The organism is Micromonospora lacuserhaii (assembly GCF_036902735.1).
Lineage (GTDB): Bacteria > Actinomycetota > Actinomycetes > Mycobacteriales > Micromonosporaceae > Micromonospora.
The window spans coordinates 1-55,908 of the sequence record NZ_JBAKHO010000037.1 but is presented as its reverse complement, the minus strand read 5'-3'; the positions used below and the strand labels follow the sequence as shown (position 1 = coordinate 55,908).

Here is a 55,908-nt window from a genome sequence, read left to right as displayed (position 1 = left end):
TGCATGAGGGGCCTCCTTCGTCGTGAGACGTGAGCACCCCGAGCATCCCGCCCGGGACCCACGCGGAGCGAGGCCCCGCTCCTTCATGCCATCAAGACACCATCGGGAGCGGCGTTCTAAGCTGGGTTTCGGCGGGTCCGGGAAGTGACTTCTCCGAAGAGCCGGCTTGGGGATGCGAGCTGGTCACGCTGGAGTCAGTAGTCGTTCCCCGTTGTCCTCCCGGGCCCGCTGCCGTGCTCACCGCGTCGTTGACCATGCGGCGGTAGATGATGTCGGACAGGCGTCGTTTCAGCGCGCGCATCGCTTCCATCGATGTCTTGCCGGCGGCCTTCTTGCGGTCGAAGTAGGCGCGGCCTTCGGTGGGGTTGCGGAGCTGGACGGTGGCCATGATGTGCAGGACCCGGTTGATCTGTCGGTTTCCGGCGCGGGAGAGCCGGTGGCGTACCTGTTCTCCGGAGGAGGCGTCGATGGGGGCGGTGCCGTTCCAGGAGGCGAAGTGGGCCCGGTTGGGGAACCGGGTGATGTCGCTGACCTCGACCAGGAGCCGGGCGGTGCCGGAGGGTCCGATGCCGTGCAGGTCCATCAGCGTGGTGCCGGTGGAAGCGACCAGTTCCTTCAGTTCCTTGTCGGCTTCCTTGGAGCGTCGGTAGACCCGTTCGAGGTCACTGATCAGCTCCGCGGCCACCCGGCGCCGGGCCTTGCCGACCGCGTCGCGAGGACGGACCGTGGCCAGCAGCGCTTTGGCTTGGGCGGTGGACAGGCTCTTCTTCGCTCCGCCCGGAATGAGTTCGAGTAGAAGCTGGTGCAGCTGGGAGACCATCCGGGTGTGGTCCTCGCCCAAAGAGCGGCGCCGGTCGACCAGGATCCTCAACAAGGCGAGCTGTTCGTCGTTCACGACCGGGCGCAGACCGGCCATGCGGGTGCCGACCAGCGCGATGGAATGGGCGTCGGTGGCGTCGGTCTTGCGGCCCTGCCCGGTGACGAATACCCGCGCCCGGGCGGACAGCTTCGGCGGGACGTCGACGACCTGCTCGCCGTCGGCGAGCAGCCGGTTAGCGATGTGCCGGCCGATGCCCTGGCAGCCCTCGATCGCCCAGACCCGGTTCGGCCACTGCCCGGCGTACCTCTTCATTTCCGCGTAGCCGTCCCGGCCGGTGTCGAACCGGCCGCCGCCAATGACGGCCTCGTCGCCGGCCATGACTTCGATCGTGGCGGAGCGCTTGTGCGGGTCCATCCCGATGACCACACGGTCTGATGTGACAGTCAACGCGTCCTCCGATGCTCGATCCACCTGGGTTGTCGAGCCGGGAGGGCAACGCTACTTCGAGCCGAGCAAACCCCTGACTTGTCTACTGGAGTCAGATGCGCGGGTCTGCAGCCCGTAGCGTCAGGGCGTCGGTCGGCACTGGCTCGCAAACCCCTTGCCGCCCTCGGGTTGGCTCTTCAAGAGCGTGCCGCCGCTGGCCGGCGCCCGGCCGTGGCGTGGCTCAACAGAGGCGTGCTCAACGATTCCCCAAGTCAGGCTGCCCGCCACGGCGATCCTCGTTCGCTGGCGGAAGGAACCCGGCTCTCCGTGATCACAATCGGAATCGACCCCCACAAGTCCTCCCTGACCGCTGTCGCCCTCGACGAGACCGGTCACCTGCTGGCGACAAGGCGGATCACCGTCAACGCCGCCGCATACAAGACGCTGACCGACTGGGCCGCCCGCTGGCCGCAACGCCGCTTCGCTGTCGAAGGCGCCGCTGGGCTGGGACGTGGCATCGCGCAACTGCTGGCCGCCGCCGGCGAGCACGTCGTCGACGTCCCAGCCACCCTGGCCGCTCGAGCTCGACTGCTGGACACCGGCGGCACCCGCAAGACCGACGCGGCGGACGCCGCCAGCGTCGCCCACGCCGCCATGCGGCACCAGCGGTTGCGCCAAGTCGTCGCCGAGGACCATCACACCCGGCTGCGGTTGCTCTCCGAACGCCGCGACGACCTGGCCCGCGAACGCGTCCGGCTGCTCAACCGGCTTCACGTGCTGCTGCGTGATCTGATCGCCGGTGGCGCGGCGCTGGACCTCACCGCGGACAAGGCCGCCGCGCTGCTGCGCAATACCCGGCCGCTTACCGCCACCGACAGCTGCCGCCGCGACCTGGCTCGTGACCTGATCGCGGACCTACGCCACCGGACCGGCGCCTGCACACCAACCAGGCCCAGATCCGGCAGGTCCTGAGCGAGACGCACTCCACCATCACCGAAATCCGCGGCGTCGGGCACATTGTCGCCGGGAAGATCCTCGGCCACGTCGGTGACATCACCCGCTTCCCGACGGCCGATCACTTCGCCAGCTACGCCGGCACCTCGCCACTCGAGGCCTCCAGCGGCGAACGCCGCCGCCACCGGCTCAACCCCACCGGCAACCGGCAACTCAACACCGCCCTGCACACCATCGCGCTCGTCCAAGCCCGCGACGCAGGCCCTGGCCGCGTCTACTACCAGCGCAAACTCAGCGAAGGAAAAACGCCCGCCGACGCCCGACGTGCGCTCAAACGACGCCTCACCAACGTCCTTTACCGGCACCTCACCAAAGATCAACTCAAACTCGCCACCGGCACGGGTTGACACACAGAGGCGCTCTTGAGCCTCTCCCCGCCCTGGGGCGACGCCCGGGCTGCGCAGGCCAGATGAGAGCCACACGACCAGCGTGGGCAGCCGAAATGAGAGCGACAACCCGGGCGCCTCGACCGAAGCCTGGCCGGGCCACGGTCGCAGGTCAATGAAACAAGTAGCCGATGTGCGTGCGTTCGATCATGCTGATGAGATTCTGCGGAGTCGATGCCTAAGCAGCTGTGTATCCACGGATGGATGCCTACCTTGCTGTACAAATACAAGGGCAAGCGTCGTCGCCGGTGTTGGCCAGCAGTGCGCGACCGTTCGGACGGGCCCAGGTGCACAACGCGGTCGCCGGGACCCGGCATCGTCTCTAGCGCCGCGCCGTCGTGACCGCTCACCGCTGAAGCGTCGAGGCCAGCAGAACACGGTGGGCACGACATGCTCGGGGTCTCGACGGGCTCGTGCTCAGACCATGCGACGTAGCGCGGTCTCCACGGCGTCGATCAGCGGATCACCCTCGGTCCGTGGGTGCCGTGCGAGACCGAGCTCGACGTCCGGCAGGGTGGGCAGGGCGTCCGCGTCGTGGCAGGCCATGACCGGTTCGAGGTTCGCGGGCATGAGTGCCGCGACGCCGAGCCCGGCCCGTACCGCGGCGAGCACACCGAACAGGCTGTTGCTTTCGAACGCCACCCGCCAGCGCCGATCGGTACGTTCCAGCGTTTCCAGCACTGACGTACGCCAGGAGCATGGGTTCGAGAACAGCACCACCGGCAGCGGATCGGCAGCCACGTCCACACCCTGGCCGATCGCCCAGACCAGCGGGCGGCGTACCGTCCAGCGCGGCGGCCCGGGAACGTCCGGCACCGCGTCGAGCACGAGTTGGACGCGGCCCGCGTCGTAGGCCTCCCGCATCGCGGCGCTGGAAATGCTGAGCACCTCCAGCGTCGCGCCGGGGTGCAGCCGGGCGAGGTCGGCGAGGGCCTGCGGAAGCTGGGACGCGGCGAGGTCTTCGAGCAACCCGACGACGCAGTGGCCGGTAAGCGCGCGTCCGGTTTCGGTGAGTGCCTGTGCGGAGAGCGAGAGAATGCGTTCGGCGTACGGCAGGAGCTCCTCACCCGCCCGGGTCGGCGAGACGCCAGACGGCGACCGGTAAAGCAGCGGACGGCCGACAACGCTCTCGAGCTTGCGCAACTGCTGGCTGAGCGCGGGCTGGGTTTGTCCGAGCGCGGTCGCGGCACGGCTGATGCTGCCCGCCCGCACGGCGGTGACGAACGACCGCAGCAACGCGGTCTCAAGATCTCTGGCCATAAGCATTCATTATGCCAGCGCCAACAAACTAACCACTTCCTATGACGTGACGGACGATCTAGCGTCACGCAGGTGACCAGATACCGACAGGTGCTCGCCGTGCCAGGGATGGCATCGCTGCTGGGCGTTTCGCTACTCGCCCGTGTCGCGATCACGGCTGACGTGATGGCGCTGACGATGTATGTCGTGCTGGGTCTGGACATGAGCTACGCGGCAGCGGGCGGTGTCGCCGCGGCCCTGACCGCCGGAGTGGCGCTGGGCGGGCCGCTGCTCGGCCGCATGATCGACTCGCGGGGCCTGCGCACCGTGCTGCTGGTAACCGTCGTAGTGCAGGTCGGGTTCTGGCTGAGCGTGCCGATCCTGCCGTATGGGTTCCTGCTGGTCGCCAGCTTCGTGGCGGGTCTGCTGATGGTGCCGGCCCAGGCGGTGAGCAGGCAGGCGATCGCCGCGATGACGACAGCGGAGCAGCGCCGGGCCGCGTTTGCGCTGGAATCGGTGCAGGGCGAGCTGTCGTACATAGTGGGCCCGGCGGTGGTGATCCTGTGTGCGGCGAGAATGTCCCCCGGTGTGGTGGCGTGGGGGGTCGGTGCCGCGATCGTGGCCGGCGGAGCCGGAATCGCCTTGCTCAACCCACCGGTGCGTGCCGATGCCGAGGCGGATGCCGGCGCGGCCGGACGGCCCCCGCGCAGGCAGTGGCTGGGCGCCGGAATGATCGCCGCGCTGACGATGGCGTTCGGCACGACGACGCTGCTCAGCGGCGTCGACCTCGCCATCGTCGCCACGCTGCAAGAAGCAGGTCAGGTGTCCTGGGCTGCCGTGGTCGTAGTGGTGTTCGGCGTGTCGTCCGTCGTCGGCGGGCTGATTTATGGCGCGCTGACCCGGCCGCTGCCCACGTGGCTGCTGCTCGGCTTGCTCGGGCTTGTGACGATTCCCGCCGGGCTCGCCCACGACTGGCCCTGGTTGTGCGTGGCCGTCGTCGGCAGCGGGCTTCTCACCGCGCCGACCCTTGCCACGGTGGCCGACGCGGTGAGCCGGCTGGCGCCGGCCGGCGTGCGGGGTGAGGCGACAGGTCTGCAATCGTCAGCGCAGAGCGCTGGTTTCGCGCTCGGATCCCCGCTCGTCGGCGTGGCGATCGACCTCTCCGTGCCGGCGGGCGGCTTCGCGGCGGCCGGGCTGGCCGGCCTCGCCGCCGCACTGACCGGACACCTGCTGTCCCGCCGCTCGCCCGCTCGAACGGCGGTGCCCTACCACCCTGCTCCAGTTGATCTCGGGTATTGAGCGTGGCGAGGCGGCGGCGGGGGTGCCGCGATCCTGCCGGGAGACGAAGTACGACTCGCGGGTGAGCTGCCAGCCAGCTTGACGGACGACGATGCGGCTTGGCTGCGAGAAACCGTGTTCGTCGTCCGCTACGTCGGTGACGACGCGACAATCGACGTGCAACCGGACTTGACCGAGGACTACGTGATCAAGGCGGTCCCGATTGCCATCATGAAGCCCGCAAAGACGCAGAGCGCGGCGTAGAACCGAGCATCCGCTCATTCCGCGATCCGCGCGTCACGCAAGGTGATGTCGGGGACTGCCGATCGGTGTCCGGGACTGCCGATGAGCGGCTAGGCACAACGGACGGCCGGGAGGAACGCGCCCGTTAGCATGCTCAGATGCGCGTACGTCTGGACGGTAACCGGGTGAGGAGTGAGAGGAACTTTCACCGCGAGATCGCGGCGCTCCTTGACTTCGGCCCGTACTACGGAGCCAATCTGGATGCGTTGTGGGACCGGTTGAGCACCGACGTCCTACGCCCGGTGCATCTCGTCTGGGCAGCCGCCGAAATGAGCCGAGCAGCGATGGGACGGCCGGCGTTCGATCGGATCGAGCACGTCCTTCGGCGCACCGTTGAACAGGATGCCGCCTTCGGCTGGACAGATCGATTTACCTACGAGCTCTCGTAGCGTCGCTGGCACCCTACGCGGCGACAACGCACGCTTTTGCCGCTGATCGGGCGTTGGCAAGCCAAGTGGAAGACGTCCGACTTTGCCGATGAGCGGATACCCGGTGCTAGTCAATTAGGGGCATCACAAGCGTCTCTGCGATGGCAGGATCGGCCGGATGCGAGTTCTCTTCGAGGGCGTCGTCCCCCTCGCCTACGGACAGTTCTACGTGGCCAGTCAGGAATTGCCGGACATGACAAAAGGGTTCGCCGGGCAGGTGAACGGCCTCTGCGGAGCCGGCGAGCCGGGCGCGCTGTTCCTGATGACCGGTACGCATACCGGGCGGGTCCGGCTGCGGGTCGAACTGCACGAGCACGAGCCGCCGGCCGCCGCGGACGAGTGGGAGGAGGTGGTCGAGGCCCCGTTCCTGCCGCGCGCCGCGACGGTCGACCTGGTGCCCTGGGGCGACGGATCGCTGGCCGCGTTGCCGCTGACGCCGGACGGGCAGGAGGCCTACCTGCTGCCCACCTTTCGCGTACGGTATTGCGCCGCCGGCATGGACGAGGGGCGTGATCCGTACGGCGGGTTCGACCCGGACACGCTGGAGGATGACGACTACACGTATATGGAGCAACGGCCGGACCGCTACCTGCTGTGCTTCTGGCCCGACGGCGCGGGAGGCAGCCCCGTCGACGGCGGGCTGCGTGCCGACGCGATCGTCCGGCAGACCAGCGGCGCCGCCGGGTACTGGCACAACTGGGCCTCGACCCTGCCGGCGCCACCGTCGCTGTGGGACCAGGTGGAGACCACGAAGCTTGAGCGGCGAGAGCAGAAGCGGCGCGCGGAGGAGTACCGGCGGCGGGAAGAGGAGCGGCGCTGGGGTGGGCGCCCGCCGGGGGAACGGTTGCGTCAGGTCCGGGGCAACGTTCAAGGGATCGCCCTGCTGGACCGGGACCTCGTCGACGGCGTTGCCGAGGCTGACGATGTCATCCAGCGCCGGATCGCGGTCTGGGCCGCGCGGCAGGCGTTCGCTCTCGCCGGCATCGCGGACCTCGGCTGGATGGCCCCGGCATGGGCGGCGCTGGAGCGCGGAGACCTCCTGCCCGCCGAGTTCACCGACCCGAAGGCGCTGCTAGCGCGGATCTCGGGCGCGCAGGAGCCCGGCGGGTACCGCGTCGTCGGGGTGGTCCGGCAAAGCCATGGCGCGGCCCTTTCGCTCGGCGCGATACTCGACGGCCCGGTGGATCCGGCAGCGATGGCGTTGCCGGCGCTGGCGGCTGCCGCCGGGCCGGATCCGCTGCAGGCCGCGCTGGAAGCGCTGTGGGCGGCGATCACCACCTACGCGGCTCGGCGCGCGGAATTCCTGGCAGAAGTGCGCCGGGCGTTTCCCGTCGTCGATTCAAAGGGCCCATGCTGACGAAGTGCCATCCGCGATCGCGAACTGCTGCTTCATGCGGCGGCCCTACCGCCGTCAGGGCAATGCCTGCGGGCACTACGAAACACGGCCCAATTGGCCCTGAAGGCCCGCCGTCGCCGTGCGCTCACATGCCGCTGACAACGCGCGTTCAGCTACGGGCGACTCGTCACCGTGAGTGAACGGAAGTCCCGTTGACCGACACGGCAAGCCCTCGGAACCGACGGCGATCCAGTTCGTCAACCAGTCCGTGGCCTCGTCGAGCATGCGGGTCTGCGGGCACAGCGCCACCTGCGGCCCGGCGTGGGCGAGCAGGTCGACCACGACCTGGCGGCGCTCACGCAGCGGCAGGGCAAGCAGCAGGAAACCCCGTGGGAGACCGTGGGAATCCCCTCCCGTCAGCGAGGGGAGGAAGTCAAGGCTGACACTGTGCCGCATTTTCCCCCCGCGTTCGCGCGCAGGATCGGCGTCGGCGCTAGCCGGCGGGGCGGGGCGGCGCAAGCCGGATCACCGCGTCGCTCGCGTCGTCACTGACCAGCAGCGTGCCGTCCGCGTCGATCGCGACGTCGACCGGCCGGCCCCACGCATCGCCCGTCGACTCGTCGAGCCACCCGGTGGCGAGGTCACGCTGCTCGCCCGGGCCCTGCCGCCACGGGAAGTGGATCACTTTGTATCCGGTGGGCCGGCTGCGATTCCACGAGCCGTGCAGGGCGATCACCGCGCCGAGGTCCGGTGCCGCCGTACCGGCCGTGAAGGTCAGGCCCAGCGGGGCCGAGTGCGCCGGGATGCCCACGTCGATCGGCGTGGCCGTCGCACAATCGGCCGCCCGCCCGTCCCGGTTGAAGTCGTAGTCCCGGTCGTACGGCATGTTACGCACGCCCCGGTCGGGGTTCGGGTTGCAGAACGGCCAGCCGTAGAAGCCGCCCTCGCGGACCCGGGTGAAGGGCTCCGGCGGATGGTCATCCACGTACGCCGTGACCCGGCGGCCGAGGTCGCCGCGGCCGTCGCCGTCGACGTCCCGGTCGTCGGGCACCGGCAGGTTGTCGCGGTTGTTGACCACCGCCCACAGGTCACCCGAGTCGGGGGCGAACGCGAGCCCTTCGGCGTTGCGCAGGCCACGGGCGAACAACCGGCGATCGGCGTTGCGTCCGGCCGCGTCGTACGTGTAGATCGCTCCGCGCTGCGGATCGCTCCGGGTGTCGCTGATGCAGACGTTGCAGGTGGAGGCGATCGAGACGTACAGCCGCCCGTCGCGGACGGCGATGTTCTTCAGCACGTGCGCGTACTGGCCGCGCAGTTCGCGGGTGCTGGTGTCGGGCAGGCCGTCGGCGACCACCTCGCCGGGTCCCGGCCGGTCCCCCGTGCCGTATGGATAGCGCACCACCCGGTCCGCCTCGGCGACGAAAACCCATCTGCGACCGGCGACATCGGCGAACACGATGTCGTGCGGCCGGTTGAGGCCGGTGAGGAACTTACTGGCCTGACCGGTGCCGTCGGCGCCCTTGCGAATCAGCAGGACGGTTCCCCGGCTGGGCTGGGACAGCAGCAGGTCGCCGGCGGGGGTCGGGGCCATGAACCGCGGCTTGGCCGCCCGGACGTACACCGAGGCGGACCAGCCCGCCGGCAGGTTCAGGCGGCGCGGTACGTCGTACGGGGCGGCTGTCAGGCCGGCGGGCACCTGCACCGGGACGCGGACCAGGTGGTCGGCACCGCCCGCAGCAGCCCGGCCTGGAGTCGACGGCCCCGGCGTCGCGCTGGGCCGGCGATCGGGTTGCCCGCACGCACCGGTCATCAGCACGAGGACGGCGAGCAGGCCGGCAGCGCGTCGACGGCGCGGGATCATGCCGACGACGGTACCGCCCGCTGCCCGGATCAGGTGAACCCAGATCCGCCGGATGCGGTCCGAACTACCCCATGGTGGCCATCTTCGGCACTTTCGGCTGATTCGCCTCGGCGCTGCCGGGTGGAAGCCTGAGCACTGACTCAGTGGCTCCTGACCGCCGCTGGCCAGGAGTTCTCGGCGTGACGGGGGTGTCGCCGATGGCAGACCGACCGACGAAGCGTCTCTTCGGGCGCCTGTTCGAGCGTCGCCTGATCCCGATCGTGGTTCTCCTGATCGGTCTGCTCGCTGTGCCGATGCCCAGCTACGCCCGCGATCCCGGCAACCCGGCCCAACCCGCATCGGGCGGCGGGTCCCCGGTCGTCGACCCGCACGCCGGCCACCGCGCCGCCGTGGCGCCGACCGGCGGGCCGTCGATGACCGGCACCATGGCGATGAGCGAACCGCCCGGGGAGTCGTACGTCAAGCGGGAGCTGGTCCTGCCCACGACGGGCTGGATCGCCACGGCCAGCGATCAGGCATCGGCCTACCCGGCCGGCAACGTGCTCGACGGCTTGCCGACGACGATCTGGCACTCGCGCTACGCGACTCCCGCAGCGCCGTTGCCGCACACCGTCACGATCGATATGCGCAGCGCGCTCAGCATCAAGGGATTGACGTATCTGCCACGGCAGGACACGTCGTCGAACGGCAACGTGGGCCGCTACTCCGTCTCGGTCAGCAGCAACGGGACCGCGTGGGGCTCGCCGGTCTCGACCGGCACGTGGGGCGACACGAAGGTGCTGAAGACTGCCGTCTTCGCCGCCGTCAACGCGCGCTACGTACGGCTGACCACCCTGTCCGAGGCGGGCAACCGCGGCCCGTGGTCCGCGGCGGCCGAGATCAAGGTGATCGGTGGCCCGGCCGTGGCCGGGGCGTTGCCCCGGGCAGGCTGGACCGCGAGCGCCAGCGACCAGGCCGCGGCGTACCCCGCAAGCAACGTGCTGGACGGCAACGCCACGACGCTGTGGCACTCCCAGTACTCGCCGGCCATGCCGCTGCCGCACACCCTCACCATCGACATGAAGGCCACGAAGAGAATCGGCGGCCTCACCTACCTGCCACGCGCCGACGCGTCCAACAACGGGAACATCGGCCGCTATTCCATCTCGGTCAGCGTCGACGGCAGCGCCTGGGCCACGCCGGTGGCGAACGCCACGTGGGTCGACGACAAGACCGCGAAGACCGTCGCCTTCGCCCAGGTCGACGCGCGCTACGTGCGGCTGACCGCCACCACGGAAGCCGGCAACCGCGGCCCGTGGTCGGCGGCGGCCGAGATCGAGGTGCACGGCTCGGCGCCGGCCGCGGGCGTCGGCGGCAGGTGGAACGCGCCGATCGGCTTCCCCGCCGTACCCGTCTCCGCCGTATTGCTGCCCAACAACAAGGTGCTCACCTTCGCCGCAGTCGGCGACATGAGATTCGACAAGACCGGTGCCACGACGATCGTGTCCATTCTGGATCTCGCTACTGGTGTGGTCAGCCCGCCGGCGAACATCAACACCCAGCACCAGATGTTCTGCAGCGGGCTCGCCGTCCTGGCCGACGGCCGGGTGCTCATCAACGGCGGCAGCACCGACGGCGCGACCACCATCTACAACCCGGCGCTCAACTCGTGGACGACAGGGCCGCGGATGCAGATCCCGCGCGCCTACCAAAGCACCACGCTGCTCTCCGACGGGCGCGTGTTCACGCTCGGCGGTTCCTGGTACGACGCTGCCGGCAACAAGGACGGCGAGGTCTTCACACCGAGCGGCAGCAGCGGCACGTGGGCGAAGCTGACCGGCGTCACGGCCACCCGGATCCTCACCGCCGACCCGGCCGGTGTCTACCGCTCCGACAACCACGCCTGGCTGTTCGCCATCTCCGGCGGCGCGGTCTTCCACGCCGGCCCGAGCAAGCAGATGAACTGGATCACGACGAGCGGGGCGGGCACCATCGTCGGCGCCGGCAACCGCGCCGACAGCGCCGACGCGATGAACGGCAACGCGGTCATGTACGACATCGGCAAGATCCTGACCTTCGGCGGGGCCACGGCGTACCAGGACGCCGGTACCGTCACCAACGTCCAGGCCACCCGGCGGGCGTACACCCTGGACATCACGGCCGGGCGCGGACAGCCGGTCGTCACCACGCGCGTCGCGGACATGGCGTACGCCCGGTCGTTCGGCAACGGCGTCGTCCTGCCGGACGGCACTGTGCTGGCGCTCGGCGGCCAGCAGCATCCGCAGGCCTTCACCGACACCGGAGCCGTGACCAGCCCGGAACTGTGGGACCCGGCGACCGGCCGGTTCACCACGATGGCGCCGGAGGTGGAGCCGCGCACGTACCACAGCGTCGCGCTCCTGCTGCCCGACGGCCGGGTGTTCTCGGGCGGCGGTGGGCTCTGCGGCTCGTGCGCCACCAACCATCCGAACGGCCAGATCTTCACACCGCCGTATCTGCTGAACCCCGACGGGTCCGCGCGGGTCCGGCCGACGATCACCGCCGCGCCCGCGACGGCGTGGCCCGGCACGACGATCACGGTGACCACCGGCGCGCCGGTCCCGCGCTTCGCGCTCGTGCGCACGTCGGCCGTCACCCACACCGTCAACACCGACCAGCGGCGGATCCCGCTCGCGCCGATGAGCGTCAGCGGCACGACGTACACGCTGCCGATCCCGGCCGACAGGGGCGTTGCGCTGCCCGGCGACTATCTGCTCTTCGCGCTCGACACGCAGGGCACGCCGAGCGTCGCCAGGTTCATCCGGATCAACTGAAGAGGGTGGGGCGAAGCCCCACACGTTGATGATTTCGTGGTCGCGGGTGACTTCGTAGCCGCTCTGGCGCAGCTTCGCCAACAGCTCGCCCGCCCGTGCCGATTCATCGGAATGTCGAGGAGTCGGCGTAGCGCGCCTTGGTGATTCGCCCGATGGGGATGAGGCAGGGTCACCCCCCGTCCCAGGAGGCTGTCGAGGTACCAGTTCGCTCGGCACCCGAGAGGTGACGTTTGCATGACTGTCTCTCCTGCGCGGCGATCCGGCCACGTCCCGCCCCGTGGTGGTCGCACCAATCGACGTGGAAGAGACCGATGACGCCTCAAACTGGCGGTTCGACGGCGATCGGGCCGGAGAGGAGAATCAGGTGGAATACGAGGATTTCATCAACGCAGTCGCCACGCGGGCAAAGGTGTCGACCGATCAGGCGGCGACGCTCACCCGCGCGACGTTGGAGACATTGGCAGATCGGATCAGCGCCGGCCAGGCTGAGGACCTTGCCTATCAGCTTCCGGAAGGGCTTGACGATCCCCTGCGCAAACCGCCACCGCTTACAGGTAGAGGGGAACATGCCAAGTCGTTCGGGCTCGAAGAGTTCGTGCGGCGGGTGGCGGACCGCCCGGCCGTCGACCGTGCGCTCGCCGGTGCCGGGGTCGGCGCGGTGCTCACCACGCTACGTGAGGCTGTTTCCCGTGACGAGTTCGAGGACGCGATGGGCCAGCTTCCGAAGGAGTTCCGGCAGGTGATCGAACCGGTGGGTGCCGGCGGCGGGCAGCACCTCCGCTCGTAGCACGCAGTCGACGCAGCAGCAGGTGTGCCCGCGCCGCACGCGGGTACGCCGCTGCCGACCGCGCCTGGGGGAGGCGTGGATGGCGAGCGAGGCGCCGCGACGCACCCCGACTGGTTCGAAAGGAGAACTGGTGAACTACGCCGAGTTTCTCGAAGCGGTGGGGAAGCGGGCGGGCATGCCGGCGGCGGAGGCGGCGAAGCTCGTCGGAGCCACGCTGACGACCTTGGCGGAAGGGGTCAGTGGCGCCGAGGCGCGGGACCTGGCCACCCAGCTCCCCGAGGAGTTGCGAGGCTACCTGCACAAGGAAGTGGACTTCGCCGAACGGCTCGACTTCGTGCAGTTCCTCCATGAGGTGGGGGTCCGCGCGGGAACGGATGACGAACGGCCCGCTGAGTGCGCCCGTGCCGTATTGACGACCCTGGGCGAGGCGGTCAGCGCCGAAGACCTCGAGAACCTGGAATCCGAGCTGCCGAAGGACATCCGGCAGCTGCTTCATCCGGTGGGCCGCAGCGCCGGGGCCTGAACCGAGCCACTTCCTGGCCGGATCTGGGTACGGTGCCCGGGTGGAGGTTGGATTTGCCCCGCCCGTCTCCGGCTCGTGGGCCACACCGGAGCACATGATCCACGTCGCCCGCCGCGCCGAGCAGCTCGGATACCACTCGCTCTGGACGTTTCAGCGGCTTCTGGTGCCCGCCGATCTCGGCTGGAGCGAGACGTACCACAGCGTCCAGGACCCGGTGACCACGCTGGCATTCCTGGCGGCCCACACCACGCGGGTCCGGCTCGGCGTCGCGGTGCTCAACATGCCGTTCATCTCTCCGGTGCTGCTGGCCAAGCAGACCGCGACTCTCGACATCCTCGCCGGCGGACGGCTCGACGTGGGACTCGGCCTCGGCTGGGCGGACGAGGAGTATCAGGCGACGGGTGTGAGCAAGCATCGGCGGGGCCGTCGGGCCGAGGAGTTCCTCACCGTTCTTCGCGCCCTCTGGCAGTCCGACGTCGCCGAGCATCGCGGCGAGTTCTATCAGGTCCCGCCGACGCGCCTGGAGCCGAAGCCCGTGCAGCGGCCACACCCGCCGATTCTGCTCGGTGGCCACGCGCCTGCCGCGCTGCGCCGGGCCGGCCGGCTCGCCGACGGCTGGGTCAGTGGCAGCCAGGCGGACCTGACGCGCATCGGCGAGGCGGTCGCGACCGTCAAGGCCGCCGCTGCGGAGGCCGGCCGCGATCCCCGCTCACTGCGATTCGTCTGCCGCGGCGCGGTCCGCGTACGCCCGACGGGCCCGCCCGAGCGCGAGCCGCTCACCGGCAGCTTCCAGCAGGTCCGGTCGGATCTCGCCAGACTCGCCGAAGCCGGCATCACGGAGGTGTTCGTCGACCTCAACTTCGATCCGGAGATCGGCTCACCCCGCGCCGACGCGCAGGCGTCGCTGCGACGGGCCGACGAGGTGCTCGACGCCCTCGCCCCGACCCACTGACACCCTCGAATCGGCGCTCACCCGGCCGGGTCGGCTGGCGCGTCCGCCGCAGACCATTCCGACCAGCCGGTCACCCGTATCGCCACCACCGGCCCGGCTGGTGGCCGCTGGATGTACTGCGGGTACTTGTCGGCCAGCGCCGCGCGGGCCGCCGCCTCCTCCGCGCGGTCCTCCACCAACCAGCCGTGCCCGTCCAGCCGAACCCACCACAGCCGCGACCAGTCCTCGTCGTACTCGTCGACCAGCAGGCAGGCATGCCCCGTCGCCTGGATGTTCTCCAGCCGGCGTAGCCGCCGGTGGCGCTTGGGCTTCTCGTCCACGGCGTGGTAGACGACATCGTCGAGCAGGACGAAGCACACGGGCACCAGGTGTGGACGCCCATCCGCTCGGACGGTGGCCAGCCGGGCCACCCTGGCCGACCGGACCCGATGCCGGAGCTCGTCGGCGGGCACAGGCCCGACGGTAACAGCGGACACCCGTGATGGTGACTCGTTGTGGCCGCGGCCTCCGCCTGAGCCTGACGACAGGCGCCGCCGGCAGCCCTGGTCACGGCCGGACCAACCATCGTGATCGGGCCCCTGGTGATCGGGCGGCGGGTAGCGTGAACGTCGTGGAGGATCTCGGCGCGAAGGTCTCGTACCTCGCGCTCGCCGTCGGCACCCGGGTCTACGACGTCGACTCGGCACCCGTCGGCGTGGTCGAGCACGTGCTCGCCGACGAACGGCTGGACATCTTCCACGGCGTGATCGTGGCGCCGCCGGGGCCGGACCGGTCCCACCGCTTCGCCCACCGGGAGCAGATCGCCGACCTGTACGAGCGGGGCGTCGTGCTGTCGGTACCCGGTGCCGAGATGCGCGATCCGAGTGAGGATCGGCCGGCCGGAGTGGTCGAGGACGCCGATCACAACCCGGTCCAGCCAAACCGGCGCCGTGCCTGGGAGCGGCTGAGTCGACCCCGCTGAACCGTGCAGCCGGAGTTCAACCGCCACCTGACGGGCGGGTGCACAGCCGGGTTTCAGGCCGATCGGGCAGTGTCGGTGATGTGCGCGAGTAGGGCCGAGTAGTCCCGGTCGCCGAGGCCGGCTTCCTGGGCTGCCACGACCCACTGCCGGGCGGCCGCCGCGACCGGCAGTTCGACACGTGCCGACTCGGCGGCCGACACGACCAGATCGGCGTCCTTACGGGCGAGTGACAGCGCGAACCGGACCGGGAACTGACCGGACTCGATCGCCGGCCGCCGCCGATCCGCTTGCGAGCCGACGGGAGTCGCGGACAGGACCTCGAACGCGATGTCCCGCGGCAGCCCGAGCCCGTCCGCGAGAGCGAGCGCCTCACCGAGCACAGCGAGCACCCCGAAGAGGGTCGAATTGGCGACCAGTTTGGCGGCCGCGCCGGCACCGAGCGGCCCGACATGCAGCGGCGAGCCAAGCGCGCCCAACACCGGCATCCAGCGTTGGACAAGCGGCTCCGGCCCTCCGACGAATATCCGCAGCGAACCCGACTCGGCCTCCGAGACGCTGCCCAGCACCGGTGCATCGAGCAGGCCAACGCCATCCGGCAGCATCCCCGCCAACCGTCGCACGGCAGCGGGCCCGACCGTGGACATCTCCACGAGCGTCGTCGACGCGGTGGCACCGGCGAGGATCCCCTGCGGGCCCTCGGCCACATCTTCGAGCGCCGCCGGGTCGGACAGCATCGTGATGACCAGGTCCGCCTGGCGGGCAGCCTCTGCCGGACTGTCGGCAGCGACCGCGCCACGCGCCACAAGATCGCTGGCCCGCTGCGGCGTGCGGTTCCAGACCACGAGGTCATGGCCGGCATCGAGCAGCCTGCCCGCCATCCGGCTACCCATCCCACCCAGACCGATCACCGCGACCGTGGCCATGGCCCCATCCTGTCAACGTCCCCTGGGCAGTGCCGCAGGTTCAACAACTCGCCGCCAATGAAGGCCCGGATCCGGCTGTGAGCTGAGGCACCTTCGATCCGGTCGGGAATGGGATCACCCGCCAGGGATTTGGTCGAGGTGTGATCGCCGTACACTTCTCCGCCCGGATCCGGACGGACTCTGCCGCATGACCGCCGCTGCCCTGGTGACCGAGTCGCCCACCCCGCCCCAACTGTCCGGTGATCTGATGAGCCCCCGGCAACGACTGCGGCTCGTCCTCGTCCTCGGCTCGCTGATCGCGATCGGGCCGCTGACCATCGACATGTACCTGCCCGCGCTTCCGGCCATCGCCGCCGATCTCCACACCACGTCGGCGGCCGTCCAGCTGACCCTGACCGGCACCCTCGCGGGCCTCGCCCTCGGCCAGTTGCTGATCGGCCCGCTCTCCGACGCGGTGGGGCGGCGCGTGCCACTGCTCGCCGGCACCGCGCTGCACATCGTGGCCTCGGTGCTGTGCGCGGTCGCGCCGAACATCGGAATGGTCGGCACGCTGCGCGTGCTGCAGGGGCTGGGGGCCGCGGCCACCTCGGTGGTGGCGGTGGCGGTCGTACGCGACCTGTTCAGCGGCGCCGCCTTCGCCAAGCTCTTCTCGCGCCTGATGCTGGTGATGGGGGTGGCCCCGATCCTGGCCCCCACTCTCGGCAGCGGGCTGCTGCGCTGGTCGGACTGGCGGGGTGTGTTCGTGGCTCTCGCGGTGTTCGGCGTGCTGCTGATCGCGGTCGCGGCGTTCGGACTGGGGGAGACCCTGCCGCCCGAGCGGCGACGCCACGGTGGCCTGGCCGCCGTCGTGCGGGACTACCGCTCGCTGCTGCGCGACCGGACGTTCGTCGGTCTCGTGCTGGTCGCCGGGCTGGCCATGGCGGCGCTCTTCGCGTACGTGGCCGGGTCGTCGTTCGTCTTCCAACAGCAGTACGGGCTCGACGAGCAGCAGTTCGGACTGGCCTTCGGCGCGGGTGCGATCGGCCTGATCGCCGCCACCCAGCTGAACGTGCGGCTGCTGCGTCGGTACTCGCCGCAACGGATCCTCGTCACCGCCCTCGGCGTGGGCACCGCCGCCGGGCTCGTGCTGCTCGCCTTCGCCGCGACCGGCTTCGGTGGCCTCCCGAGCATCCTGGCTTCGCTCTGGGTGGTGCTCGCCGCGGCCGGGCTCGCCATGCCGAACGCCCCGGCCCTGGCGCTGTCCCGGCACGGGGAGGCGGCGGGCACCGCCGCGGCGCTGCTCGGCGCGGTGCAGTTCGGGGTCGGGGCGCTGGCCGCGCCGCTGGTGGGCGTGCTGGGAACCGGAAGCGTGGCGATGGCCGCGGTGGTGGCCGGCGGCATGGTGGCGGCGATGGCCGTCCTGCTCACGGTCGTCCGGCCCGGGCGGCTGGTCGAGGTCGAGCCGGCCGTGGTGGCCGTGGCCCCGCACTGACGGTAGCCGACGGCCCGCAACGAACGACGGCCCCGAAGTGGCGACGGGAGTGCTCCTGCTGTTGGGGAGCTTCCTGTCAGCCCACCTTTGGCGTGGCGCGGGAGATGATCGCGGCGAAGTCGACGCCGCTCGGCAGGGTGCCGTACGCCTGGCCGTGGTCGCCGCCCAGCCGGGACGCGCAGAAGGCGTCGGCGACGGCGGGGTGGCCGTGCCGCACCAGCAGCGAACCCTGCAGCACCAGGGCGAGCCGCTCGACGATGCGGCGCGCCCGCAGCTCAAGGTCGGCGGGGTCGGACAGGTCGGCCTGCACCTGGCGAACCGCGGCGTCGAGTCGTGCGTCGGTGCCGGCCGCGGCGCTCACCTCGGCCTGGAACGCCTCCACGACCTGGGGTTCCTTGACGAGAGCGCGCAGCACGTCCAGTGCGGCGACGTTGCCGGAGCCCTCCCAGATCGAGTTCAGTGGCGACTCGCGGAACAGCCTCGGCATGCCCGACTCCTCGACGTAGCCGTTGCCGCCCAGGCACTCGAGGGCCTCCGCGGCGTGTGCCGGCCAGCGCTTGCAGACCCAGTACTTGCCGACGGCGAGGGCGAGCCGTTTGAACGCGGTCTCGCTGGCGTCGCCGCGCGCGGATCGGTCGGTCGCTCCGGCGAGGCGCATCATGAGAACGGTGGCGGCCTCGGACTCGATCGCGAGATCGGCGAGCACGTTGCGCATCAGTGGCTGGTCGATGAGGTACCGGCCGAAGGTCTGCCGGTGGGTGGCGTGGTGGGCGGCGGTGATCACGCCCTGGCGCATTCCGGCCGCCGCCCCGATCACGCAGTCGAGGCGGGTCAGGTTGACCATGTCGATGATCGTGCGCACGCCACTGCCCTCGTCTCCGACGCGCCAGGCGACCGCCTGCTCGTATTCGACCTCCGCCGAGGCGTTGGACCGGTTGCCGAGCTTGTCCTTCAGGCGCATCAACCGCATCGGGTTGCGGGTGCCGTCGGGAAGGACACGCGGGACGAGGAAGCAGGTGATTCCGCCCGGTGCCTGGGCGAGGGTGAGGAAGATGTCGCACATCGGCGCCGACGTGAACCACTTGTGCCCGACGAGCCGGTAGGTGCCGTCCGGCTCAGGGCGGGCGGTGGTGGTGTTGGCGCGCACGTCCGAGCCGCCCTGCTTCTCCGTCATCGACATGCCCGCCAGCAGCCCCGGCTTGGCCAGCGGCGGACGCAGCCCGAAGTCGTACGTCGTGGCGGTGAGCAGCGGCTCGTACCGCGCGGCCAGCTCCGGGCTGTGCCGCAGCGCCGGCACTGCCGCATAGGTCATCGAGATCGGGCAGCCGTGGCCGGCGTCGGGCCGCCACGTGTAGAACTTGGCGGCCCGGGCCACGTGTGCGCCCGGTCGGTCGTCCGCCCACGGTGCGGCGTGCAGGCCGTGCGTGACCGCGGTGCGCATCAGCTCGTGCCAGGCGGGGTGGAACTCCACCTCGTCGATCCGATGGCCGTAGCGGTCGTGGGTGCGCAGGACCGGCGGATGCTCGTTGGCCAGCCGCCCGTACTCGATGGCCTGCTCGGCGCCGCCCAGCCGGCCGAGCTCGTGCAGCTCGGCGGCGGCCCAGCCGGCGCCCTCCCGCTCGAGCCCGTCGAGCAGTGCCGGGTCGTCCGCCGCGTCGTAGCCGGCGAGCGGGGGAACCTGGTTGAAGACCTCGTGTGTCGTCACGGCGATACTCCCAGCGCGCGGTGGATGAAGGCGATCAGGGCGGGGATGGTCTCCGGGCCGGCGACCCCGGCGGCAAGCGGACCGACCATGGCCTCGGCCAGGGCGCCGACCAGCGCGGTCGCGGTCAGCTCCGGATCTTGCGGGGGTAGTTCACCGCTCGCCACACCCGCCGCGACGTGCCCGGCGATCAGTTCGGCGTACGCGCGGCGGAAGACGAGCCGCTCGGCGTCGACCGCCGGGTCGACCGGCTCGGCGAGCAGGGCATACGCCAACCGTGGGGACTGCAGCGCGCGGCCGGAGAACGTCTCGACGACGGCTGCCATCTGCTCGGCGGCGGAGGCCTCCAGCGCTGCGGCGCGCGCGACCGCGTCCACCTCGCGCTGGGAGGCCGTGCGGAACACCTCGGCGAACAGGTCGGCCTTGGTCGGGAAGTGGCGGTAGACGCTGCCGGTCGCCACGCCGGCCCGCTCGGCGACGGCGGCGACCGAGCAGCCGGCGTACCCGTGCTCGGCCATGATTCCCAGCGCCGCGGCGATGATCCGTTCCCGGGAGGCGCTCAGCCGAGCCTTCACCCGTTCGGTGCTCCGGTACGCCACGCAAGGATTGAACCATCATTCAATCCTTGCGACAAGGCTGATCGAGCTCGGTCAGGGCATGCTGGGAACCCAGCGCGGGGCAGCCACGTCGTAGGGGGCATGACGGGTAGCAGCGCCCACGTACTCCATCCCACGGCCGCCATCGGCGTCCCCCGGATCATGACTCCAGCTCGCGTCATGGGACTGGCCCTGGTCGCCGGCCTGGCGCTGGTCACCGGCTGTACGGCGGAGCCGGTCCCCGTGCCGCCACGTGACCGGGGCGTGCCGGCCGGCGGGTTCCAGCTCGTCGCGTTCGACTCCTGCCCGCAGGCGCTGCGGCAGCTGAAGACGGCTGCCAAGGCCTACGTCGGGCCCTGGGGGTTCGGGCCGAACGGGGACATGCGTACCTTCGGCCGCGCCGAACGGGCTGAGGCGCCCGCCGCGGCGGGGCGGGAGGATGCGGCGCCCAAGGGCTACTCGGGCACCAACACACACGAGGCCGGGGCCGATGAACCGGACCTGGTCAAGACCGATGGCAAGCGGATTGTCACCGTGAGCCACGGCAAGCTGTACGTGGTCGACCCGGCCACCCGCCGGCTGACCGGAGAGCTGGAACTGGCACCGGGTGCCGATGGGTTCGGCGGGGCCGAAGACGGCCTGCTGCTGTACGGTGACCGGGCGCTGGTGCTGCGCCCCGACGGGTGGGCCGGGACGGCGAAACCGGCCGTCCCCGAGGGAGGCGCGCGCGACGCCCCGATGCCGGACGGCATCGTCGGCCCGCAGCTGATCATGGTCGACCTGTCCGGCGAGCCGAAGATCATCGGCGAATACCGGATCGACGGCAATCTGGTGGACGCCCGTCAGGTGGGCACGACGGTCCGGGTCGTGGTCCGCTCCGCGCCCCGGCTGAACTTCCCGTACCGGGAACGGGCCACCGATGAGCAGCGCACCACCGCCAACCGCGAGATCATCGACAACGCCACCGCCGACGACTGGCTGCCCCGGTACGAGGTCACCTCCGGCGGGCGAACGAGCGCGGGACGGGTCGGCTGCGAACGAGTGAGCCGGCCGGCCGCCTACTCCGGCACGTCGCTGGTGACCGTGCTCAGCTTCGACCTCGGTGCGGCTACGCTCGGCGCCGGCGACCCGGTCACCGTGATCGCCGACGGCGACACGGTCTACAGCAACGGACCTCGGCTGTACGTGGCCAACGACCAGCGCTGGCGGGTGCTGCCGATGCTGACCGCCCGGAACATCGCACCCGATCCCAGGGACGAGACCACCGAGATCTATCAGTTCGACATCTCGGGCGCGGGTGCCCCGCGGTACGTCGCCGCCGCGTCCGTACCGGGCTGGCTCATCAACCAGTACGCCATGTCCGAGTGGGACGGGCACCTGAGAGTGGCCACCACCAGTGGCCGTACCTGGGGCGACAAGCCGAACTCGACGTCCAGCGTGTACGTCCTGCGTGCCGACGGCACGGCGCTGACCCGGGTCGGCAAGGTCACCGGACTGGGCAAGGGGGAACGGATATACGCGGTACGGTTCGTCGGCGGCACCGGGTACGTCGTCACCTTCCGGCAGACCGACCCGCTCTACACCGTCGATCTGCGTGATCCGGGGGCGCCGAAGGTGAGCGGCGAACTGAAGATCAACGGGTATTCGGCGTACCTGCACCCGGCCGGCGAAGGACGGCTGCTCGGTGTCGGGCAGGAGGCGTCCGATCGGGGGCGTGTCCAGGGCACCCAGCTCTCGCTCTTCGACGTCTCCGATCCGGCCAAGCCGACCCGGATCGCCCAGTATCACGTCAAGCAGGGGCACTCCGAGGCGGAGTTCGACCCGCACGCGTTCCTCTACTGGCCGGCCGAACGCCTGGTCGTGGTCCCACTGACCGTCCACGGCACGGGCCTGCCGAGCAACGTGGCGCTGGCTCTGCGAGTCGGCGACGGCGGGTTCACCGAGGTCGGCACGGTCGATCACACGCTGGGCACGGGGCGTCCCGAGGATCTGGCGCCGATCCGGCGCTCACTGGTGGTCGACGGGGTTCTCTGGACCGTTTCCGACGCTGGCCTCAAGGCGACCAGTCTCTCCACCATGAAGACCCTCGGCTGGCTGCGTACGGCGTGACCCCCCTGGTGGTGTCCGGGGTGGCCCGCCGCCCCGGACACCACGCTCAGCAGCCGGGATCAGACGTGCGTGATCACGTTCTTGCCGTACGAGGAGAGGGTCTTCTCCTTGTCGTCATGCATGAGGTAGAGGGCGAAGTTGTGCACCCCGATCTCCTTGAGCTCCTGTAGCCGGTCGACATGCGCCGACTCGGGGCCGACGAGGCAGAACCGGTCGACGATCTCATCGGGTACGAAGTCGGTGGACGGATTGCCGGCGCGGCCGTGGTGTGCGTAGTCGTAGCCCTCGCGGCCCCTGATGTAGTCGGTGAGCGCCTTCGGCACGACCCCGGAGTCGCCGTAGCGGGCGACCAGGTCGGCCACGTGGTTGCCGACCATGCCGCCGAACCAGCGCAGCTGATCCCGTTGGTGCGCGAGGTTGGTGCCCACGTAGGCGGGCGCGGCCACGCACATCGTGATTGAGTCGGGATCTCGACCTGCTGCAGTAGCTGCGTCGCGTACCGAGCCGATCGTCCAGCGGGCGATGTCGGGATCGGCCGTCTGCAGGATGAAGCCGTCGGCCTGCTCGCCGACCAGCCGCAGCGCTTTCGGGCCGTAGGCGGCCATCCAGATCTCCAGCCTGCCGTCACGCACCCATGGGATGCGCACCGGCGTGCCGTGGTGTTCGACCTCGTTGCCTTCGGCCAGCTCCTTGATCACGTGCATCGCTTCCTTCAGCGTGGCCAGGCTCGCCGGCGGCTGGCCGATGACCCGCCGGGCCGAGTCGCCGCGGCCGATCCCGCACACCGTGCGGTTGCCGAACATGTCGTTGAGCGTGGCGAAGAGCGACGCGGTGACCGACCAGTCGCGGGTGCTCGGGTTGGTCACCATCGGCCCGACGATCAGGTGCTTGGTGGCGGCGAGGACCTGCGAGTAGATGACGAACGGCTCCTGCCACAGCACGCAGGAGTCGAACGTCCACCCGTAGCGGAACCCGTTGTCCTCGGCGGCGGTGAGGCCGGCCACGACGTCGCGAGCTGGCGGGTCGGTCTGAAGTACGACACCGAAGTCCACCGCTTCTCCTTTTCAACAGTTGCTAGGCGGGAGCCCCGGTCCTTCAGGGCCGGAGGAACGCTGTTGCGGACCGGGATGTTTCTGGTTTTCGATGTATGCCTTGACCACGGCGAGTGGTGCGCCGCGGCAGGACCCGGCGAAGTACGACGGGGACCACAGGTGCGCGCCCCACGGGTACCGGCGCAGGTGCGGTTCGTGCTCCTGGCGCAGTCGGCGGGCCGATACGCCTTTGAGGCTGTTGACCAGTTTCGACAGTGCGACGGCCGGCGGGTAGTGCACGAGCAGGTGGACGTGGTCGTCCTCGTCGTTGAACTCGCGCAGCTCCGCGGAAGTCGGTGCAGACGTCGGCCATGATCTGCTGGCAGCGAGTGAGGATGGGGTCGGTGAGCGCGCCCCGCCGGTACTTCGTGGTGAGGACCAAGTGGGCATGATGCAGGTTGTGTACGACTGAGCGACCTCGGCGAGCATCCGGGTCTGGGGTCCGTCTGGGTGACAGAGGCCGAAGCTACGGTGGTCGTGTGAAGCTGGTCGTGCAGGTGAAGCTGCTGCCGACGCCCGAGCAGGCGTCGGCGTTGGAGGCGACCCTGCGCGCGTGCAACACGGCGGCGTCGGACGTGGCGGCCGTGGCCCGGGAGACCGGGGTGTACCGGAACTACGACCTGCGTAAGCACGTCTACGCCGGGATCAAGGCCGACTACGCCCTGGGTGCCCAGGCGGCCCAGCACGTGATCAAGAAGGTCTCCGACGCCTACGCCACCGTGAAGGCGAACCTGCGGGCTGGCAACTACGGCAAGCCCGGCTCGAAGCGGCGCCGCAACGTCGAGACCAACCCGATCGGGTTCCGCTGGAACGCGGCCCAGCCCTATGACGCCCGGATGCTGTCCTGGCAGGCCGATGCTCGGACCGTGTCCATCTGGACCACGCACGGCCGGCTCAAGGGCGTCGCCTATACCGGGTCCGCCGACCAGCTCAAGGCGATCGCCACCAGCAAGACCGGCGAGTCGGACCTGATCTTCCGGGACGGCATGTGGTTCCTGTACGCCACCGTCGAGGTGCCCGAACCTGAACTGATCGACCCGTCCGGCTTTCTCGGCGTGGACGTGGGCATCGCCAACATCGCCTACGACTCCGACGGCACTCGCTACGCCGGCGACCGGCTCAACGGCTACCGCCGGCGGCAGCTGCGGCTGCGCAAGCGGTTGCAGGAGAAGGACACCAAGTCGGCCCGGCGGCTGCTGGCCCGGCGCAAGAAGAAGGAAGCGCGGCACGCCGCGAACGTCAACCACTGCATCGCCAAGACCATCGTGACCGAGGCTGTACGCACCGGTCGCGGCATCGCCGTCGAGGAACTGACGGGGATCCGCGAACGGGTCCGGCTCCGCAAGCCCCAATGGGTCACACTCCACTCGTGGTCGTTCCACCAACTCGGCAGCTTCCTGGACTACAAGGCCCGCCGAGCAGGTGTACCGCTGGTCCAGGTCGACCCGCGGTACACCTCCCAGACCTGCCACGGCTGCGGGCACCGCGACAAGCGGAACCGGCCGGACCAGGAAACCTTCCACTGTCGGTCGTGCGGGGTCGTTGCCCACGCCGATCACAATGCGGCCCTCAACATCGCCCAGCGTGGCGTCGAGGGTTGGGGCGCAGTCAACCGTCCGCACGCGGCATCACCCTGCATCCAGTAGGGGGACTGACCTGCAAGCCTGCCCATTCATAGGCGGGTAGTTGACACCAGGTACTGACTGAGATCGCGCTTGAGGAACCTGCCGTGCCCGGCCGCGCCGTGGAAGGCGTTGCCGTCGACCACGACCCGACCACGGGACAGCACGGTGGAGACCTTTCCGGTCAGCTCCATGCCCTCGTACGCGGAATAGTCCACGTTCATGTGGTGGGTGCTGGCCGATATGGTCTGCTGGGCCGTCGGGTCGTACACGGTGATGTCCGCGTCCGCGCCCGGCGCGATGACGCCCTTACGCGGGTAGAGGCCGAACATCCTGGCGGGCGTGGTCGAGCTGATCTCCACCCAGCGCGGCAGGGTGATCTCGCCCTTCACGACGCCCTGATAGAGCAGGTCCATCCGGTGCTCCACGCCGGGCATCCCGTTCGGGATCTTGGAGAAGTCTCCCCGGCCCAGCTCCTTCTGGTCCTTGAAGCAGAAGGGGCAGTGGTCGGTGGACACCAGCGACAGGTCGTTGGTGCGCAGGCCCCGCCACAGTTCCGCCTGGTGCTCCTTGGGGCGCAGCGGGGGAGAGGCGACGTACTTCGCGCCCTCGAAGTCGGGCTTGGCCAGATCCTCCAGCGACAGGAACAGGTACTGCGGACAGGTCTCGGCGAACACGTTCTGGCCGGTGTCGCGGGCCTGGGTGACCGCGTCCAGGGCGTGCGCGGCGGACAGGTGCACGATGTACAGCGGCGAGCCGGTGACCTTCGCCAGCGCGATCGCCCGCGAGGTGGCCTCGCCCTCCAGCTCGGGCGGCCGGGTCAGGCCGTGCTGCACCGGGTCCGTCTGACCGTTGGCCAGCGCCTGGAGGATGAGCTGGTCGATGGCGATGCCGTTCTCCGCGTGCATCATGATCATCGATCCGGTGTCCCGGGCCTTCTGCATCGCCCGCAGGATCTCCCCGTCCGTGGCGTAGAAGACCCCCGGATAGGCCATGAACATCTTGAACGTGTTGACGCCCGCGTCGATGCAGGCCTCCATCTCCTTCAGAGACGTGTCGTTGACGTCCGACACGATCATGTGGAATCCGTAGTCGATTGCGCAGTTGCCGTCGGCCTTGCTGTGCCACTTGTCCAGCGCGGACAGCAGCGAGGTCCCCTTGCCCTGGACGGCGAAGTCCACGATGGTCGTCGTGCCGCCCCAGGCTGCGGCGATCGTCCCGGTCTCGAAATTGTCCGCCGAGAACGTGCCGCCGAACGGCATCTCCATGTGGGTGTGGCCGTCGATGCCGCCGGGCACCACGTACTTCCCGGCGGCGTCGATCACGTGCTCGGCGCCGGACGCCCACTGCTGCGCCAGACCCGAGTCGGGCGCGGCGAGCGCCGCGATCCGCTCGCCCTCCACCAGCACGTCGGCCGGGTACGCACCGGTGGCGTTGACGACCGTTCCGTTGCGGATGACGATGCTCACGGCGTCACCAGCGATTCGTACGTGTCCGGCCGGCGGTCCCGGTAGAACGCCCACAGGTCGCGGACCTCGGCCAGCTTGTCCATGTCGAGGTCGCGGACGACGACCTCCTCCTCGGTGTCCGACGCGGCGTCGCCGACGAGTTGACCGCGGGGGTCGACGAAGTAGGACTGGCCGTAGAAGTCGTTGTCGCCCAACGGCTCCACGCCGACCCGATTGATCGCGCCGACGTAGTACTCGTTGGCGACCGCGGCGGCGGGCTGCTCCAGCCGCCACAGGTACTCCGACAGGCCGCGGCTCGTGGCGGAGGGGTTGAACACGATCCTCGCGCCGGCCAGCCCCAGTGCGCGCCAGCCCTCCGGGAAGTGCCGCTCGTAGCAGATGTAGACGCCGATGCGCCCCACGGCGGTGTCGAACACCGGATAACCGAGGTTTCCGGGCCGGAAGTAGAACTTCTCCCAGAACCCCTTCACCTGCGGGATGTGGTTCTTCCGGTGCTTGCCGAGGTACGTGCCGTCGGCGTCGATCACCGCCGCGGTGTTGTAGTAGACCCCCGGCTGCTCCTGCTCGTACATCGGCACGATCAAAACCACGCCGTGCTGCTCGGCGACCTCGCGCATCAGCGCGGTCGTCGGCCCGTCCGGGATGGCCTCGGTGTACGAGTAGTAGTCCGCGTCCTGGATCTGGCAGAAGTACGGGCCGTAGAACAACTCCTGCAGGCAGACCACCTGTGCGCCCTGCGAGGCGGCGCTGCGGATGGCCTCGACCGCGTTGGCGATCATCGACTCCTTGTCGCCGGTCCACTTCTGCTGCACCAGCCCGGCTCGGATGATGTTGCTCATTTCTCCCCCTTCGCGTGCGCGGTGCGCGGCATCGACAGCGCCAGGTAGACGAGGAACCCGCCGATCAGACCGACCACCCAGCTGTAGTCGTAGAGCGGCTTGAGGAACGGGATGAGCCCGTCCTCCGGGAACGGCCCCTTGCCGGGTGCGGAGTAGGCGCCACCCACCGCGAGGACCGCGCCGACGACGGTGGCGACGATGGCGGCCCAGTTCCACCCGCCGGAGAACCAGTACCTACCCTCGGGGCGGTAGAGGGCCGGCAGTTGGAGGCTGGTGCGGTACCGGATCCAGTACCCGGCGATGAGTACGCCGGCGACCGCGCCGAGCAGGCCACCGTAGAAGCCGAGCCAGACGAAGATGTAGATGTTGGGGTCCTGCACCAGGCGCCACGGCTGGATCAGGATGCCGAGCACGCCGGTGATCAGGCCCCCGGTCCGGAAGCTCACCAGTCGGGGCGCGGCGTTGGAGAAGTCGTACGCCGGGCTGACCGTGTTCGCCGCGACGTTCACCGACAGCGTGGCGACCACGACGGTGAACAGGCCGAGCGCGACGACCAGTGGGTTCTCGAACTTCGCGGCGAGCTGGATGGGGTCCCAGATGGCCTCGCCGTAGATGACGGCCGTGCCCGAGGTGATCAGGATCGACAGGATGGCGAAGAACGACATCGTGGTCGGCAGGCCGAGGACCTGGCCGTACGCCTGCTGCCGCTGACTGCCGCCGAACCGGGTGAAGTCGGGGATGTTCAGCGACAGCGTCGCCCAGAAGGCGATCATCCCCATCAGTGACGGCGCGAACAGCTTCCAGAAGTCGGCGCCCCAGCCCAGCTTCGACGGCTCGGACAGGATCGGGCCGAGCCCGCCCGCCTCGACCAGCACCCAGATCAGCAGGGCGACGGCGACCACGATGACGAACGGTGCGGCCCAGTTCTCGAAGCGCCGCAGGGTGTCCATGCCCCGCCAGATGATCGCCATCTCGATCGCCCAGAACAGGAAGAACGAGGCCCACAGCGTCCACGGGTGGTCCATCACCGTCGCCGCGTCGACCCACCAGGAGCCCAGCAGCTTGCCGGCGATCGCGTAGATCGCCTCGCCGCCGATCCAGGTCTGGATGCCGAACCAACCGCACGCGATGAAGGCGCGGAGCAGCGCCGGGAGGTTCGCGCCGCGGACTCCGTAGAACGCGCGGGCGAAGACCGGGAAGGGGATCCCGTACTTCGTGCCGGCGTGGCTGTTCAACAGCATCGGGATCAGGACGAGCAGATTGCCCAGCGTGATCGTGAGGAACGCCTGCACCCAGTTCATGCCGAGCTGGATGAGCCCGGCGGCGAGCAGATAGGTGGGAATGTTGTGCGCCATGCCGATCCACAGCGCCGCGAAGTTGTACGTGGTCCAGGTGCGCTTCTCGATGGGAACCGGGGCGAGTTCCTCGTTGAAGTAGCGGCTGTCGGCGATCGTCGAGAAGTCACGCAACTCGACTCGGCCATCCGGATGGGTGATCTGTGTGCCCGGCTCGGCCGCGGTGGTTTCGGCGGGGCGCAGGGGTTCAACGGCCATCGGTCACCTCCCTGTCACGCTGCCGCAACAGCGGCCGTCCAACCGGCGCGTGCTGCGGGTGGGGGCGGATCAGCACGATCTTTATCTCGGAATGGTGGGTGTCCCGGACCCGCCACGGGCAGCGGCAAAGTGTCCACGCTTGCCATGATCGGGGCACACTCTGTCCACGGGCATGCCCGCACGGAGCTGTCAATCGCCGCGGCGGATGGATTCGGGCCTCCTGCCGGACCCTTGACCCGTCACGCGTCGTCGAGGTCGTGCACCAGCAGCGCCACGTACAACGACAACATCGACTCCGGGTCCTCCAGCGACACCCCGAGCACCTGCGCGATCCGCGACAGCTGCTGGTAGTAGGCCGTACGTGACAGGTGCGCCACGGCGGCCGCGGCCGACTTGTTGCCGCCCTGCTCGCAGAAGCAGCGCAGCAGCTCCATGAGCCGGCTGCCCTGCGTGTCATCCCGCGCCAACAGTGGCCCCAGCTCCCGATGGGCGAACGCCCGGACCCGTTCGTCCTCGCGCAGCAGGTGCAGCAGGCCGCGCAGTCGCACGTCGTTTAGCCGGTGGTAGAGCTGGGTGCTGGGGGAGCGCAGCGCGGCACCGGCGACGTGCGCGGCCTCGCCCAGACTGCGCCGCACATCGGACACCTGCGACACCGTCGTCCCGACCGCCACCACCACGGCACCTGCGGCCGAGCGGTGCACCTCTCTGGCCAACCGTCGCAGGACCGCGTCGATCCCCGCCTGCGCCGGCAACGACAGCAACGCGCGCACGCTCGTGTCGTCCACGACGCCCACCAACGCCGGCACACTCACCCGCCGCGCGGCCACCGCGGTCGCCTCCGCGAGGTCCCGCAACACCTCCTGCGTGGCCAGTGCGGGCGCGCGCGGCGTGATGCTCCCCGGCCGGATCGCCACCCCGACCAGCCGCCGCCGCTCCAGCGGTACGCCCAACGCGGCCGCTCGGGCGGCCAGGTCAGGAGGTGGCAACGCCTGGCCGAGCAGTTGCGCGAGCAGCATCCGGTGCGTCTGCCGCTCCAGACTCTCCCGATCCCGTGCCAGGAGCCGATGCACCGCCAGTGCCGACGCGGCCCGCTCCGCGACCACCACATGACGGTGCGGGGGAGGGCCCGGCGAGAGCAGAACCAGCCGTCCCCAGTCGGCGCCCTGCGCGCCGACCGCGGTGACCAGCCAGCCGGCTTCCTCGTCGTAGGCGGTTCGTCGGGAGACCGCCACCAACCGGGATCGCTGCCCCCAGTCGCTCAGCAGCTCGATCGGGTCCTGCCCGGCCGCGTCGTACGCGAGCACGTCGTGCCCCAGCGTCTCCAGGACGACCGGCAGCCCGGAGATCCTCGCGACCTCGCGCAACACCTCGGCCGGCTCCGCACCGGCGACCGTGAGCGCGGTGAACGTCTCGTGCACCTGCTCGGCCGCCCGTAGCTCGGCGAGCTGCGCGTCCACGATCAACGCCACGACCGCCTCCGTGACGGACACGAACTGGGTCTCCCGGGCCAGCGTGATCAAGGGAAGCCGGTGTCGTTCCGCAGCCGACACCAGCGCGTCCGGCACGTGGTCGCTCCAGCGCCGGACCAACTCCACCACGAGCCCCGCCGCGCCGACCGCGGCCAGGTCGTCCACGTACGTCGCCAGTGCCGCCTCCTCGTCCGGCAGCGCGATGCCGGTGGTCAGCACGAGTTCGCCGCCGCGCAGCAGATGAGCGATGTCGGCGACCTCCGCCACATGGACCCATCGGACGGGTCCTTGCAGGCCGGCGGACCCGGCGACGACCCGTGGCCGGCCGCGCCGGATCACGGGCAGCGCCAGGGCTTCGGCGACCGTGGGGTACATGTGGCCTCCCTCGACGGTTGCACACAACGTAGTGCCATCGATGCGGACCCGTACAGGTTGTCGGTGGCGGCGAACACCGAAGTCTCGGGACACTCGGCTGAGGTACGAGAGACGGAGGACGCGATGGCGCATCGGGAGTTGCTGCATCGACACCGGTCCGTGCTGCCGAAGTGGCTGGCCCTCTATTACGAGGAGCCGATCGAGATCGCCAGCGCGCACGGTCGCCGGGTGACCGATCGCGAGGGCCGCACGTACCTCGATTTCTTCGGCGGCATTCTCACCAACTCGGTCGGCTACGACGTGGCCGAGATCAGCGACGCGGTCCGCTCGCAGATCGATACCGGCGTGCTGCACTCCTCGACGCTGTACCTGATCGAGTCGCAGGTCGAGCTCGCCGAGAAGATCGCGCACCTGTCCGGGATCCCGGACGCGAAGGTGTTCTTCACGAACTCGGGTACGGAGGCCAACGAGACCGCGTTGATGCTCGCCACGCAGTACCGGCGCAGCGGGCAGGTGCTCGCGCTGCGCAACTCGTACCACGGGCGCGCGTTCGCCACCGTCGCGATCACCGGCATCCGCGGCTGGTCGGCCAGTGAGCTCAGCCCGATCAAGGTGAGCTGGGTGCACGGTGGCTACCGGTACCGCAGCCCCTTCAAGGACCTGTCGGACGCCGATTACGTCAAGGCGTGCGTCGCCGACCTGCGCGAGGTGATCGAGACCGCGACCGCCGGCGACGTGGCGTGCATGATCATCGAGCCGATCCAGGGCGTGGGCGGATTCGCCTCCCCGCCCGACGGCCTGTTCCGCGAGTTCAAAAAGGTGCTCGACGAGTACGGCATCCTGCTCGTCTCCGACGAGGTCCAGACCGGTTGGGGCCGTACCGGAGAGCACTTCTGGGGCATCCAGGCGCACGACGTCGTGCCGGACGCGATGACCTTCGCCAAAGGACTCGGCAATGGCCTGGCGATCGGCGGTGTCGTGGCGCGCGCGGAACTCATGGACTGCCTGCGGGCCAACTCGATCTCCACCTTCGGTGGCAACCCGATCTCCACCGCGGGGGCGCTGGCCACCCTCAACTACCTCCTCGACCACGACCTGCAGGCGAACGCCGCAAAGCTGGGAAACCGCCTGATCCATGGCCTTCGCTCGGTCGCCGCGACGCATCCGGTGGTCGGCGACGTACGCGGCAAGGGTCTGATGCTCGCCCTCGAGCTCGTCGGCCCGGCCGGCGAACCCAACCCCGCGGCCGCAACCGCCCTGTTGGAGGAAGCGCGCAGGCGCGGACTGCTGGTCGGCAAGGGCGGCCTGTACGGCAACGTGATCCGGCTGGCGCCGCCGATGACGCTCACCGAGGACGAGGCCGACGAGGCGCTGGGCATCCTCGCCGAGGCAATTGAGGTGGTGTCGGCATGAGGATCACGCACTGGATCGGCGGCAAGGCATGGACCGGCATCGCCCAGCGCACGGGTGACGTGTACGACCCCGCGACGGGTCAGGTCGGCGGGCAGGTCGATTTCGCCAGCGCCTCGGACGTCGACGAGGCGGTCAGCGCCGCCCGCGAAGCCTTCTCCCGGTGGCGCAACGCCTCCCTCGCCAAACGGGCGAACGTGATGTTCTCGTTCCGCGAACTGCTCAACGCCCGCAAGTCCGACCTCGCCGAGATCGTCACCGCCGAGCACGGGAAGGTGCGCTCCGACGCGGCGGGCGAGATACAGCGTGCGCTGGAGGCGGTGGAGTTCGCGTGCGGCATCCCGCAGCTGCTCAAGGGCGGGTTCAGCGAGAACGCCTCCACCAAGGTGGACGTGTACTCCATCCAGCAGCCGCTCGGCGTGGTCGGGGTTATCTCCCCGTTCAACTTCCCGGCGATGGTGCCGCTGTGGTTCGTGCCCAACGCCATCGCGTGCGGCAACACCGTGGTGCTGAAGCCGAGCGAGAAGGACCCCTCCGCGGCGAATTTCCTGGCGGAGCTCTTCGCCGAGGCCGGGCTACCGGATGGCGTGTTCAACGTCGTGCACGGCGACAAGGAGGCGGTCGACCGGATCCTCGAGCATCCGGAGGTCAAGGCGGTCTCGTTCGTCGGGTCGACGCCGATCGCCCGGTACGTCTACGAGACCGGAACGCGTCACGGCAAGCGGGTGCAGGCGCTCGGCGGCGCGAAGAACCACATGGTCGTGCTGCCCGACGCCGACCTCGACCTCGCCGCCGACGCCGCCGTTTCGGCCGGTTTCGGCTCGGCCGGTGAGCGCTGCATGGCGATCTCCGTCGTCGTGGCGGTGGACCCGGTCGGTGACGAGCTGGTCGGCAAGATCAGCGAGCGGATCGCCGGACTGCATGTCGGCGACGGTCGCCGCCCAAGCTGCGAGATGGGACCGCTGGTCACCGGGGCGCACCGCGACAGGGTGCTGTCATATCTGGACGCCGGCCGGTCCGCGGGTGCGAAGCTGGTGGTCGACGGACGCAGTCATTCGATCGACGGCGATGACGCGGGCTTCTGGCTCGGGCCGACCCTCTTCGACCAGGTCGGCGAGGACATGTCCATCTACACGGACGAGATCTTCGGTCCGGTGCTCTCGGTGGTACGGGTGCCCAGCTACGACGCGGCGGTGGAATTGGTGAACGCCAACCCGTACGGCAACGGCACCGCCATCTTCACCAACGACGGCGGCGCCGCGCGGCGGTACCAGAATGAAATCGAGGTCGGCATGGTCGGCGTCAACGTGGCGATCCCGGTTCCGGTCTCGTACTACTCGTTCGGGGGTTGGAAGGACTCACTGTTCGGTGACTCGCACGCGTACGGGCCGCACGGCGTGCACTTCTTCACCAGGGCCAAGGTGGTCACCAGCAGGTGGCTCGATCCGTCCCACGGCGGCGTGAACCTCGGCTTCCCACAGAACACCTGAGCAGCTCGTCGGCAGATCTCGTCGACCAGACAGCTCCCGCCGGGCCTCCTACCGGAGGCTCGACGCCTGCGGCGAGTCGGCGAGTTCCGCGATCACCTCGACGTGCACGGCGTACGCGGGGAGGTTCACGGGGGCCGCCGGGCCGATCCACGCCCGGCCAGCTTGCCGGTAGGCCAGACTGCACGGGTGAGAGTCACCGCGCTCACCATCAGGTGGACGCCGTGGCGGTTCGTGACCGCCTTCGGTGTGGTCAGCCTGCTGTCGGACGTGGTGTACGAGGGCGCCCGGTCGGTCATCGGCCCCTACCTGGCCACCATCGGCGCGTCCGCGACCGTCGTCGGGCTGGTCACCGGCGCTGGCGAGGCGACCGCCCTGGCCGGGCGGCTGGCCACCGGGCCCCTCGCGGACCGGACCCGCGCCTACTGGCCGCTCGTCCTGGTCGGCTATGCCGTGACCATGGTCGCCGTGCCCGCTCTCGGGCTGACCACCGCGCTGTGGCTTGCTGCGGCGCTGTTCGTCGCGGAGCGTGCCGGCAAGGCGGTGCGCGGCCCGGCGAGGGATGTCATGCTCTCCCACGCCGCTGCGGCAGTGGGCCGCGGCAAGGGCTTCGCCGTCCATGAGGCGCTCGACCAGGCCGGCGGCGTTGCGGGGCCGCTGCTGGTCGCCGCCGTACTGGCCGCGACCGCCCACAACTACCGTCCCGCGTTTCTCGCCTTGGCCGTACCCGCCGTGGCGGGAATGCTCCTGCTGCTGTGGCTACGCGCCAGCGTGCCCGACCCGCGTCGCTTCGAACCGGGCCCTCGACCCGGCGCGCCGCCCGCCCCGCCGGGCGGCCGGCTGCCCCGGGTGTTCTGGACCTATCTGGCGTTCACGGCGGTGACGACGGCCGGCTACGCCACCTTCGGGGTGCTCAGCTTCCATCTCGCCACCCGGCACGTCGTACCCGTGGCGGCGATCCCGGTCGTGTACGCCGCCGCGATGGGCGTCGACGCGCTCGCCGCGCTGGCCTCCGGGTGGCTGTACGACCGGGCCGGCGTCCGGGTACTGGCCGCCGTACCGGTGCTGACCGCCCTGATCCCGCTGGCTGCCTTCACCACCACCCCGGCGACCGCGGTCGCCGGGGTCCTGGCCTGGGGTGCCGTGCTCGGCATCCAGGAATCCACCATGCGTGCGACCATCGCCGACCTCGTCCCAGCCGCTCGGCGGGGCACCGCCTACGGCATCTTCGCCGCCGGGTTGGGCGGGGCGGCCCTGGTCGGTGGACTGCTCACCGGCGCCCTCTACGACTACTCGATCACCGCCGTGATCGTCACCGTCGCCGGCATCCAGGTCGTCGCCCTGGCCATGTTCCTCGTCACCGTTCGACCGGCTGCCCGGCCTCGGGTTTCTTGACCAGTTCCGCTTCCCACGGGACTACCCGAGCTCGGACGGTCGGTCGACCAGGGCAACCAGCTTCTTCGGCGCCAGGACGCAGTAGCTTTCGGTGAGCAGCTCGGCGACCTCGTCCCAGTCGACGCCGTCGTCGAGCACCATGCCGACGACGTCCGCGCCCCAGCCCGGCTTGAAGAACGGGTGGCCGCTGGCGATCAGCCCGGCGATCTCGTCGCCGGGCGATCGGAACGTCAGCACGCAGATGGGCCGGTCCGTCGCGGCAGCGCGGGCGTAGGCCGCCTGGTGGCCGGGGTCGGCCGTGAGCACGTGGGCGAACGTGCGGCTGCGAATCCGCCACCGCGTGCCCACCCACGCGGGCTCCTCGTAGGTCTCTGGCAGCCCGAGGCAGACCGGCCGGAGCCGGTCGAGGATCTCGGGCGGAACGTCTCCAGGGCCAGTCACGCTCGCGACGCTATCCGCCCCCTCCGACAACCCCCGCCTCCCCTCGTCGTCATCGCACGCCAGCGCCCTCGTCGGTGATTCGGAGCGCCCATTTGTCGTGGCGGGAGAGTAAGACTGACTGAGGCCGATGAGTTGGGCCGTAGAGGACGGTCTTACCCGAGAGCATCGTCGACGAGAACGGAAGGACCGAGGATATGAGCGGCGTACGGGTGCTGGTGGGCACGCGCAAGGGCGCGTTCACGTTGACGTCGGACGGCAGGCGCGACGACTGGAGGGTCGACGGACCCCACTTCGGCGGCTGGGAGATCTACCACCTGACCGGGTCGCCGGTTGACCCGAACCGGCTCTACGCGTCCCAGTCGGGCGGCTGGTTCGGGCAGCTGATCCAGCGCTCGGACGACGGCGGCAAGAGCTGGACCACGGTCGGCAACGACTTCGCGTACGAGGGCGAGGCCGGCGAACACCTGTGGTACGACGGCACCCCGCGCCCGTGGGAGTTCAAGCGGATCTGGCACCTGGAGCCGTCGCGGGACGACCCCGACACCGTGTACGCGGGTGCGGAGGACGCCGCCCTCTACCTGTCGACCGACGGCGGTCTGAAGTGGAAGGAACTCACCGCGCTGCGTACGCACCCGACCGGGCCGACGTGGCAGCCCGGCGCCGGCGGGATGTGCCTGCACACGATCATCCTGGACCCGGCGAACAAGGACCGGATCTACGTCGCCATCTCGGCGGCGGGCGCGTTCCGTAGCGACGACGGCGGCGCCAGCTGGCTGCCGATCAACAAGGGCCTGCGCTCCGGGGAGATCCCCGACCAGGACGCCGAGGTCGGCCACTGCGTGCACCACATCACCCAGCACCCGTCCCGGCCGGACACCCTGTTCATGCAGAAGCACTGGGACGTCATGCGCAGCGACGATGCTGGTGCGAACTGGCGCGAGGTGAGCGGCAATCTGCCGTCGGACTTCGGGTTCCCGATCGCGGTGCACGCGCACGAGCCGGAGACCATCTACGTCGTGCCGATCAAGAGCGACTCCGAGCACTTCCCGCCGGAGGGCAAGCTGCGCGTCTACCGCAGCCGCAGCGGCGGCGAGCACTGGGAGCCGTTGACCAACGGTCTGCCGCAGTCACACTGCTACGTCAACGTGCTGCGCGACGCGATGGCGGTCGACACGCTCGACCCGTGCGGGATCTATTTCGGCACCACCGGTGGCCAGGTCTACCACTCGGCGGACGGCGGCGACAGTTGGGCGCCGATCGTACGGGACCTGCCTGCGGTGCTCTCCGTGGAAGTCCAGGTGCTGCCGTGATCCGGGTGGTCCTCCCGGCCCACCTGAAGAACCTGGCCCATGTCACCGGCGAGGTACGTCTCGAGGTGGCCGGTTCGGTCACCCAGCGCCTGCTCCTGGACACCCTCGAGGCGCAGTACCCGATGCTGCTCGGCACCATCCGCGGCCGCCACAGCGGCAAGCGCCGCGCGTTCGTCCGCTTCTACGCCTGCGAGGAGGACCTGTCCAACGACTCGCCGGACGCACCACTGCCCGAGGAGGTGATCGCCGGCAAGGAACCATTCATCATCCTCGGGGCGATGGCCGGGGGATAGGGCATCGCTGCGGGCCCCGGTCTTCTACGGCGAGACCCGTACCTCCACCGAGTTGATGAACCATCGAAAGTCGGACGTGCTGTCGATGGACACGTCGTTCGTGCCGCTCTTGTCGAACGATCGCGTCCCGGCGCACACGACGACGGACTGACCCGCCGGCACCGGTCCCGCGCTGAACAGCTGCGCGAAGTAGTGGGCGCCACGGGTCAACTTCTCCTGCAGAAAGCTCTCGTCATCGTCGGTCTCCTCGTCGAGGACCGACATCTGGGCATACGACGGCTCGGCCACGTTGGGATGCAGGACGTCGAGCATCAGGAAGTTCTGCTGGCTGGTGCGGGAGTTCGACCATCCCCATTCGTCCTCTGTCTCCAGGCGGTGCGTCGCCTCGACGCATTGCGCATCGATGAGGACCTCGACCAGACCTGTCGTTGGCGGGACGAACGCGAATGCCACCGCGCTGAAGGCATCACCGGACGCGTAGTCGAAGTCGCCGGCGTCGCTGTCCTCCATCATGATCGAGATGCCCACGTCTCCGACCGACGGGTTTAGCGTGTGGATCCGATCCACGACGAAGTTGTCGTTGTGCACCGGGACGAAGCCGAAGTTGAACCCGAAGAACGGCGGCCGGAAGACCTCCCACCGGTGCGGGCCCTGGCTGTCGTCGGGATCAAAGACACCCCAGGGCAGCGCCCGATCGTGGAACGGAGACAGGCTCAACCATTTGTCGAGGTTCCTCGCGAGGTGAAAACCGGCGCTGATGTTTCCATCGGCCGTGAAGACATCGGCGATCGCCTCGTGGTATTCCGTCCCTATCGCGGCCAGCTCGTCGCGCCTGATGTCTCGACTCCGCAGGAATGCGTCGGCCTTCTGCTTCCTGGCTTTGTTCAGTTTGTCGTAGCTGGCCGCCAGACCCTCGGGCGGCTGAAGCAGATCACGAAAAGTCAGCCGCTCCTGACGCATCAGGTCCCGCAGATCCGCCCAGTTGTCGTCGCCCAGCAGGCGCCGCAGCCGGTCACTTGCCTTGGCCGACAGCTTCGCCGCTGTGCTGCTGCGCTTCTCGGTGATCTTCCGTAGGCGCTTCTCGCGGTCCTTGGCCGCCGCGTCCGCCGATCGCTGGGCTTCCGCCGGGAACTGGCTGAAATTGCGAATTTCCTTACACGTATCGAACACGTGGACCACCCCACTAAGGCCTTGCGTACATGTTGCTCCGAAATCTCCCTGGGTGGCCATACGGGTTGTGCCATGTTTGCAACACCGCATCTACCTTCAAATGCAATCAATCAGACGCGGTGCCAGTCGTGGCTCCTGACGCGGTGGCGGCACCATCCACCCCGCCCGATGCTGGTCGGCTGGCTCGCTTCGCCGCGGTCATGGACCGCATCCTGGGCAGACAGGAGCGGGACCGGGGCCGCGGGCCGGTAGTCGCGTTGGCCGCGTGGGCAATGGTCGTCTCGCCTACGCTGGACGGGTGGTGATCAGAACCGGTCAGTCGCGGTTCGGCCCGGACAGTGGCCGCATGCTGCTGCGCACGGGCCGCAAGGGTGTCGGCTCGACCGTCGGCCACGATCTGACCATCGAGGTGACCGACTGGGCGGTGGAGCTGAAGGTGCCCGAGACCGGGCCGGCGGATGCCACCGCAACCGCCCGCATCGACTTGGGGTCCCTGGCCGTGCGCGAGGGAAAAGGCGGCGTGGTACCGCTCACCGACAAGGACCGGGGTGAGATCGAGAAGGACGCCCGGCGGACGCTGGACGTCGAACGCCACCCGACGGCCACCTTCCAGTCCACCCGCGTCGTCACCGACGGCGGCACCGCCACCATCAGCGGAACTCTCACGCTGCACGGGGTCACCGCCCCCATCGACGTCGAGGTGCGCGAACTGACGCCCGATCAGTACCGCGCCACGACGGTGGTGACCCAGTCGGCGTACGGCATCAAGCCGTACTCGGCCTTCCTCGGCGCGCTCAAGGTCCGGGACGACGTCGAGGTGGAGATCGACGTCCGCCTCGGAGGCTGACCGGCCTCCGGGTCCGCCGCCGCGGTCGTCCGTTTCCCCACGAGCGACGCCAGGCGTCCCGGCGCAGGAGCTCGGACGCGAATCACGAGATCCTTCTCCGAGCGTGGGCGATTCATTACTAAAGTTCCGGGAATGGACGTCGACGCGAGTACCCGGCTCGAACGCATCCTCGGCATGCCGCTGGCGGAGGATGCGGTACGTCAATGGCCGCAGTCCGGCGAACTGATCCGCGGCCGGGCGCGGATCGCGGAGGTGGAGTCGCACTTCGCCGGGCTTCGGCTCGGCGTGGGCCGGCGACACTCCTGCGGAGACACCCTGATCGTCGAGTGGAGCAACGACTACGGCGACGGCCGGATCTACCGCAACGTCTCGATCGCTGAGGTGCGCGACGGTGAGGCCATCACGGTGACGGACTACTGGGGTGAGCCGTTCACCGCACCCGAGTGGCGGCAGGCGGTGGGGGAGCGCCTCGACATGCCGGCGGGTGGCGTCTGGCCGACATCAGACGACCTCACCGTCACGTGACGCGGGTCCACCTCACCGGCTGTCCGCCGGTGAGGCGGTCGTCGGCGGCAGGGAGTCCGCGAGTTCCGCGATCACCTCGGCGTGACAGCGCTCCGGCACGCACCAGCAGCCGAGCCTGCGCCCACGCAGCTCGGGGAGGAGGGCGAGGAGGTCCGGGCGGCCGAGTAGGTACGCGCGGTACTTCTCGAGGACCTCGTCCCGGCTGCCGTCCGGCCCCGGACGGTACGGGCTGGACAGGGGGGAGGCCGGGAGACGCCAGCCACCGCGAGACATGGCCCGCCCGACATAGACCACGTCGGCGTACGCCGGGTCGCCGCGGTGGCCCTTCAGGTTGACGACCGTGGTTGCCTGCACGATCAGCTCCTCAGTCTCCCGCCGGCAGCGCCAGTACCGTCCCGGTCCGGCAAGCGATCCGGAACATCGGACGAGCGTAATCATCCCCATCAACCGCGCCAACCGCCCGGTGGTCGTGGAGCCAGCTCGGCCCGGGCCTCCCGGGACCCGGTTCGCCCGCCAGGTGGCGGCGGTGCGCCCCACCCTGGTGCCTGGCGGTCGAGGGTGACCGCCGGCGTCGCGGCGGTCGACCCCGATCCCGCCCCTAGTCGAGGTGCGCCACGGACCGGTGTTCCGGTGGGCGCACGTGGACGCGGTGACCGTGCACGGCGTGGCCGCCGCCGCCGGACTGGTGGTCCGGATGTCTTCCGGTCCGCCGGGCGCTGGTTCGGTGAGCTCGCCGGAACGAAGACCCACGGACGTCCCCGCCGACAGCCCGGACCGTTGACCCACCGCTGTCCCGGCGGCGTTAATTTCGTCAGCATGCGCTATTGAAATTCCGGCTCCACAGGTCCACGATGGCGATTAAGAGCAACAGCCATTGGTGATAACGGAGGACGCGGCGTGGAACCTTCGCACCGAACCCGGGGGCAGCTGACGTGACCATCGCACCGGCTTCACGTCGCGTCGATCAGCAACCAGCACTCGACCTGGTCGCCGCCGAACAGGCCGCCGCCCGGTTCCTGGCCGCACTCGACATCGACCTGGACTCCGAGAGCCTGCGTGACACGCCGGGCCGGATGGCCCGGGCGTACGCCGAGCTGCTCACCGCACGCCCGTTCGACCTGACCACCTTCCCCAACGACGAGGGCTACGACGAACTGGTGCTGGCCCGGTCCATCCCGATCCGGTCGGTGTGCGAACACCACCTCTTGCCGTTCGTCGGTGTCGCGCATGTCGGCTACCTGCCCGGCGATCGGATCCTCGGACTGTCCAAACTCGCCCGCGTCGTGGAGCTCTTCGCCCACCGTCCGCAGGTGCAGGAGCGGTTGACCAAGCAGGTGGCGGAGTGGCTGGCCCTCGAACTGGCTCCCAAGGGCGTCGGTGTGGTCATCGAGGCGGAGCATCTGTGCATGACGCTGCGGGGGGTGCGGGCCACCGGTGCCACCACCGTGACGTCCACCCTGCTCGGAGCCCTGCGCGACGACGCCCGCTCCAGGGCCGAGTTCTTCTCCCTCGCTGGAGCCCACTGACCCGAATTGGAGAGCGGCATGGAAAGCAGCCCCACATTCGTCATCGTCGGAGCCGGCCTCGCCGGCGCCAAGGCCGCTCAAACACTGCGTGAGGAGGGCTTCGACGGCCGGGTGATCCTGCTCGGTGACGAGCCCGAACGGCCCTACGAGCGGCCACCGCTGTCCAAGGGCCTGCTGCTGGGGGCCACGCCGCGGCGCGACGTGTACGTGCACGATGCCGGCTGGTACGAGGCGAACGACGTCGAGTTGCGTACCGCGACCCGGGTCACCGGCATCGACCGCGACGTCCGCCAGGTTGTCCTGCACGATGGCGAACGGCTCGGATACGACAAGCTGCTGCTGGCCGCCGGCTCGACGCCCCGCCGCCTGGATGTTCCCGGCGCCGACCTGGACGGGATCTTGTATCTGCGCACGTTGGCGGACTCCGATCGGATCGCCAAGGCCCTCACCGACCAGGCCCACCTTGTGGTGATCGGTGCCGGCTGGATCGGTCTGGAGATCGCCGCCGCCGCCCGCCAGCACGGTGCCGCCGTGACCGTGGTGGAAACCGCCGACCTGCCGTTGCAGCGGGTCCTCGGCGACGAGGGCGCCCGGGTGTTCGCCGACCTGCACCGCGGGCACGACGTCACCTTCCACTTTGGCGTCGGCGTCCGACAGCTGCGGGGTGCCGGGCGAGTGTCCTCGGCGCTGCTGACCGACGGCACGGAACTGGCGGCCGACACCGTCGTCGTCGGCGTGGGCATCCAGCCCAACGTGCAGGTGGCCGAGGCTGCGGGCCTGAAGGTGGACAACGGCATCGTCACCGACGCGCGGCTGCTGACCTCCGACCCGCACATCTACGCCGCGGGCGACGTGGCCAACGCCTACCACCCGTTGCTGGGCCGGCACATCCGGGTGGAGCACTGGGCGAACGCGCTCAACGGCGGCCCGGCCGCGGCGCGGTCCATGCTGGGCCAGCAGGTCGAGTACGCCCGGTTGCCGTACTTCTTCTCCGACCAGTACGACCTGGGGATGGAATATTCGGGGTGGGTGGCCCCGGATGGTCATGACCGGGTGGTGTTCCGCGGCGATCCCGCGGTGGTGGACGGCAGGGCGCCGGAGTTCATGGCGTTCTGGGTCAAGGACGGCCGGGTGCTGGCTGGGATGAACGCCAACGTGTGGGACGTGACCGACCAGATCCAGACGTTGGTGCGTGCGGGTCACGGGGGCAGGGCCGTCGACCTGGCCAAGCTCTCCGACCCGCGGGTGCCGCTGGTTGATCTTGTGAGTTGAGCACAGGGGCCGGTCAGCGTCGAACGAAGCGGCGGGGCGAGTCAGGCCGGACGGATCTGTACGCAGCAGGCGCCGGGGCTGGGGGTGAGCCGCGCGTGGAGGTCCGTCCGGCCGAGCCCGTCGAGCAGACCGGCGATGAACGCCTGGTTCAGGCCGCACACCAACTCGGTCTGTTGGGCGGCGAGCTCGTGAAAGGGGCAGTTCCGCAGCCGGATCAGCTCTTGGTCGTCGGCCGGCTCGAAGCCGAGTTCGGCCAGGACGGCTGCGACCGGCCCGCCACCGGCGACCTCAAGACCGATCGCTGCGCCCCGCTGCGCTGCCAGGCGCAGGGCGGCCGACCGGGCATCCTGGGGATTCTCGGCAACGGCCTGGGCAAGGATCTCGCCGATCAGGTCGTAGCGGCGCTCCGGGATGGTCAGAGTGATGCAGCCGGGCGCCGCCTCGTACACCTTCGGCGTTCTACCGCGGCCGCGCGGCTGGTCGGTCGGTGCCTCGTACCGGGCTTGCAGCAGTCCCGCGCCGACCAGCTTGTCGAGGTGGAACGCCGCCAGGTTGCGCGAGATGTGCTGTGCCTCGGCGGCCTCGTCCCGCGTCACCGGGTGGTCCTGACTGCGGACGTAGTCATATAGAGCCCGTCGTACCTGGTCGACGAGGGTAGTCACCGCCTGCCAGGGGGACGTTGCCATGCCGGAAGTTTATCACCAGCAGATCTTGTTGAAATTGCTCGGCCAAGTTCCGCGGCAGCCGCCTCGACGCGGGAGCCCGCACTCGCTGAACTCATCAGCGCCATCGACCTCGCCGAACTCACCGGAGCCGAGTAGGTACGACCGGCGGCTCCGGCGGTCCTGGCCCGGCAGATGATCACCCTGCGTTTGCTCAGCATGATCGTCGGGTCCGCCGCCGTCCGGCCTGTCGGGGGCTGTGCCGGACGGCGGCTGGCCCCGTCACCTCGGCGGCGGGGTTGGCGACGACTCCACGCTCCGCGACGGCTTCGGGCTCCGCGACTGGCTCGGCGTGGGCGATGGCGACGTCGTCCTCGTCGGCGTCGGCGTGGGCGTCCGTGTCTGAGTCGGGCTGGCGGTGACGCTCGGCCGGGTCGCCGTCGGCGTCGGCGGCGCGGAGGTCGGCTGCGGCGACGCCGGGGCGGTCGGTGACGGGGCGTCGTCCGGGAACGCCGGCTCCCGGAACCGGTACTTGTCCGGGTCGAGTTTGAGTGCGGCCGTGGCCTGTTCCATGAACTGCCGCCAGATCGGCCCAGGGCCGGTGGAGCCGTAGACGTCGTAGCTGCCGTCGGAGGTCCTCAGCGGCTTGCCGTCGACGGTGCCGAGCCAGACCGCGGCGGCCAGCGGGCCGGTGTAGCCGACCATCCAGGTGTGCACGTTCTGGGTGGTGCTCGTTCCGGCCTGCCAGGTGCCGGTCTTGCCGGCCGAATCCCAGCCGTTGTCCAGCTTCGCGGCCTTCACCCGGCGCAACGTCCAGTTGAGCTGGTCGATCGCCTCCTGGTCGAGCCCGATGTCGGTCTGCACCAGCTGTTCGTCGAGGATCTTCTCGTCGCCCTTGGTCACCGAGCGGACGAAGTGCGCGTCGGCCCGCTTCCCGCCGGCCGCGAAGGTCGCCATCCCGTTGGCGTGGTCCTGCACGGTGATGCCGTACTGGCCGATGCCGACCTCGGTGGAGAAGTGCCGCGCCAGCTCCTCGCCCGAGTGGCCGCGCAGCTCGACCCGCTGCGGCCGCGGGTTGCCCTTCTCGTTGGCCCACATCGAGTCGACCCCGGCCCTGGTGGCCATGTCGAGCACCTTGGCGGTGCCGAGCTGCTCGGTGAGTTCGAAGTAGGTGACGTTGAGCGAGGCGACGGTGGCCTCCCACAGCGCGCAGTCCGGCTGGCATGGCGCGCGCTCGGCGTTGCGGATCGGGCCGGCGGGGCTGCCCTTCGTCCGGCCGGAGGCGGGGAACTCCTTGGTCTCCGGGGAGTCGAAGTGCTGCTTCACCGAGATCTTCTCCTGGACCGCCGTGGCCAGGTCGTATACCTTGAACGACGACCCCGGCGGGTGCTGGCCGAAGCCGCGGGCCTCGCCGTTCTCGTCGTAGTACCAGCCGGCGTAGTCGGCGCCGGAGCCGTTGCTGCCGCCGTGGTAGCCGAGCACCCGGCCGGTGCCGGGTTCCACCGCCACCAGCGCGGCCTGCCAGTTCTTCGGCTGCCCGCGGACCGCCTCGGGGGCGGTGTCGCGACGGATGTCGGCGGCGGCGTCCGCGGCGTCCTGGACCCGCTTGTCGATGGTGGTGACGATTTTGAAGCCGCCGTTGCGGAGGTAGTCGGCGGGTTTGCCCTGGAATTGCTCGGTCTGCCGCAGCTCGCTGAGCACGTGGTTGACCACCAGGCCGGTCGGCCGGTCGAGGTTGGACCGGCCGGCGGCGGGATCGAGCGGCTTCACCGTGTCCGGGTACGCCAGGTTGGCCGCCTCGTCCGCCGACAGGTAGCCCAGCTTCACCATGCCGTCGCGGATGTAGTTCCACCGGTCGATCGAGTTCTGCCGGGCCAGGGGGCTGCGCCGCGGATCGTAGCCGGGGTGGCCCTCGGGGTCGTCCGGGTCGGCCTCCGGCTGCTTCACCATGCCGCAGAGCACCATCGCCTCCGCCGTGGTCAGCTGCTTCGCCGCCGGCGCGTCGCGGCGCACCGTCTTGCCGAAGTACGCCTGCGCGGCCGCCTCGATGCCGTACGAGCCCCGCCCGAACGGCACGGTGTTCAGGTAGAACCCGAGGATCTCCTCCTTGCTGTACTTGTCGTCGAGCTTCCACGCGATGACCGCCTCGCGGAGCTTGCGCGAGTAGGAGACGCCCTTGAGGTCGGCGGCCACCCGGGCGTACTGCTGGGTGATCGTCGACGCGCCCTGGCGCTGGCCGCCGGTGACGTTCGACCACGCGGCGCGCAGCACACCGCTGAAGTCGATGCCCTTGTTCTTCCAGAACGTCCGATCCTCGGTCGCCACGATCGCCTGCTTGGCGGCGTCGTTCATCTGGTCGTAGGGCACGATCGTGCGGTTCTCCGCGCCGAGCTTCGCCATCGGCGTGCGGCCGTCGGAGAAGTAGACCGTGGTCGACTCCGGCAACTCCAGGTCGCTGGGCGTGGGCACGCTGTCGACGTAGTACGTCCCGGCGGTGAGCCCGGCGCCGGCGAGCAGCGCGAGCACGGCAAGGACAATCAGTACGCGCCTGCGCCGCCGTTTCCGCGCCGTCGGAGCGGCGGTCGGTCCGGGTACGGCGGCAGCGCTGTCGTGGTTACCGGTAGGAGACACCCGTCCCCGTTACCCTGCGCCCGGTCCGCCGAATCTTGACCGGTCCACGCCGTGCCGCGATCCGAAGTTCCCCGTTTCCGGCCGGTTGATCCGCTGGTCAGGTCATGATGACCTGGGTGCCGTCCGGGCGGCGGTGCGGGCGAGCGGAGGAGCGGTCGTGCAGGACGTGACGGTCAAGCCAGTGGCCACCGGCACAGCGGTGCCCGGCTTGGCCGAAATGGTGTGGAACAACGCCCGACAGGACCCTGAACTGGTGCAGTTCGTCCGGCCGGATCCCATTCCCCGGTCGTGGCCGGCCCGCCGGTCCGTGCAGGGCGGGGCGCTGCCGGTGACGTGCGAGCAGTTCCGCGACGACGTGCACACCCTGGCGCGCGGGTTCATCGGCGCCGGTGTCGGCCACGGGGACCGGGTGGGGTTGATGAGCCGTACCCGCTATGAGTGGACCCTCGTCGACTACGCCCTGTGGTCCGTGGGCGCGGTCACCGTTCCCATCTACGAGACCTCCAGCGCCGAGCAGTTGGGGTGGATCCTCTCGGACTCGGGTGCGGTGGGGTGTGTGGTGGAAACCGCCGAGCACGACGCGATGCTCGCCGGCCTGCGCGACGGCCTACCGGCGCTGCGCCAGGCGTGGCAGATCGACGCCGGGGGTCTGATCGCCCTGGCGGGCCAGGGCCGCACCGTCGACGACGGGCAGGCCGAGGCGCGGCGGCGGGCGGTGTCGGGCGGGGACCTGGCCACGATCGTGTACACCAGCGGCACGACGGGTCGGCCGAAGGGCTGCGCGCTGACCCACCGCAACATCTACTGCGACGTCAGCAACGCGACGGCGGTGCTGCCGGAGTTGCTGCATCCGGGCGCGTCGACGGTGTTGTTCCTGCCGCTGGCGCATGCGTTCGCCCGAATGATCCAGGTGGGTGTGGTGCACACCCGGTCGACGATGGTGCACAGCGCCGACCCGGGCAGGGTCTTCGACCAGCTGCGCAAGAGCCGCCCGACGTTCATCCTCGCGGTGCCGCGGGTGCTGGAGAAGATGTACGCCAGGGCCCGACAGCGTGCCGACGACGAACGCCGGGGGCGGCTGTTCGCCGTCGCGGACACCGTCGCCGTGCGGTACAGCCGGGCCATGGACACCCGGCGGGGCCCGGGGATGCTGTTGCGGCTGGCACACGCCGGGTGCGACGTGCTGGCGTACCGGACGTTGCGGGCCGCCCTCGGCGGACGGTGCCGGCTGGCGATCGTCGGCGGCGCGCCTCTGGAGGAGCGGCTGGGGCACTTCTTCCGCGGCGCCGGCATCACCGTGGTGGAGGGGTACGGGCTGACCGAGACGTCTCCGGCGGTGACGGCGAACCTGCCGTCGGCCATGCGGATCGGCACCGTCGGCCGCCCGCTGCCCGGCGCGGAGATCCGCATCGCCGACAACGGGGAGGTCCAGGTCCACGGCGAGATGGTCTTCTCCGGCTACTGGAACAACCCCGACGCCACCCGAGCGACCTTCACCGACGACGGCTGGCTGCGCACCGGTGACCTCGGCAGCCTCGACGACGACGGCTACCTGCGCATCACCGGCCGCATCAAGGAGATCATCGTGACGGCGGCGGGGAAGAACATCGCCCCCGCTCCCATCGAGGAGCAGATTCGCGCGCACCCGTTGGTGAGCCAGTCCATGCTCGTCGGCAACGACCGCCCCTACGTGACCGCGCTGGTCACCATCGACCCACCGACCTGGCAGCGGTGGCGGGCCGCCCACGGCCACCCGGGCGCAGAGGTGGCGGACCTGCGGGACGACGCCGAGCTGCGCCAGGAGATCCAGGCCGCGGTCGACCACGCCAACCGGACGGTGTCCACGGCGGAACAGGTCAAGGAATTCTGCATCCTGCCCCGGGATTTCACCGAAGCCGATGGCGAACTCACCCCCACGCTGAAAATCAAGCGCGAGGCGGTCCAGGCCCGCTACGCCGCCGACATCGAGGTTCTCTACCGCGGCCACTGACCCGTTCGACCGGCACCTGGGACCGTACGGCTGCTCGAAGAGCCTTCCCAATTGCATCGCGTCACGTCAATATCACGCAGCGATGATCCTCGAATGGCACGCCACGCCGCGTCGGCGCGCCGCCGGTGCGAACGCGCGATGGCTAGGCTGCTGGCATGGCCGAAAATGCCCTCCGGGGCGACCATGCCGAGGCGCTGCCGCCGCTGACGGACGACCTCGTGGCGGCGGTGCGTGAGGTGCTGGCGTCGACCCCGGCCGGGTGCACGTGGCTGCTGCCGGTGACGGGGCGGGACGGTCTGATCGTCGACTACCGCGTCGCGGCCACCAGCGACCAGGGTCGCGACGTCTACGGCCGTGGTGCGGGGCGGGTCGGTGGGTTGCTCAGCGAGCTGTATCCCAGCATGGTCGGTGGCCCGTTGTGGCAGACCTACCAACGTGTGCTGGCCAGCGGGACCCCGGATCGAGTGCCGAACTTCCGGTACGAGGGCAAGCAGGCCGGGGTCGTCGCCGATTCGCTGTTCGAGGTGAGCGTGCACCGGGTGATGGGCGGCCTGCTCGTGTGGTGGCAGCGGCTGGACGAGGACCGGCGCCGGCTGGAGCGCACGGAGCTGCTGGGCAGCCTCGGCTGGGCGGAGTACGACCTGGTCAGCGGCCTCAGCGAGTGGTCCCCGGGCATGTACCGCATCTTCGAGCGCGATCAGGCGCTGGGCCCGATGTCGCGGGCCGAGCAGGGCGCGGCCATCCTCTCCGACGACTATGGACTGCGCGAGACCGCCTGGCAGACGCTTGACAGCGGTGCGGCGTCGGACGTCACCGTCCGATTCCGTGCCGGCAGGTCGGTGAAGCACCTCCGGATCCTGTCCGACATCGCCCGCGACGCCGGCGGTGCCCCGGTGAAGATCTACGCCGTCGTGCAGGACGTGACCGCGCGGGTGGACTCGCGTACCGCCATCGAGCAGCTCAACGATCAGCTGCGTACCCGGGAGATGACCGCGTTGGCGGAGCACCGCCTCGCGGGTCAACTGCAGAACCTGATCCAGCCGGTGCCCCGCGACCCGGTCCCGTTGGCCGGCATCGAGGTGCTGGTCGGCTACCTGCCGGCGGAGAGCGCCGTGCAGGTGGGCGGTGACTGGTACCACGCGCAGACCCTGCCGGACGGGCTGGTCGCGCTCGCGGTGGGCGACGTCGCCGGACACGGCCTGGAGGCCGCCAGCGGCATGGCGCATCTGCGGTTCGCCCTGGTCGCGTGGTTGTCGATCGGCATCCGGGACCCGGGAGCGCTGCTCGGGCACATGAACCGGCTCTGCCGGCAGCTGAAGATCACCGGGACCGCGGTGGTCGGCGTCTACGACCCGGTGGCCCGGACGCTGTCGTGGGCGCGGGCGGGGCACCCGGCTCCGCTGCTGTCCCGGGCGGGGACGACCATCGAACTCGACCGGCCAACGGGACTGCTGCTGGGTGCCGATGCCGACGCCGTGTACCCGGTCGTCACGCCGGAGCTGCGCGGCGACGACCTGCTGCTCTTCTACACCGACGGGCTGGTGGAACGACGGGCGGGGCGGATCGACGAGCTGCTCGGCCCGGTGACGCGGGCGCTCGCGACCCTGTCCCGTCAGCCGGGGGAACAGACCCTGCCGCGGCTGCGCGACGTGCTGCACCGGCCCAGTCCCGAGGACGACACCTGCACCCTGGCGGTCCGCGTGCTGCCGTGAGCGGTCCTCACAGGCCGAAGCGGAGGCGTACCACCGTCCCCGCCGCGTCGGCGTGGACGGCCACCTCGTCGCAGATCCGGGCGACGATGGCCAACCCCCTGCCACGCAGCGCCCCGGGTGCGGGCATGTCACCGCCGAACCCGCGCGGCGCGCCCTGGTCGACGACGTCGCAGATGAGCTGCCCGGACTCCGCCCACACCCGGACCAGACCGCCGCCGTCGGTGTGCTGCAACGTGTTGGTCGCCAACTCGCTGACCGCCAGCGCGAGCAGATCCACCCGGGCGGCCGACAGGCCCGCGGCCCGGGCCCGGTGACAGACGAAAGCGCGGACGGTCGCCAGTTCGCTCGCCCGGCTGTAGGGCAGGGATTTGACGGCCGGCGAGCACGCCGCCGGATGGTCAGCCAAGTCGGTGGCCTCCGATCGGCCCGGCGGCTGCCGTCACCGCTGCCACGGGCCGGCCTCGTCGGCGGGGTGCCGCAGCAGCTCGCCGACGCCGGTGATGTCCAGGATGTTCGCGACGGGCCCGACGGCGTTGACCAGGTACAGCCGGCCACCCGCGGCGAGGGCCTCGTGGTGGGCGGTGACCAGGCCGTGGATGCCGGTGGAGTCGAGGAAGTCGAGTGCAGCCAGGTCGACCACCACGACGGGCGCGCCGGCCACGGCGGCCAGCAATGCCGACGTCAACTCCTCCCGGGCGGCCAGGTCGCACTCGCCGGTGAGCCGCACCACCGACCGTCCCGCTTCGACGGACGTCTTCGCCTCGAGGTGCGCCACCCTGCCGCCCATCCATCCTCGGCCCGGGAAACGGCCCGTTCGCGCACATCATGCCACCTCGTCGGCGAAGGGCACATCGACGCCGGTAGGGCGGCTCACGGTGGCAGAGGCCGGTGGCGTCCGTTGGGTCGTCGCGGTCGCGGCGACGCTCGTAGGGTGGGGACATGGCTGAGCGATCCCTGACTCTGATGGCGGTGCACGCCCACCCCGACGACGAGGCGACGAGCACCGGTGGTGTCCTCGCGCGCTACGCGGCGGAGGAAATCACCACGGTGCTCGTCACCTGCACGGACGGGCGGTGTGGTGACGGCCCCGGCGGCATCAAGCCCGACGATCCCGGGCACGAGCCGGCCGCGGTGGTGGCGATGCGTCAGGCCGAGCTGGAGGCCAGCTGCGCGGCGTTGAAGGTCGCCCACCTGGAGACGCTCGGCTATGCCGACTCCGGAATGATGGGCTGGCCCACCAACAGTGCGCCCGGCTCGTTCTGGACCACCCCGGTGGCGGAGGCGGCGAACCGGCTGGCCGAGCTGATCCGGGAGTATCGACCGGACGTGGTCGTCACCTACGACGAGAACGGCTTCTACGGCCACCCGGACCACATCCAGGCGCACCGGGTGACGATGGCCGCGGTTGCGCTGACCGACATCCCCGCCAAGGTGTACTGGACCACGGCGCCACGCTCCATGATGGCGGACTTCGCCAAGGTCATGCAGGAGATCGGCGTCGAGTGGGCGGAGCCGGAAGCGGCCACGGAGCCCGGGCCGCAGCTCGGCCTGCCCGACGAGGAGATCACCACCTGGGTGGACACGAGCAGGTACGGCGCGCAGAAGTTCGACGCGTTGGCGACGCACTCCAGTCAGAGCGAGAACATCTTCTTCCTGCAGCTGGGCCGGGAGCGGTTCACGGAGCTGATGGGCATGGAGACCTTCGTCCGGGTCCACGACACCACCGGCGCTCCGCTGCCCGAGGACGACCTCTTCGCCGGCCTGCGCTGAGCCGGCCCGCGCTGACCGGACCGACCCGGCACGGAGCCCGGGCCGGGTCGGTCCCGGTCAGGCCTCGTCGGCGCTCGGCCGTACGCTGCGCGGCCGGGTGGCGACGGTCAGCGCCACCAGCAGGAACAGCAGCGCCGCGACGAGATGCACCGGCACCGGTCCCAGCGGGGCGAGCAGCACCAGCGCCACGGTCACGGGGAAGGCCGCCAGCACCGGTCCGCGCTGCTGTCGGCGCACGTGCAGCACCCAGACGGTGAACAGGTAGACGGCGACCGGAATGGCCACCGCGTACCCGGCCGCGACGCCGGAGAGGTGCGCGACGTGCCGTTCGTGGTCCACCGCGACGGCCAGTCCCGCGCCCACCGCGGCGACCGCCGCGAAGATGAAGTAGTGCCCGTAACCCCAGAACAGCGACCTGCGCAGCAGGGTGGGCACCTGCACCGGACGGTCGAAGTAGAGCCACCAGAGCGCGAAGACGATCACCGCGCCGGCACCCGCCAGCGACCACAGGCCCTCACCACCGGCGTCCACTCCGGTCTGGATGGCCAGCGAGGTCGCCAGCACCGCCTCACCCAGCACGATCAGCGTGAACAGCCCGTACCGTTCGGCGATGTGGTGCGGGTGCCAGGTGGTCATGCCCGGCCGTTCCGCGACCACCGGCACCAGCAGGTCGGCCAGGGCCAGTACGACGAAGGACGCCACCCCCCAGCCGTCGGGGAGGGTCAGCCGGAGCAGCCAGCCCACCTGCACGACAGCGACCCCGATCGCGTACCGGATCGTGGTGGCCCGGTGCGCCGGGTCGCCGACTGCCGCCCGGGTCCAGTGCGTGACGGCGGCCAGCCGCATCACCACGTATCCGTAGGTGATGGTGGTGAAGTCGCCCTCGGTGAAGGCGCGTGGCACTCCGGCGGCCAGGATGAGGGCGCCGGCGATCTGCACCAGCGTGGTGATCCGGAAGACGTCGTCGTCGGTGTCGTAGGCGGAGGCGAACCAGGTGAAGTTCATCCACGACCACCAGATCGCGAAGAACACCATCAGGTAGCTGCCGGCCGCGTGCCCGAGGTGGTGCTCCGACACGTCGTGGTGCAGGTTGCCCGCGGCCTGGGCGACCGCCACCACGAAGCAGAGGTCGAAGAAGAGCTCCAGCGGGGTGGCCGTCCGGTGCGCCTCGTCGGGCCGCCGGGCGGTCATCCGGCGGTACCAGGGACGCACGGAACGGGTCAACGGGTCTCCTCGGGCGGCCGTCAGGTCGCCCACACGATAGCCGCGCGCCGGTCAGCGGCCCCGGAACGTCGCCCGACCCGGCCCGTCGTCCAGGAAGGACCGCACCGCGTGGCGCAGGTCCTCGGTGCGGTAGAGCTCCGCGGCGATCTGCGTGACGTGCCGGTCGGCCTCGGGCACGCCCCCGGCGGCGAAGTGGTCGAGCACCCTCTTGGTGGCGGCGTGGGCGCGGGTCGGGCCGGCCGCGAGCTGCCCGGCGAAGGCCCGCGCGGCCCCGTCGAAACCATCGTCGGGCAGCACCCGGTTGACCACGTTCCACCGCTCCAGCGTTGCGGCCGGGTACCGCTCGCCGGTCATCACGAACTCCTTGGCCCGGCCCACCCCGGCCCGGGCCGCCAGCCGCTGGGTGCCACCCATCGTGGGGGTCAGCCCGACCACCTTCTCCACCAGCCCGAAGCTGGCCCGCTGCGCGGCCAGGATGAGGTCGCAGGCCACGGCGACCTCGAACGCCCAGGTCAGGCAGAGCGCGTGCGCGGCGAAGACGGTGGGGAACCCGTACCCGGCGATCCGCTCCGGCAGCGCCAGCATCCGGTCGAAGAGCACTTTCGCCTGTTCCGGTGACTGCTGTGCGTCGAACAGGGCGACGTCCACGCCGGCGCTGACCACCCGGCCCTCGAAGCGGATCAGCAGGGCGCGGGTGTCGTCGGGCAGCTCGTCGAGTGCCGCGTCGATCGCCGCGTGCAGGTCGAGGGTGTAGAGGTTGAGCGGCCCGGCGTCGATGGTGAGCACGGCCAGCCCCGAGGGCTCGACCTGCAGGCGGGCCAGGGCTGGCGGTTCGGTCACCGGTGCAGCGTATCCGCGTCCGGCGGGGGAGCGCGCCGGGGTGATCGGCGACGACGGCCGGTGGTGGCGCGACCGGGCCGGGATCCGTACCTTCGCACGGGAGCGCGGGAAGCAGCTCCGCCGGGCGGTGGGAAGGGGGAGCGGTGGTGGCCGAGGAACGACCCGGCCCGCTCAGCGGCGTCCTGGTGGCGGACTTCTCCCGCGTCCTCGCCGGCCCGTACGCGACCATGCTCCTCGCCGACCTCGGCGCGGACGTCGTCAAGGTGGAAGGCCCCGGCGGCGACGACACCCGGGCCTGGATGCCCCCGACCAGGGACGGGACCTCCACCTACTACCTCGGCGTCAACCGCAACAAGCGCTCGATCGTCCTCGACCTCGCCGACCCCGACGATCTGACGGTCGCGCGGGAACTCGTCCGCCGCGCCGACGTCATGATCGAAAACTTCCGTCCCGGCGGCCTGCGCCGCTTCGGGCTGGACTATGCCAGCGTCGCCGCCGCCAACGCGCCGATCGTCTACGCCTCCATCAGCGGCTTCGGCACCGGCGCCGGCGCGAAGCTGCCCGGGTACGACCTCATGGTGCAGGCGGCGTCCGGGCTGATGAGCCTCACCGGCGAGGCGGACGGCCCGCCGTACAAGGCCGGGGTCGCCGTCTTCGACGTGATCGCCGGCCTGCACACGGCGATCGGCATCCTCGCCGCCCTGCACCACCGCGCCCGCACCGGCGACGGGCAGCACGTCGAGGTCAACCTGCTCTCCTCGGCCCTGTCCGGCCTGGTCAACCAGACCAGCGGCCACGTCGCCGCCGGTGCGTCACCGTTCCGGATGGGCAACGCCCACCCGAGCCTCTTCCCGTACGACCCGCTGCCCACCGCCGACGGCGACCTCGTGGTCATCGCCGGCAACGACGCCCAGTTCCGTACGCTGTGCCGGGTGCTGGGCCTGCCGGAGCTGGCCGACGATCCCCGGTTCCGGCGCAACCAGGACCGCACGGCGAACCGGGACGCGCTCCGCCCGATCCTGGTCGCTCGGCTGGCGCAGCGGACCCGGGACGGGTGGTTCCGGGACCTGCGCGCCGCCGGTGTGCCCTGCGCCCCGATCAACACGGTCGACGGTGGCGTGGCCCTTGCCCGGGACCTCGGTCTCGACCCGGTCGTCGAGGTCGACGGCGTGCCCGGCGTCCGCCACCCGATCGGCTTCTCCGCCACCCCACCCCGCTACGACCTGCCCCCGCCTCGCCTCGACGAGCACGGCGAGGAGATCCGCCGCTGGCTGACCGGCTGAGTCAGCCGGCGCGCTTCAACCGCTGGATCAGGTGCTGCACCCACTTCTCGAACCGGCTGCTGCCCCCGCCGAGCAGCGGCGCCAGGTCCTGCTCGGTCACCCCGCCCCGGTCGGTCAACGACTCGACCAGCTTGCGCAGCCGCCGGTGGTCGTCGTCGTCCGGGGTGTGCGCCGGGCCGCTCGCGCCCATCTGCCGGTGCAGGTCCTGGAGGATGTCCATCATTTGCGGCAGCGTCTCGATCAGCTGCGACAGGCCGGTCTCGTGCGGGCTGGACGAGCCCCGCAGGTCCTGCAACGTGAGCGCGACCGACATCGGGGTGACGATGTCGGCGTCCCGGGTGACCGTGTCGATGGCTCGGCGCAGCTGCTCCTTGGCGGCGTGCACGCTGTCCAGGTCGGTGTGGTCGACCAGGATCGTCCGCATGCCCTGCACGTCGAAGGGCAGCTGCTGGTCCTTCGCCATCAGCTGCACGAAGGGCTTGCGCAGCGCGTGGCGCACCGCCAGTTCGTAGAAGACGTTGGCGTTCTGGTCGGTCAGGTCGGCGATGACCAGGTCGTTCTGGATGATGCGGTCGAGTACCTGGGAGGTGATCAGACCGGCGCGCTCGATCTCGTCGCCCCGGATCGCGTCGAACCCCAGCGGCTCGACCACCGGCCGGATGACGTGCTTGAGGATCTGGTCGCTGCGCTTGCGGATCTCGGAGCCCTCCGGACCGATCGGCGCGATGACGAAACACTCACGCCGGGTGGGCTGGTCGTTACCGTCCCCCATGCGGCACAGCGTAGAGGAGATCGGCGAGTCTCGCTGTCACCCCTACCGGGCCCCGGCCCGTTCCCGCTCCCAACGGGCCCGGTGGGTGGCGAGCAGCCGCTCGGCCGCCGCCGCCGCATCTGGGTGCAGCGGCTCCCGGCGCCAGCCGTCGAGGACCGCCGTCATGCCCGCGACCACGCGCCGGCCCACCGGGGTCAGCCGTGGCTGCGCCGCCAGCAGCCGCGCGGTGTCCCCGGCGGCCCGGGTCCACCGGGCGAACTCCACCTCGGCGTGCCGCCGGGCCGCCGGGTCGGCCTCCGACCGCTGCTGCCGGCGCCAGAAGCCCGCCACCCCCAGATGGGCGTACGCGCCGTGCAGCAGGCCGTCCAGCGGTCGCGGGTCGGGCCGCCACGGCGCGTAGAAGAGCTCACCCGACCCCGGTTCGACCAGCGGGAACAGGTCGGTCAGCGCGGCCAGCTTGAGATGCTGCACCTCGTGGGCCAGCGTGACGGCCGCCGACCGGGCGTCCCGCGGCAGCGACATGGCCACCGCGCCGAAGCCGTGGTGGAAGGTGCCGCTGCGGATGCCGGCGTCCGGCCGGGGGAGCGGGACCAGCGTGCGCAGGGCCGCCCCGACCTCTTCGGCGACCGCCCGGTGGCCGTCCACCAGCAGACGCCACCCCTCGCCGAGCCGCTCCTGCCAGCGCCGCGGGTCGCCCGCTCCGTCGGCGACCGGGTGGACGCCGGCGGCCACGGTGAGCGGGACGTGCCGCCACGTCCCGGCGTCCAGCAGCAGCGTCAGCGGCACGCCGTCGTGCGCCACGCGCAGCCGCGGGGTGGGCCGCCACCGCGGGTCGGCCGGGCCGTCGGGCCCGATCTCGATCCGCTCGCCCGCGCAGTACACCTCCGCTCGCCCGCCGGCGCACCGCACCCGCGCCCGCGCCGCCCCGGCCGGGACCCGCACGGCGCCCAGGCCGGGCAGGTCCAGCCGGCCCGAGGTGGCCGGGTCGAGCGGCACGTCCAGGTCGGCGGGCGCGCTGGCGCG

The 55,908-nt window shown here is 70.4% G+C and carries 50 protein-coding genes and 1 pseudogene; 27 read left to right on the top strand and 24 right to left on the bottom strand.

Features of this window, described 5'->3' with window-relative positions; all coding sequences use genetic code 11:
• Positions 1-91 precede the first annotated feature (91 nt).
• Positions 92-1,234, bottom strand: a complete 1,143-nt coding sequence (locus V6U81_RS21095; protein WP_334491587.1) for an IS110 family RNA-guided transposase — start codon at positions 1,232-1,234, stop codon at positions 92-94.
• A gap of 339 nt (positions 1,235-1,573) precedes the next feature.
• On the opposite strand from V6U81_RS21095, the gene V6U81_RS21090 reads away from it, so the two are divergent.
• Positions 1,574-2,218, top strand: a complete 645-nt coding sequence (locus V6U81_RS21090; RefSeq protein WP_334491586.1) for an IS110 family transposase — start codon at positions 1,574-1,576, stop codon at positions 2,216-2,218.
• Positions 2,182-2,607, top strand: a complete 426-nt coding sequence (locus tag V6U81_RS21085) for a transposase (protein WP_334491589.1) — start codon at positions 2,182-2,184, stop codon at positions 2,605-2,607. The genes V6U81_RS21090 and V6U81_RS21085 overlap by 37 nt, the downstream gene beginning before the upstream one ends.
• A 456-nt stretch (positions 2,608-3,063) precedes the next feature.
• On the opposite strand, the gene V6U81_RS21080 is transcribed toward V6U81_RS21085, so the two are convergent.
• Positions 3,064-3,906 carry a LysR family transcriptional regulator gene (locus V6U81_RS21080; RefSeq protein WP_334491585.1) on the bottom strand — a complete coding sequence of 281 codons (843 nt, stop codon included), beginning with the start codon at positions 3,904-3,906 and terminating at the stop codon, positions 3,064-3,066.
• A 72-nt stretch (positions 3,907-3,978) separates the two neighbouring features.
• Here V6U81_RS21080 and V6U81_RS21075 point away from each other — a divergent pair, with 72 nt between their 5' ends.
• From V6U81_RS21075 to V6U81_RS21060, 4 genes are all read left to right on the top strand, one after another.
• Complete coding sequence (locus V6U81_RS21075; protein WP_334491584.1) at positions 3,979-5,184, top strand: MFS transporter; 1,206 nt, start codon at positions 3,979-3,981, stop codon at positions 5,182-5,184.
• Positions 5,185-5,262: 78 nt separating this feature from the next.
• Positions 5,263-5,427 carry a hypothetical protein gene (locus tag V6U81_RS21070; protein WP_334491583.1) on the top strand — a complete coding sequence of 55 codons (165 nt, stop codon included), beginning with the start codon at positions 5,263-5,265 and terminating at the stop codon, positions 5,425-5,427.
• A gap of 137 nt (positions 5,428-5,564) precedes the next feature.
• A complete protein-coding gene (locus tag V6U81_RS21065; RefSeq protein ID WP_334491582.1) occupies positions 5,565-5,855 on the top strand; it encodes a barstar family protein in 291 nt (96 codons plus the stop codon).
• Positions 5,856-6,012: 157 nt separating this feature from the next.
• Entirely contained in the window at positions 6,013-7,251 is a 1,239-nt protein-coding gene (locus tag V6U81_RS21060; protein ID WP_334491581.1) for a hypothetical protein, read from the top strand.
• Between the two features lie 472 nt (positions 7,252-7,723).
• Here the strand turns inward: V6U81_RS21060 and V6U81_RS21055 are convergent, their stop codons facing one another.
• A complete protein-coding gene (locus V6U81_RS21055) occupies positions 7,724-9,091 on the bottom strand; it encodes a PQQ-dependent sugar dehydrogenase (RefSeq protein ID WP_334491580.1) in 1,368 nt (455 codons plus the stop codon).
• A 197-nt stretch (positions 9,092-9,288) separates the two neighbouring features.
• Here V6U81_RS21055 and V6U81_RS21050 point away from each other — a divergent pair, with 197 nt between their 5' ends.
• The 4 genes from V6U81_RS21050 to V6U81_RS21035 all read left to right on the top strand — a co-directional run bounded on the left by V6U81_RS21050 (position 9,289) and on the right by V6U81_RS21035 (position 14,145).
• Positions 9,289-11,883, top strand: coding sequence for a galactose oxidase family protein (locus V6U81_RS21050; protein ID WP_334491579.1), 2,595 nt, complete (start codon positions 9,289-9,291; stop codon positions 11,881-11,883).
• 277 nt (positions 11,884-12,160) lie between these two features.
• Positions 12,161-12,670 (top strand): DUF2267 domain-containing protein, encoded by a 510-nt coding sequence (locus V6U81_RS21045; RefSeq protein ID WP_334491578.1) that lies wholly within the window; start codon positions 12,161-12,163, stop codon positions 12,668-12,670.
• A 130-nt stretch (positions 12,671-12,800) separates the two neighbouring features.
• Entirely contained in the window at positions 12,801-13,193 is a 393-nt protein-coding gene (locus tag V6U81_RS21040) for a DUF2267 domain-containing protein (RefSeq protein ID WP_334491577.1), read from the top strand.
• Positions 13,194-13,233: 40 nt separating this feature from the next.
• Positions 13,234-14,145 carry a TIGR03619 family F420-dependent LLM class oxidoreductase gene (locus V6U81_RS21035; protein ID WP_334491576.1) on the top strand — a complete coding sequence of 304 codons (912 nt, stop codon included), beginning with the start codon at positions 13,234-13,236 and terminating at the stop codon, positions 14,143-14,145.
• Between the two features lie 17 nt (positions 14,146-14,162).
• On the opposite strand, the gene V6U81_RS21030 is transcribed toward V6U81_RS21035, so the two are convergent.
• Positions 14,163-14,597, bottom strand: a complete 435-nt coding sequence (locus tag V6U81_RS21030) for a TIGR03668 family PPOX class F420-dependent oxidoreductase (RefSeq protein WP_334491575.1) — start codon at positions 14,595-14,597, stop codon at positions 14,163-14,165.
• A 158-nt stretch (positions 14,598-14,755) separates the two neighbouring features.
• On the opposite strand from V6U81_RS21030, the gene V6U81_RS21025 reads away from it, so the two are divergent.
• Positions 14,756-15,106, top strand: coding sequence for a hypothetical protein (locus tag V6U81_RS21025; RefSeq protein WP_334491574.1), 351 nt, complete (start codon positions 14,756-14,758; stop codon positions 15,104-15,106).
• Positions 15,107-15,159: 53 nt separating this feature from the next.
• On the opposite strand, the gene V6U81_RS21020 is transcribed toward V6U81_RS21025, so the two are convergent.
• Positions 15,160-16,029: an NAD(P)-dependent oxidoreductase gene (locus tag V6U81_RS21020; protein WP_334491573.1), complete on the bottom strand. Its 870-nt coding sequence runs from the start codon at positions 16,027-16,029 to the stop codon at positions 15,160-15,162.
• 247 nt (positions 16,030-16,276) lie between these two features.
• Between V6U81_RS21020 and V6U81_RS21015 the strand changes: the two genes are divergently transcribed.
• The gene (locus V6U81_RS21015; protein ID WP_420884052.1) at positions 16,277-17,500 is read left to right on the top strand and encodes a multidrug effflux MFS transporter; all 1,224 of its coding nucleotides are present in this window, start codon (positions 16,277-16,279) and stop codon (positions 17,498-17,500) included.
• Between the two features lie 76 nt (positions 17,501-17,576).
• On the opposite strand, the gene V6U81_RS21010 is transcribed toward V6U81_RS21015, so the two are convergent.
• Together V6U81_RS21010 and V6U81_RS21005 are read right to left on the bottom strand one after the other, a co-directional pair.
• Entirely contained in the window at positions 17,577-19,205 is a 1,629-nt protein-coding gene (locus V6U81_RS21010; protein ID WP_334491571.1) for an isovaleryl-CoA dehydrogenase, read from the bottom strand.
• Positions 19,202-19,801, bottom strand: a complete 600-nt coding sequence (locus V6U81_RS21005) for a TetR/AcrR family transcriptional regulator (protein WP_334491570.1) — start codon at positions 19,799-19,801, stop codon at positions 19,202-19,204. Before V6U81_RS21005 ends, V6U81_RS21010 begins: the two co-directional genes overlap by 4 nt.
• Positions 19,802-19,978: 177 nt before the next feature.
• Here V6U81_RS21005 and V6U81_RS21000 point away from each other — a divergent pair, with 177 nt between their 5' ends.
• Positions 19,979-21,907 (top strand): beta-propeller domain-containing protein, encoded by a 1,929-nt coding sequence (locus V6U81_RS21000; RefSeq protein ID WP_334491569.1) that lies wholly within the window; start codon positions 19,979-19,981, stop codon positions 21,905-21,907.
• A gap of 59 nt (positions 21,908-21,966) precedes the next feature.
• On the opposite strand, the gene V6U81_RS20995 is transcribed toward V6U81_RS21000, so the two are convergent.
• Positions 21,967-22,959: a TIGR03842 family LLM class F420-dependent oxidoreductase gene (locus V6U81_RS20995; protein ID WP_334491568.1), complete on the bottom strand. Its 993-nt coding sequence runs from the start codon at positions 22,957-22,959 to the stop codon at positions 21,967-21,969.
• A 12-nt stretch (positions 22,960-22,971) separates the two neighbouring features.
• Positions 22,972-23,395: pseudogene (gene tnpA, locus V6U81_RS20990) on the bottom strand (IS200/IS605 family transposase).
• An 82-nt stretch (positions 23,396-23,477) separates the two neighbouring features.
• Between tnpA and V6U81_RS20985 the strand changes: the two are divergent.
• Positions 23,478-24,644, top strand: a complete 1,167-nt coding sequence (locus tag V6U81_RS20985; protein WP_334491567.1) for an RNA-guided endonuclease InsQ/TnpB family protein — start codon at positions 23,478-23,480, stop codon at positions 24,642-24,644.
• 26 nt (positions 24,645-24,670) lie between these two features.
• On the opposite strand, the gene hydA is transcribed toward V6U81_RS20985, so the two are convergent.
• The 4 genes from hydA to V6U81_RS20965 form a co-directional block, all read right to left on the bottom strand.
• Positions 24,671-26,089: a dihydropyrimidinase gene (gene hydA, locus V6U81_RS20980; protein WP_334491566.1), complete on the bottom strand. Its 1,419-nt coding sequence runs from the start codon at positions 26,087-26,089 to the stop codon at positions 24,671-24,673.
• Complete coding sequence (locus tag V6U81_RS20975; protein WP_334491565.1) at positions 26,086-26,928, bottom strand: nitrilase-related carbon-nitrogen hydrolase; 843 nt, start codon at positions 26,926-26,928, stop codon at positions 26,086-26,088. The genes hydA and V6U81_RS20975 overlap by 4 nt, the downstream gene beginning before the upstream one ends.
• Positions 26,925-28,481, bottom strand: a complete 1,557-nt coding sequence (locus V6U81_RS20970) for an NCS1 family nucleobase:cation symporter-1 (RefSeq protein ID WP_334491564.1) — start codon at positions 28,479-28,481, stop codon at positions 26,925-26,927. The genes V6U81_RS20975 and V6U81_RS20970 overlap by 4 nt, the downstream gene beginning before the upstream one ends.
• A gap of 239 nt (positions 28,482-28,720) precedes the next feature.
• Positions 28,721-30,325: a PucR family transcriptional regulator gene (locus V6U81_RS20965; RefSeq protein WP_334491563.1), complete on the bottom strand. Its 1,605-nt coding sequence runs from the start codon at positions 30,323-30,325 to the stop codon at positions 28,721-28,723.
• 123 nt (positions 30,326-30,448) lie between these two features.
• Between V6U81_RS20965 and V6U81_RS20960 the strand changes: the two genes are divergently transcribed.
• The 3 genes from V6U81_RS20960 to V6U81_RS20950 all read left to right on the top strand — a co-directional run bounded on the left by V6U81_RS20960 (position 30,449) and on the right by V6U81_RS20950 (position 34,617).
• Entirely contained in the window at positions 30,449-31,738 is a 1,290-nt protein-coding gene (locus tag V6U81_RS20960) for an aspartate aminotransferase family protein (protein ID WP_334491588.1), read from the top strand.
• Positions 31,735-33,225: a CoA-acylating methylmalonate-semialdehyde dehydrogenase gene (locus V6U81_RS20955; RefSeq protein ID WP_334491562.1), complete on the top strand. Its 1,491-nt coding sequence runs from the start codon at positions 31,735-31,737 to the stop codon at positions 33,223-33,225. The genes V6U81_RS20960 and V6U81_RS20955 overlap by 4 nt, the downstream gene beginning before the upstream one ends.
• Positions 33,226-33,411: 186 nt before the next feature.
• On the top strand, positions 33,412-34,617 hold the full coding sequence (locus tag V6U81_RS20950; RefSeq protein WP_334491561.1) for an MFS transporter: 1,206 nt from the start codon (positions 33,412-33,414) through the stop codon (positions 34,615-34,617).
• A gap of 21 nt (positions 34,618-34,638) precedes the next feature.
• On the opposite strand, the gene V6U81_RS20945 is transcribed toward V6U81_RS20950, so the two are convergent.
• The gene (locus V6U81_RS20945; protein WP_334491559.1) at positions 34,639-35,058 is read right to left on the bottom strand and encodes an MmcQ/YjbR family DNA-binding protein; all 420 of its coding nucleotides are present in this window, start codon (positions 35,056-35,058) and stop codon (positions 34,639-34,641) included.
• Between the two features lie 194 nt (positions 35,059-35,252).
• On the opposite strand from V6U81_RS20945, the gene V6U81_RS20940 reads away from it, so the two are divergent.
• Together V6U81_RS20940 and V6U81_RS20935 are read left to right on the top strand one after the other, a co-directional pair.
• Entirely contained in the window at positions 35,253-36,368 is a 1,116-nt protein-coding gene (locus tag V6U81_RS20940) for a WD40/YVTN/BNR-like repeat-containing protein (RefSeq protein WP_334491558.1), read from the top strand.
• Positions 36,365-36,661 carry a MoaD/ThiS family protein gene (locus tag V6U81_RS20935; protein ID WP_334491557.1) on the top strand — a complete coding sequence of 99 codons (297 nt, stop codon included), beginning with the start codon at positions 36,365-36,367 and terminating at the stop codon, positions 36,659-36,661. Before V6U81_RS20940 ends, V6U81_RS20935 begins: the two co-directional genes overlap by 4 nt.
• A gap of 24 nt (positions 36,662-36,685) precedes the next feature.
• Here the strand turns inward: V6U81_RS20935 and V6U81_RS20930 are convergent, their stop codons facing one another.
• Entirely contained in the window at positions 36,686-37,831 is a 1,146-nt protein-coding gene (locus V6U81_RS20930; protein ID WP_334491556.1) for a hypothetical protein, read from the bottom strand.
• A gap of 346 nt (positions 37,832-38,177) precedes the next feature.
• On the opposite strand from V6U81_RS20930, the gene V6U81_RS20925 reads away from it, so the two are divergent.
• Both V6U81_RS20925 and V6U81_RS20920 read left to right on the top strand, forming a co-directional pair.
• Complete coding sequence (locus V6U81_RS20925) at positions 38,178-38,678, top strand: YceI family protein (protein WP_334491555.1); 501 nt, start codon at positions 38,178-38,180, stop codon at positions 38,676-38,678.
• Positions 38,679-38,810: 132 nt separating this feature from the next.
• Positions 38,811-39,203, top strand: coding sequence for a nuclear transport factor 2 family protein (locus V6U81_RS20920; RefSeq protein WP_334491554.1), 393 nt, complete (start codon positions 38,811-38,813; stop codon positions 39,201-39,203).
• A gap of 12 nt (positions 39,204-39,215) precedes the next feature.
• On the opposite strand, the gene V6U81_RS20915 is transcribed toward V6U81_RS20920, so the two are convergent.
• Entirely contained in the window at positions 39,216-39,557 is a 342-nt protein-coding gene (locus V6U81_RS20915; RefSeq protein ID WP_334491553.1) for a DUF4326 domain-containing protein, read from the bottom strand.
• 578 nt (positions 39,558-40,135) lie between these two features.
• On the opposite strand from V6U81_RS20915, the gene folE reads away from it, so the two are divergent.
• On the top strand, positions 40,136-40,729 hold the full coding sequence (folE, locus tag V6U81_RS20910; RefSeq protein ID WP_334491552.1) for a GTP cyclohydrolase I FolE: 594 nt from the start codon (positions 40,136-40,138) through the stop codon (positions 40,727-40,729).
• An 18-nt stretch (positions 40,730-40,747) separates the two neighbouring features.
• Complete coding sequence (locus V6U81_RS20905; protein ID WP_334491551.1) at positions 40,748-42,001, top strand: NAD(P)/FAD-dependent oxidoreductase; 1,254 nt, start codon at positions 40,748-40,750, stop codon at positions 41,999-42,001.
• Between the two features lie 41 nt (positions 42,002-42,042).
• On the opposite strand, the gene V6U81_RS20900 is transcribed toward V6U81_RS20905, so the two are convergent.
• Positions 42,043-42,597 (bottom strand): helix-turn-helix transcriptional regulator, encoded by a 555-nt coding sequence (locus V6U81_RS20900; protein WP_334491550.1) that lies wholly within the window; start codon positions 42,595-42,597, stop codon positions 42,043-42,045.
• 348 nt (positions 42,598-42,945) lie between these two features.
• Complete coding sequence (locus V6U81_RS20895; protein ID WP_334491549.1) at positions 42,946-45,189, bottom strand: transglycosylase domain-containing protein; 2,244 nt, start codon at positions 45,187-45,189, stop codon at positions 42,946-42,948.
• Positions 45,190-45,451: 262 nt separating this feature from the next.
• Here V6U81_RS20895 and V6U81_RS20890 point away from each other — a divergent pair, with 262 nt between their 5' ends.
• Positions 45,452-47,284, top strand: coding sequence for an AMP-dependent synthetase/ligase (locus tag V6U81_RS20890; RefSeq protein WP_334491548.1), 1,833 nt, complete (start codon positions 45,452-45,454; stop codon positions 47,282-47,284).
• A gap of 155 nt (positions 47,285-47,439) precedes the next feature.
• Positions 47,440-48,996, top strand: coding sequence for a PP2C family protein-serine/threonine phosphatase (locus V6U81_RS20885; RefSeq protein ID WP_334491547.1), 1,557 nt, complete (start codon positions 47,440-47,442; stop codon positions 48,994-48,996).
• 7 nt (positions 48,997-49,003) lie between these two features.
• Here the strand turns inward: V6U81_RS20885 and V6U81_RS20880 are convergent, their stop codons facing one another.
• Together V6U81_RS20880 and V6U81_RS20875 are read right to left on the bottom strand one after the other, a co-directional pair.
• Positions 49,004-49,402, bottom strand: a complete 399-nt coding sequence (locus V6U81_RS20880) for an ATP-binding protein (RefSeq protein WP_334491546.1) — start codon at positions 49,400-49,402, stop codon at positions 49,004-49,006.
• 33 nt (positions 49,403-49,435) lie between these two features.
• Positions 49,436-49,783, bottom strand: coding sequence for an STAS domain-containing protein (locus V6U81_RS20875; protein WP_334491545.1), 348 nt, complete (start codon positions 49,781-49,783; stop codon positions 49,436-49,438).
• A 152-nt stretch (positions 49,784-49,935) separates the two neighbouring features.
• On the opposite strand from V6U81_RS20875, the gene V6U81_RS20870 reads away from it, so the two are divergent.
• The gene (locus V6U81_RS20870; protein WP_334491544.1) at positions 49,936-50,766 is read left to right on the top strand and encodes a PIG-L family deacetylase; all 831 of its coding nucleotides are present in this window, start codon (positions 49,936-49,938) and stop codon (positions 50,764-50,766) included.
• A 57-nt stretch (positions 50,767-50,823) separates the two neighbouring features.
• Here V6U81_RS20870 and V6U81_RS20865 read toward each other — a convergent pair whose 3' ends face one another.
• Positions 50,824-51,990 carry a low temperature requirement protein A gene (locus tag V6U81_RS20865; protein ID WP_334491543.1) on the bottom strand — a complete coding sequence of 389 codons (1,167 nt, stop codon included), beginning with the start codon at positions 51,988-51,990 and terminating at the stop codon, positions 50,824-50,826.
• Positions 51,991-52,041: 51 nt separating this feature from the next.
• Complete coding sequence (locus V6U81_RS20860; RefSeq protein WP_334491542.1) at positions 52,042-52,830, bottom strand: enoyl-CoA hydratase/isomerase family protein; 789 nt, start codon at positions 52,828-52,830, stop codon at positions 52,042-52,044.
• A gap of 146 nt (positions 52,831-52,976) precedes the next feature.
• Here V6U81_RS20860 and V6U81_RS20855 point away from each other — a divergent pair, with 146 nt between their 5' ends.
• The gene (locus tag V6U81_RS20855) at positions 52,977-54,113 is read left to right on the top strand and encodes a CaiB/BaiF CoA transferase family protein (RefSeq protein ID WP_334491541.1); all 1,137 of its coding nucleotides are present in this window, start codon (positions 52,977-52,979) and stop codon (positions 54,111-54,113) included.
• Position 54,114: 1 nt separating this feature from the next.
• Here V6U81_RS20855 and V6U81_RS20850 read toward each other — a convergent pair whose 3' ends face one another.
• Positions 54,115-54,885 (bottom strand): hypothetical protein, encoded by a 771-nt coding sequence (locus V6U81_RS20850; RefSeq protein WP_334491540.1) that lies wholly within the window; start codon positions 54,883-54,885, stop codon positions 54,115-54,117.
• A gap of 42 nt (positions 54,886-54,927) precedes the next feature.
• On the bottom strand, positions 54,928-55,908 hold a 981-nt coding region (locus V6U81_RS20845; RefSeq protein WP_334491539.1), incomplete at its 5' end, for an HEXXH motif domain-containing protein.

Coding starts and splice junctions, on each gene's coding strand:
- V6U81_RS21095 (WP_334491587.1), bottom strand. CDS start 1,234: ATGGACCCGCACAAGCGCTCCGCCACGATCGAAGTCATGGCCGGCGAC.
- V6U81_RS21080 (WP_334491585.1), bottom strand. CDS start 3,906: ATGGCCAGAGATCTTGAGACCGCGTTGCTGCGGTCGTTCGTCACCGCC.
- V6U81_RS21065 (WP_334491582.1), top strand. CDS start 5,565: ATGCGCGTACGTCTGGACGGTAACCGGGTGAGGAGTGAGAGGAACTTT.
- V6U81_RS21060 (WP_334491581.1), top strand. CDS start 6,013: ATGCGAGTTCTCTTCGAGGGCGTCGTCCCCCTCGCCTACGGACAGTTC.
- V6U81_RS21055 (WP_334491580.1), bottom strand. CDS start 9,091: ATGATCCCGCGCCGTCGACGCGCTGCCGGCCTGCTCGCCGTCCTCGTG.
- V6U81_RS21050 (WP_334491579.1), top strand. CDS start 9,289: ATGGCAGACCGACCGACGAAGCGTCTCTTCGGGCGCCTGTTCGAGCGT.
- V6U81_RS21020 (WP_334491573.1), bottom strand. CDS start 16,029: ATGGCCACGGTCGCGGTGATCGGTCTGGGTGGGATGGGTAGCCGGATG.
- V6U81_RS21015 (WP_420884052.1), top strand. CDS start 16,277: ATGAGCCCCCGGCAACGACTGCGGCTCGTCCTCGTCCTCGGCTCGCTG.
- V6U81_RS21000 (WP_334491569.1), top strand. CDS start 19,979: ATGGGACTGGCCCTGGTCGCCGGCCTGGCGCTGGTCACCGGCTGTACG.
- V6U81_RS20975 (WP_334491565.1), bottom strand. CDS start 26,928: ATGAGCAACATCATCCGAGCCGGGCTGGTGCAGCAGAAGTGGACCGGC.
- V6U81_RS20970 (WP_334491564.1), bottom strand. CDS start 28,481: ATGGCCGTTGAACCCCTGCGCCCCGCCGAAACCACCGCGGCCGAGCCG.
- V6U81_RS20965 (WP_334491563.1), bottom strand. CDS start 30,325: ATGTACCCCACGGTCGCCGAAGCCCTGGCGCTGCCCGTGATCCGGCGC.
- V6U81_RS20960 (WP_334491588.1), top strand. CDS start 30,449: ATGGCGCATCGGGAGTTGCTGCATCGACACCGGTCCGTGCTGCCGAAG.
- V6U81_RS20955 (WP_334491562.1), top strand. CDS start 31,735: ATGAGGATCACGCACTGGATCGGCGGCAAGGCATGGACCGGCATCGCC.
- V6U81_RS20940 (WP_334491558.1), top strand. CDS start 35,253: ATGAGCGGCGTACGGGTGCTGGTGGGCACGCGCAAGGGCGCGTTCACG.
- V6U81_RS20925 (WP_334491555.1), top strand. CDS start 38,178: ATGCTGCTGCGCACGGGCCGCAAGGGTGTCGGCTCGACCGTCGGCCAC.
- V6U81_RS20920 (WP_334491554.1), top strand. CDS start 38,811: ATGGACGTCGACGCGAGTACCCGGCTCGAACGCATCCTCGGCATGCCG.
- V6U81_RS20905 (WP_334491551.1), top strand. CDS start 40,748: ATGGAAAGCAGCCCCACATTCGTCATCGTCGGAGCCGGCCTCGCCGGC.
- V6U81_RS20885 (WP_334491547.1), top strand. CDS start 47,440: ATGGCCGAAAATGCCCTCCGGGGCGACCATGCCGAGGCGCTGCCGCCG.
- V6U81_RS20875 (WP_334491545.1), bottom strand. CDS start 49,783: ATGGGCGGCAGGGTGGCGCACCTCGAGGCGAAGACGTCCGTCGAAGCG.
- V6U81_RS20870 (WP_334491544.1), top strand. CDS start 49,936: ATGGCTGAGCGATCCCTGACTCTGATGGCGGTGCACGCCCACCCCGAC.
- V6U81_RS20850 (WP_334491540.1), bottom strand. CDS start 54,885: ATGGGGGACGGTAACGACCAGCCCACCCGGCGTGAGTGTTTCGTCATC.